Annotated in this window: 38 protein-coding genes and 1 tRNA gene (1 of these 39 running past the window's edge); 13 read left to right on the forward strand and 26 right to left on the reverse strand. The window is 65.0% G+C overall.

Annotated features, from left to right (window positions below; genetic code table 11):
- Nucleotides 1–27: 27 nt before the first annotated feature.
- Nucleotides 28–1124, reverse strand: a protein-coding gene (locus BC358_RS05720; protein ID WP_256861428.1) for an IS3 family transposase whose coding sequence is annotated in 2 segments (ribosomal slippage) — nt 28–872 and nt 872–1124 — 1098 coding nt in all. Because the reading frame shifts where the segments join, the coding sequence is not laid out codon by codon here.
- Between the two features lie 264 nt (nt 1125–1388).
- On the opposite strand from BC358_RS05720, the gene BC358_RS05725 reads away from it, so the two are divergent.
- Entirely contained in the window at nt 1389–1901 is a 513-nt protein-coding gene (locus tag BC358_RS05725) for a bacteriohemerythrin (RefSeq protein ID WP_079365080.1), read from the forward strand.
- 15 nt (nt 1902–1916) lie between these two features.
- Here the strand turns inward: BC358_RS05725 and BC358_RS05730 are convergent, their stop codons facing one another.
- Together BC358_RS05730 and BC358_RS05735 are read right to left on the reverse strand one after the other, a co-directional pair.
- On the reverse strand, nt 1917–2696 hold the full coding sequence (locus BC358_RS05730) for a PIG-L family deacetylase (RefSeq protein WP_079365081.1): 780 nt from the start codon (nt 2694–2696) through the stop codon (nt 1917–1919).
- Entirely contained in the window at nt 2693–3943 is a 1251-nt protein-coding gene (locus tag BC358_RS05735; RefSeq protein ID WP_179130013.1) for a glycosyltransferase family 4 protein, read from the reverse strand. Before BC358_RS05735 ends, BC358_RS05730 begins: the two co-directional genes overlap by 4 nt.
- Nucleotides 3944–4106: 163 nt before the next feature.
- Between BC358_RS05735 and BC358_RS05740 the strand changes: the two genes are divergently transcribed.
- Nucleotides 4107–5183, forward strand: a complete 1077-nt coding sequence (locus tag BC358_RS05740; RefSeq protein ID WP_079365112.1) for an AI-2E family transporter — start codon at nt 4107–4109, stop codon at nt 5181–5183.
- Here the strand turns inward: BC358_RS05740 and BC358_RS05745 are convergent.
- Nucleotides 5171–5644, reverse strand: a complete 474-nt coding sequence (locus BC358_RS05745; RefSeq protein WP_079365083.1) for an Lrp/AsnC family transcriptional regulator — start codon at nt 5642–5644, stop codon at nt 5171–5173. The two genes, BC358_RS05740 and BC358_RS05745, sit on opposite strands and share 13 nt — an antisense overlap.
- A gap of 113 nt (nt 5645–5757) precedes the next feature.
- Between BC358_RS05745 and BC358_RS05750 the strand changes: the two genes are divergently transcribed.
- Nucleotides 5758–6450, forward strand: coding sequence for an aspartate/glutamate racemase family protein (locus BC358_RS05750; RefSeq protein WP_079365084.1), 693 nt, complete (start codon nt 5758–5760; stop codon nt 6448–6450).
- Between the two features lie 12 nt (nt 6451–6462).
- Here BC358_RS05750 and BC358_RS05755 read toward each other — a convergent pair whose 3' ends face one another.
- On the reverse strand, nt 6463–7380 hold the full coding sequence (locus BC358_RS05755) for a CoA transferase (RefSeq protein ID WP_079365085.1): 918 nt from the start codon (nt 7378–7380) through the stop codon (nt 6463–6465).
- 67 nt (nt 7381–7447) lie between these two features.
- Complete coding sequence (gene pobA / locus BC358_RS05760) at nt 7448–8620, reverse strand: 4-hydroxybenzoate 3-monooxygenase (RefSeq protein ID WP_079365086.1); 1173 nt, start codon at nt 8618–8620, stop codon at nt 7448–7450.
- A gap of 141 nt (nt 8621–8761) precedes the next feature.
- Here pobA and BC358_RS05765 point away from each other — a divergent pair, with 141 nt between their 5' ends.
- Nucleotides 8762–9529 (forward strand): IclR family transcriptional regulator C-terminal domain-containing protein, encoded by a 768-nt coding sequence (locus BC358_RS05765; RefSeq protein ID WP_079365087.1) that lies wholly within the window; start codon nt 8762–8764, stop codon nt 9527–9529.
- A 6-nt stretch (nt 9530–9535) separates the two neighbouring features.
- On the opposite strand, the gene BC358_RS05770 is transcribed toward BC358_RS05765, so the two are convergent.
- The 6 genes from BC358_RS05770 to BC358_RS05795 form a co-directional block, all read right to left on the reverse strand.
- Nucleotides 9536–10249 carry an ABC transporter ATP-binding protein gene (locus BC358_RS05770; RefSeq protein WP_079365088.1) on the reverse strand — a complete coding sequence of 238 codons (714 nt, stop codon included), beginning with the start codon at nt 10247–10249 and terminating at the stop codon, nt 9536–9538.
- The gene (locus BC358_RS05775) at nt 10249–11013 is read right to left on the reverse strand and encodes an ABC transporter ATP-binding protein (RefSeq protein WP_079365089.1); all 765 of its coding nucleotides are present in this window, start codon (nt 11011–11013) and stop codon (nt 10249–10251) included. The genes BC358_RS05770 and BC358_RS05775 overlap by 1 nt, the downstream gene beginning before the upstream one ends.
- Nucleotides 11010–11999, reverse strand: a complete 990-nt coding sequence (locus tag BC358_RS05780) for a branched-chain amino acid ABC transporter permease (protein WP_079365090.1) — start codon at nt 11997–11999, stop codon at nt 11010–11012. The genes BC358_RS05775 and BC358_RS05780 overlap by 4 nt, the downstream gene beginning before the upstream one ends.
- The gene (locus tag BC358_RS05785; protein ID WP_079365091.1) at nt 11996–12859 is read right to left on the reverse strand and encodes a branched-chain amino acid ABC transporter permease; all 864 of its coding nucleotides are present in this window, start codon (nt 12857–12859) and stop codon (nt 11996–11998) included. Before BC358_RS05785 ends, BC358_RS05780 begins: the two co-directional genes overlap by 4 nt.
- 95 nt (nt 12860–12954) lie before the next feature.
- A complete protein-coding gene (locus BC358_RS05790) occupies nt 12955–14142 on the reverse strand; it encodes an ABC transporter substrate-binding protein (protein ID WP_066161004.1) in 1188 nt (395 codons plus the stop codon).
- Nucleotides 14143–14536: 394 nt separating this feature from the next.
- Nucleotides 14537–14842: an RNA-binding protein gene (locus BC358_RS05795; protein ID WP_066161007.1), complete on the reverse strand. Its 306-nt coding sequence runs from the start codon at nt 14840–14842 to the stop codon at nt 14537–14539.
- A 322-nt stretch (nt 14843–15164) separates the two neighbouring features.
- On the opposite strand from BC358_RS05795, the gene BC358_RS05800 reads away from it, so the two are divergent.
- The 8 genes from BC358_RS05800 to BC358_RS05830 all read left to right on the forward strand — a co-directional run bounded on the left by BC358_RS05800 (nt 15165) and on the right by BC358_RS05830 (nt 26351).
- Nucleotides 15165–18086 carry an EAL domain-containing protein gene (locus BC358_RS05800; protein ID WP_256861433.1) on the forward strand — a complete coding sequence of 974 codons (2922 nt, stop codon included), beginning with the start codon at nt 15165–15167 and terminating at the stop codon, nt 18084–18086.
- Between the two features lie 79 nt (nt 18087–18165).
- Nucleotides 18166–19170: a UDP-glucose 4-epimerase GalE gene (galE, locus tag BC358_RS05805; RefSeq protein WP_079365092.1), complete on the forward strand. Its 1005-nt coding sequence runs from the start codon at nt 18166–18168 to the stop codon at nt 19168–19170.
- 67 nt (nt 19171–19237) lie between these two features.
- Entirely contained in the window at nt 19238–20965 is a 1728-nt protein-coding gene (locus BC358_RS05810; protein WP_079365093.1) for a PKD domain-containing protein, read from the forward strand.
- A 185-nt stretch (nt 20966–21150) separates the two neighbouring features.
- On the forward strand, nt 21151–22047 hold the full coding sequence (locus tag BC358_RS05815) for a glycosyltransferase family A protein (protein WP_079365094.1): 897 nt from the start codon (nt 21151–21153) through the stop codon (nt 22045–22047).
- Nucleotides 22047–24005: an asparagine synthase (glutamine-hydrolyzing) gene (gene asnB / locus BC358_RS05820; protein ID WP_079365095.1), complete on the forward strand. Its 1959-nt coding sequence runs from the start codon at nt 22047–22049 to the stop codon at nt 24003–24005. The genes BC358_RS05815 and asnB overlap by 1 nt, the downstream gene beginning before the upstream one ends.
- A gap of 299 nt (nt 24006–24304) precedes the next feature.
- Nucleotides 24305–24413 (forward strand) — tRNA-OTHER (locus BC358_RS22070).
- Nucleotides 24365–25216, forward strand: a complete 852-nt coding sequence (locus BC358_RS05825) for a glycosyltransferase family 4 protein (protein ID WP_179130014.1) — start codon at nt 24365–24367, stop codon at nt 25214–25216. Before BC358_RS22070 ends, BC358_RS05825 begins: the two co-directional genes overlap by 49 nt.
- A 19-nt stretch (nt 25217–25235) precedes the next feature.
- Nucleotides 25236–26351 carry a polysaccharide deacetylase family protein gene (locus BC358_RS05830; RefSeq protein ID WP_179130015.1) on the forward strand — a complete coding sequence of 372 codons (1116 nt, stop codon included), beginning with the start codon at nt 25236–25238 and terminating at the stop codon, nt 26349–26351.
- Between the two features lie 13 nt (nt 26352–26364).
- Here the strand turns inward: BC358_RS05830 and BC358_RS05835 are convergent, their stop codons facing one another.
- The 13 genes from BC358_RS05835 to BC358_RS05895 all read right to left on the reverse strand — a co-directional run bounded on the left by BC358_RS05835 (nt 26365) and on the right by BC358_RS05895 (nt 53730).
- A complete protein-coding gene (locus BC358_RS05835; RefSeq protein WP_143434192.1) occupies nt 26365–27255 on the reverse strand; it encodes a hypothetical protein in 891 nt (296 codons plus the stop codon).
- Nucleotides 27245–28699 (reverse strand): undecaprenyl-phosphate glucose phosphotransferase, encoded by a 1455-nt coding sequence (locus BC358_RS05840; RefSeq protein WP_079365098.1) that lies wholly within the window; start codon nt 28697–28699, stop codon nt 27245–27247. The genes BC358_RS05835 and BC358_RS05840 overlap by 11 nt, the downstream gene beginning before the upstream one ends.
- 40 nt (nt 28700–28739) lie before the next feature.
- A complete protein-coding gene (locus BC358_RS05845; protein ID WP_143434193.1) occupies nt 28740–29684 on the reverse strand; it encodes a hypothetical protein in 945 nt (314 codons plus the stop codon).
- Nucleotides 29681–35686: a non-ribosomal peptide synthetase gene (locus BC358_RS05850; RefSeq protein ID WP_079365099.1), complete on the reverse strand. Its 6006-nt coding sequence runs from the start codon at nt 35684–35686 to the stop codon at nt 29681–29683. Before BC358_RS05850 ends, BC358_RS05845 begins: the two co-directional genes overlap by 4 nt.
- Nucleotides 35673–36896: a glycosyltransferase gene (locus BC358_RS05855; protein WP_179130016.1), complete on the reverse strand. Its 1224-nt coding sequence runs from the start codon at nt 36894–36896 to the stop codon at nt 35673–35675. Before BC358_RS05855 ends, BC358_RS05850 begins: the two co-directional genes overlap by 14 nt.
- A 48-nt stretch (nt 36897–36944) precedes the next feature.
- Nucleotides 36945–37655 (reverse strand): 4'-phosphopantetheinyl transferase, encoded by a 711-nt coding sequence (locus tag BC358_RS05860; RefSeq protein ID WP_079365101.1) that lies wholly within the window; start codon nt 37653–37655, stop codon nt 36945–36947.
- Nucleotides 37655–42283 carry a MupA/Atu3671 family FMN-dependent luciferase-like monooxygenase gene (locus tag BC358_RS05865; protein ID WP_079365102.1) on the reverse strand — a complete coding sequence of 1543 codons (4629 nt, stop codon included), beginning with the start codon at nt 42281–42283 and terminating at the stop codon, nt 37655–37657. Before BC358_RS05865 ends, BC358_RS05860 begins: the two co-directional genes overlap by 1 nt.
- Before the next feature lie 32 nt (nt 42284–42315).
- Complete coding sequence (locus tag BC358_RS05870) at nt 42316–43308, reverse strand: glycosyltransferase family 2 protein (RefSeq protein WP_079365103.1); 993 nt, start codon at nt 43306–43308, stop codon at nt 42316–42318.
- A complete protein-coding gene (locus BC358_RS05875) occupies nt 43305–49754 on the reverse strand; it encodes a type I polyketide synthase (RefSeq protein ID WP_218669469.1) in 6450 nt (2149 codons plus the stop codon). Before BC358_RS05875 ends, BC358_RS05870 begins: the two co-directional genes overlap by 4 nt.
- Nucleotides 49755–49840: 86 nt before the next feature.
- On the reverse strand, nt 49841–50740 hold the full coding sequence (locus BC358_RS05880; RefSeq protein WP_079365104.1) for an ExeA family protein: 900 nt from the start codon (nt 50738–50740) through the stop codon (nt 49841–49843).
- A 25-nt stretch (nt 50741–50765) separates the two neighbouring features.
- Nucleotides 50766–51800, reverse strand: coding sequence for a glycosyltransferase (locus BC358_RS05885; RefSeq protein ID WP_218669470.1), 1035 nt, complete (start codon nt 51798–51800; stop codon nt 50766–50768).
- A gap of 83 nt (nt 51801–51883) precedes the next feature.
- Complete coding sequence (locus BC358_RS05890) at nt 51884–52591, reverse strand: WecB/TagA/CpsF family glycosyltransferase (RefSeq protein ID WP_179130018.1); 708 nt, start codon at nt 52589–52591, stop codon at nt 51884–51886.
- Between the two features lie 173 nt (nt 52592–52764).
- A complete protein-coding gene (locus BC358_RS05895; protein WP_079365107.1) occupies nt 52765–53730 on the reverse strand; it encodes a glycosyltransferase family 2 protein in 966 nt (321 codons plus the stop codon).
- 314 nt (nt 53731–54044) lie between these two features.
- Between BC358_RS05895 and BC358_RS05900 the strand changes: the two genes are divergently transcribed.
- Nucleotides 54045–56468: an AMP-binding protein gene (locus tag BC358_RS05900; protein WP_079365117.1), complete on the forward strand. Its 2424-nt coding sequence runs from the start codon at nt 54045–54047 to the stop codon at nt 56466–56468.
- 12 nt (nt 56469–56480) lie between these two features.
- Here the strand turns inward: BC358_RS05900 and BC358_RS05905 are convergent, their stop codons facing one another.
- On the reverse strand, nt 56481–57671 hold the 3' portion of the coding sequence (locus BC358_RS05905) for an O-antigen ligase (RefSeq protein ID WP_079365108.1). Its footprint extends 324 nt past the window's final position; 1191 of the gene's 1515 nt are visible here — the last part of the coding sequence; its start codon lies off the right edge, out of view; its stop codon occupies nt 56481–56483.

Consider the following 57671-nt stretch of genomic DNA (forward strand, 5'->3'; position numbering starts at 1 on the left):
TGAAGTCCCCTCGAATTCCTGAGCCAGTCAGAAGTAGAGGTTGGGGAACAGTTTGACACGGTACTCGACCGGTGGGATTCGGCCGAGAGATTCATGGGGGCGCTGGTGGTTGTAGCGGTGCAGCCAGTCGGCCGTCATATCACGCACCTCCTGCAATGACTCGAAGACATAGCAGTCCAGCACCTCGGTTCGGTAGGTCTTGTTGAATCGTTCGACATAGGCGTTTTGCGTGGGCTTTCCTGGCTGGATGTGATTGAGCGCGATGCCCTTGGATTTCGCCCATTCGGACAGAGCGTGAGCGATGAACTCCGGGCCGTTGTCCAGGCGAATCGACAGCGGCGCTCCGCGCACTTCCACCAGCTCATTCAAGGCACGTATGACACGGGCTGCCGGCAGGCTGGTGTCGACCTCGATACGCAGGCCCTCGCGGTTGAACTCATCGATGACGTTGAAGGTCCTGAATCGCCTGCCGGACCACAGTGCATCGGCCATGAAGTCGCAGCTCCAACCCTGATTGGGTTGGCCAGCAGCCTCCAGCGGTTGCTTGATGCGCGCCGGCAAACGCTTCTTGCCGCGCCGTGGCAGGTTCAGCCGCAGCTCGCAGTACACGCGCCAAAGCACCGTCTTGCCCCAGGGCTTGCCTTGGTGGCGGGCACTGTCGTAAAGCAGGCCAAAGCCGTGGCGCGGGTTGAGCGCCATGTGCATCTGGATGAAGGTGATGACCCCGGAGTCGTCGCGCGCAATGGGTCGGTAGCGCAGTGTGGAGCGGGCAATGCCGCTGGCCTGGCAGGCTCGGCGCTCGCTCATGCCGTGCTCGGCCATGAGGGCTTGAACGACCATCTCGCGACGCTCCGGGGTCAGAGCTTTCGGTCGACAACGTCCTTGAGCGCGTGGTGCATGAGCGCCAGGTCGGCATACATGCGTTTGAGCTTGGCGTTCTCGTCCTGCAGTTGCCGAAGCTGCGCCAGGTGCGAGACCGTCATGCCAGAGAACTGACTCTTCCACTTGTAGTAGGTCGGCTCGCTCACGCCGTGCTTCCTGCACGTCTCGCCGACCTTGGCACCCATCTCGACCTCCTTGAGGATGCCGACTATCTGCGCTTCGCTGAATCTGGATTTCTTCATGTAGAGACTCCGTCTTGGGGAATTCTCTACTTCCGGGTGGTTCAGGTTTTCAAGGGGACTTCAGCCTGACTTAAACCAAACAGCCTCCGCGAATCCCGGGGCGACTCAAAGCCCCCCGTGTTCTAGGTGGGACTTACTCAGGGACTCGTCAAAAAATTGAGATAAGTCAGAAAGTGGCCGTTTTCCCTCACAGGTCATAGGGAATCTGTACACAATTTGTCACTTTTCGGGTGACGTCCTGTCACCTGCCTGAGGACATCTGACATGGCACATCTGAACTGGACGCCGGACCTCGAAACCGGCATCCGAGAAATCGACGGGCAGCACAGGCGCATCGTCGACTACATCAACCAGCTGTACGACGCCCGCGATCACCATGATCGGGAGGCGGTGGGCGCCGTCATCGACGAGATGGTCGACTACACCCTGTCGCATTTCGCGTTCGAAGAATCGCTGATGACCGATGCGGGCTACATGTTCGCCGGCCCGCACAAGAAGATCCATGAGTTGTTCACCCGCAAGGTGGGCGAGTACCGCATGCGCTTCGAGGCAGGTGAAGACGTGGCTTCTGACCTGCATGCAATGCTCTCTCGCTGGCTGTTCAACCACATCCGCAACGATGACCGCAGCTACACGGATTCTGTGAAGGTGTACTTGAAGAATGTCGGGCATGGCGACACCGACATGAAGGCGCAGATCAAGGAGGAGTTGATCCGCGAGCTGCACCTGAAGAAGAAACGCGGCTTCTTTGCCCGACTGTTCGGCGGCGAAGAGTGATCACCTCGGGCCTGTTCAGGCCATGAGAAGACATTCCGCTCGTTCGAGCACCCGCCGCCGATAGGCCGGGTTGGGGCCGAAGATGGGGTTCAGCTGCGACGCGTAGAGCTCGACCAGATGGGTCTTTTCCGAGGTGTCGTGGTGGTATTTCACCAGCTCGGTGTGGCAGCCCAGCAACCGGTACAGACGCTCCTGCAGCGCCCTGTTGCTGTGTGACCAGGCATATGGCAGCTCTGCATAGAAGCCCAGCCGGGCCTGGCTCCCCGACAAGGCCTGCCAGAAGAGATCGCGGGTCAACTCGTGCTCCCCATGCGGCATGCACCCCCATGGACGGCGGAGCAAGCGCCACGCCAGTCGCGAAAATGGGGTTGAGGGCGTCGGTCCACCGGCGCCTGCGGGAAGCAGCACCAGCGTGCGAGTGAGGCCATCGGGCCGGCTCTGGGTCATTGCGTCCACCGCCTGGGCGACCGCGTGGTCGTCAGCGCCTCCTGGACGACATCCAAGGTGCTGGAACCCGCATCCGAGCTGGGTCATGACCAGCGCATCTTCCTGGCGCCGGGCCAGGTGTTCGGCGGCGCTGTCTGGAAAGCCCGTCATCCGGGCCCAGGCGTCGTTCTGTCCCGCCGATCCTTCGGTGAACACCGTGATCACTTCGGCCCGATCGCGACATGCGCCCAAGATCCCGGCGACCGAGAACACCGCGTCGTCCAGATGAGGCGAAATGACGATCATCCTCTCGACCCCGAGCTGTTCCAGCCAGGACCGCACCTCCGTTGCATGGGACAGGCTGGTCATGTCCGGAGCTCCGCAGCCTCGCAGAGCCGCTGGAGGTGAACGATGCGCCGTTCGAACTCGACCTCGAAGACGTGCTGGATGGCAAACTCGCGCGCGCTCATGGCCAGCGCCTTCAGTGCGTCCAGGTTGGTGGACAGCCCCTCGATTTCATCGGCCAGTGCCCCGGGACGCCCCAGGGCGCAGACCCGCCCGGCGGAGCTCAGCCGTTGAAGGCCGCGCCAGGCTTCGTTGGCATAGCCGACGATGGGCACCCCGGCGCACAGCGTTTCCAGGTAGGTGCAGGAGGGGTCACCTTGCAGGTGGGGGCATACGAAAAGATCAATTTCTTGCCGCAACATGGGCATCAGCTGGTCGTGAAAGTCCAGCGTCCCCAGCAGCCGGACTTGTTCATGCAGACCGTGTTGGGCGATTTGCGCCTCCAGCGTGGCCTGCAGCGGCCCGTCTCCCGCGATGCGGAGCTCGAAGTCGATGTTCCGGTCCCGGAGCCTGCGGGCCAGAGGCACCAGGTGGTCCACCCCTTTGATGGGATGCAGGCGCCCCGAGTACATCAATCGCAGGCGCCGTCGCCGGGACAGGGCTTCGCAACGAGCCTCGATCTCTTTCGGGGTTGCACAAAGCTCCGACACCACCCGGTTGTCGAAGTAGAGAAGGGGGGTAGGGTTGTGCCTGCCGAACGCCTCGAATGTGGGCGTTCCGTTGCACTGCAGGCCCTGGGCCGACCGGATTTCCGCCAGTGCACGGCGGTGGTTGAGAAGCAGCCAGAGCCTGGTCTTGAGGAGCGAGAGCCCCCAGCCGTGAACCGACCGTGCAATCTGCAACTGGGTGGTCAGCGTCAATTCGGTGTTCGCGACCAGAAGGCCACCCTGTTCCCGGCAGCGCTGGCCCAGGCCATACAGCAGGTGGTTGGGCGTGACCAGCAGGATGGACCGTCGCAGCAACGGACCGCCGTTGCCTGCCAGTTCGCGGAAGTCCACGATGCGGACTTCAAACGGCAGTTCGCTGGGGTTCCATTGGCGGTTGTCCAGATCCCCGCTAGGCTCGTGCCCCGCCTGCAACCCCACTACCACGGTGCCGTTCCAGCGTTCCACGTACTGCTTCATGCCATTAACGAACTTTGCCGGCAGCAGCCAGTGACCCTCGGCGCTCCGTATGCCGGGCAACGAGGACAGCACCACCAGGCGCCAGGCAGGCGCCGTGGAGGCGCACGGGGTCGGGGCTTCAGGCATGGCGCAGCGCTGGAGTGACATGAGGCGTCGTACGGGTCGGAACAGCTTACGCCGGAGCATGTCCGGTGCGGAGTTGGGCTTACCCGAAGGTGTCTGTGTCCGATCCAGCGGCGTGCAGGTTCCGGCCGCAGAACGGGTGCCTGGCAGCGCCTGTGAGGTCGTGCCCCCGTGCCAGAATGGCCGGATGCCTCCCGTCTTCAGTGCTTCCCTCATTACCCGCGGCTTGCTGCTGCTGATTCTTGCCGCCGGCATCTATTTCTTCCACGGCTTCCTGGTTCCCGGTTTGGCTGCCCTGATCATCGGGTTCGCCACCTGGCCGCTGTACCGCCGGCTGGTTGTCCGCTGCTCTGGCAGGACCACGTTGGCCGCCAGTCTGGCAATCCTGGTGGTGCTGGTGGTGCTCGTGGTGCCGCTGTCGGTGGCGATTCACTTTGCGATTCGCGAAGCGAGCGAGTTCGTGCGCTGGGCCATCGAGGCCAACCGCCACGGCGCCGCCGTGCCGGCCTGGATAGAGGCGCTGCCGCTGGTGGGCGCCCAGCTGGCGGCGTTGTGGCGCGAACACCTGGGCGAGCCACATGCGCTGGGCGCCTGGATCCAGATGCTGTCGGGACAGCATGTGGGCAACATCTCGCGCACCGTGCTGGCGGCGGCCGGCAACCTGGCGGGCCTGCTGCTGCTGGTGCTGTTCATGCTGATCACGCTGTTCTTTGTCTACAAGGATGGCGCACACATTGCCGGCCAGCTCGACAGGGTGGGCGAGCACCTGCTGCCCGAGCGCTGGCAGCGCTTCTCGCGCGTGGTGCCGGCCACGGTGAGCGCCACCGTCACCGGCATGGGCCTGATCGCCATCGGCGAAGGGGTGGTGCTGGGTGTGGCGTACTGGATTGCAGGCGTGCCCTCGCCGGTGTTGCTGGGGGTGATCACCGGGTTCATGGCCATGATCCCGGGCGGTGCGCCGCTGTCGTTCACCCTGGTGTCGCTCTATCTCGTCGGCTCGGGCGATGCGGTGGCCGGGCTGGCGCTGTTCGCCTGGGGCTCGGTGGAGCTGTTCATCGTCGACAAGACGCTGCGACCGCGCCTGGTCGGAGGGCCGGTGAAGCTGCCGTTCCTGCCGACCTTCTTCGGCCTGGTGGGCGGGGTCTCGACCCTGGGCATGGTGGGCCTGTTCGTCGGTCCGGTGCTGATGGCGCTGCTGGTGGCGATCTGGCGCGAGTGGGTTCGCGGGCTGGACGACAAGCCCGAGCGCCCTCAGTCGGCGTAGTCCAGCGGCAGGGCGGTGGTGTTCTTGAGTTCCTCCATCGCAAAGCTGCTGCTCACGTCCGACAGGTCTACCGAGCGGATCAGGCGCTGGTAGACCCGGTCGTAGGCTGCGATGTCGGGCACCACGATTTTCATCAGGTAGTCCACGTCACCGCTCATGCGGTAGAGCTCCATCACCTCGGGGATGTCGCGCACCGCGTCGCGGAAGCGCTCGAACCAGGCCTGGTTGTGCTGGCTGGTGCGCACCGAGACAAAGACCGTCACGCCCAGGTTGATCTTCGCGGCGTCGACCAGGGCGACGTGGCGCGTAATGAAACCCTGTTCGCGCAGGCGCTGGATGCGCCGCCAGCAAGGTGTGGAAGAGAGGTGTACGGCGGCGGCCACCTCGGCCAGCGGGGTTTCGGCGTTGCATTGTAAGATGGCGAGGATCTGCCGGTCCGTGGTATCCAGTTTTCTTTTCATGGTCAATTTGAGCAAATCAATGCTCAATAGTGCCGTCCTGACGCCGAATTTGGCAAGCCATTTCTTCCAGGCAGATGGGAGACTTTCTCCATTCCACGAACCAAGGAGAACCCATGAAAACCATTGGCCTGATCGGCGGCATGAGCTGGGAGTCGACCACGCTCTATTACCAGATCATCAACCGCGAAGTGGCACGCCGCCGTGGCGGCCTGAGCAGCGCGCGCATGAACCTGGTCAGCCTGGACTTCCAGGACATCGCCCAGCGCCAGCGCGTGGGCGACTGGGACGGCATGGCCGGCATCCTGTGCGACGCGGCGCGGCGCCTTTCCGATACCGGCGCCGAGTGCCTGCTGATCGGCACCAACACCATGCACCAGCTGGCGCCGCAGGTGCAGGCCGCGACCGAGGTGCCGCTGATCCACATCGCCGACGTGACGGCCGACGCCATCCTCGCGCAAGGGCTGGACACGGTGGGCCTGATGGGCACGCGCTTCACCATGGAGCGGGCGTTCTACGTCGAGCGGCTGGCGCAGCGCGGCATCCGCTGCGTGCTGCCCGACGAGGTGCAGCGCCAGGAGATCCACCGCATCATCTTCGAGGAGCTGTGCTGCGGCGAGCTGCACGAGGTCTCGCGCCAGTGGTTCACCGACTGCATCGCCGACCTGCAGTCCCGCGGCGCTCAAGGTGTGGTGCTGGGCTGCACCGAGCTGCCACTGATCATCCGTCCCGCAGACAGCCCGATCCCGACCTTCGACACCACGGCCTTGCACGCGTTGGCCGCGGTGGAGTTCTCGCTGGCGAACTGAAGCGTTGGCCCCTCAGCGGGCGAGCGTGTGCAGCGGGATGTCGCGGGCAACTGCCAGCGCGTCGAGCTGCTTGCGCGTCTGGCCGGCCAGGAACGTGGCGATGGCTTGGTGGGTGGCCGGCTGGAACAGCGTGCCCATGCCGTTCATGGTGACACCGGCGGCCGCGCACAGCGAGGCCGCGAAATGCGGCTCTAGCGCCGCCACGGCGACCCGGCCGTCCTTGCAGGGGTAGACCCGGTAGCCCGCGTGCGCGCCTCCGACGGCGCCCTTGGGTTGCGTCAGGCCCCAGCTGCGGGGCAGGGCCAGCCAAGCCGCAGCATCGCTGAGCGCGACTTCCTGGAACACGCCTTTGCCGCTGGTTTTCTGAGCCAGCACGGCTTTCAGCGTCGCCTCGCTGGCCATGAGCGCGCCCCCCATGTCGGCGAACAGCGTGGCGGGCAGGTCCAGGCCGGTCACCAGGCCGGCGTCGGCCAGATAGGTGAGGTCGTGACCCGGCTCTTCGGCGCGTGCGCCGGGCGCGCCGACGATGGCCACGACCGACAGCGCCGGGTAGGCCTTGTGCAGCGCCTTCCAGCCCAGGCCGAGCTTGAGCAGCGCCGACGGGCGGAACGAGGTCAGCAGCACGTCGGTGCGCGCCAGTGCCTTGTGGAGCTGTTGCTGCCCCTTGTCGGTCTTGAGGTCGACGGAGAGAACCTTGATGCCGCCGTGCATCGTGGCGTAGGCGGTCGGGTTGTACTGGCCCATCGGGTCGCCGCTGGCGCCCTGGGGGCCGGGCGGTTCGGCCTTGAGGCAGGTGGCGCCCATGGCCCTGAGGCGCATGAGTGCGGCCGGGCCGGGCAGGTTCAGCGCGAGGCTGAGCACGCGTACACCACGCAGGGGCTTGAGGGTGGCGGCGGGACGGGGGGAGGAGGGCAGGGTCTTGGCGGTCATGACCCGGTTGTACCCCGGAAGCCGGCCCGCAGGCCAGCGTCCGGGTGACAGTGGCGGTAGGTGCCGCTCAGAACGGCAGGCCGACGTAGTTTTCCGCCAGCGAGCCCTGTGCGCGCTCGGACGAGAACAGGTACTCCAGCTCGGTCTGCGACAGCTTCTGGTCGTAGGGCAGGCTGTCCGGGAAGGTGTGCAGCATGGTGGTCATCCACCACGAGAAGCGCTGCGCTTTCCAGACCCGGGCCAGGGCCTTGGCCGAGTAGCCGTCCAGGCCAGAGTCGTCGCCGTCCTTGTAGTGCGCGACCAGCGCGTGGTAGAGGTAGTAGATGTCGGACGCGGCGCTGTTCAGGCCCCGGGCACCGGTCGGCGGCACGATGTGGGCGGCGTCGCCCGCCAGGAACAGGTTGCCGTAGCGCATGGGCTCGGCGACGAAGGAGCGCAGCGGCGCGATCGACTTCTCGATCGACGGCCCGGTGACCAGGCGCTCGGCCACGTCGGCGGGCAGGCGGCGCTTGAGCTCGTCCCAGAACTTGTCGTCGCTCCAGTCCTCGACCGTGTCTGTCAGCGGCACCTGGATGTAGTAGCGGCTCAGAACCTGCGAGCGCAGCGAGCACAGGGCGAAGCCACGCTCGTGCTTGGCGTAGATCAGTTCTGGCGACACCGGCTTGGTGCGCGAGAGCACGCCCAGCCAGCCGAAGGGGTAGACCTTCTCGTATTCCTTGAGCACGTCGCGCGGGATGGACTTGCGGCTCACGCCGTGGAAGCCGTCGGCGCCGATCACGTAGTCGCAGTCGATGCGCACCACCTCGTCGCCCTTGCGGTAGGTGACGTAGGGTTGGTCGCTCTTGAGGTCGTGGGGCTGCACGTCTTCGGCGTTGTGGATCACCACGCCGTTCATCTTGTCGCGGGCCTCGTACAGGTCGCGCGTCAGTTCGGTCTGGCCGTACACCACCACCGAGCTGCCGCCGCTGTGCTTGTGCAGGTCGACGCGGCGCATGTTGCCGTTGTCGGAGATGTAGAAGCCGTCGTGAATCTCGCCTTCGCGGTCCATGCGTTCGCCGCACTGGGCTTCGCGCATGAGCTTGGCAAAGCCGTGCTCCAGCACGCCGGCGCGGATGCGCGAGAGCACGTATTCGCGGCTCTGGCGTTCGAGCACGATGGTGTCGATGCCCTTGAGGTGCAGCAGCTGGGACAGCATGAGGCCGGAGGGGCCGCCGCCGATGATCGCGACTTGGGTGCGCATGGTTTGTCTCCTGGGAAGGGTGGAACGGGTGACAGGCACTGTAGGTCGCCCACTCCAGAATCGCTATAGCCGTCAGACGAGTTTGCGCGTTGATTGGCCATCGTGTGCGATGATCGCGCAACACTTCGCAGGAGACCCCGCATGGACATCGCCAAGGCGGATTTCATCGAAGGCATGGCCAAAGGCATGGCGGTGCTGGAGAGCTTCGACACCGAGCGCCAGCGCCTGAACGCCACGCAGGCGGCTGAGCGCGCCGGCCTGACGCGGGCAGCCGCCCGGCGCCACTTGCTCACGCTGGCCTACCTCGGTTACCTGGACACCGACGGCACGCACTACTGGCTCTCGGCCAAGGTGCTGCGCTTCTCGGGCAGTTACCTGGCCTCGGCCCGGTTGCCGCGGCTGCTGCAGCCCACGCTCAACCGGTTGGCGGCGCAGACGCGCGAATCCTTCTCGGCCGTGGTGCTGGACGGTGAGGAGGTGGTGATCGTGGCGCGCAGCGCGTCCGTGGGCGGGCAACGGCTGATGGCCTACGGCCTGCACCTTGGCGCGCGGCTGCCGGTGCACGCCACGTCCACCGGGCGGGTGCTGCTGGCGGCCATGAACAAGACCGAATTCAGCGCCTGGCTCAAGGGCCGCGAACTGGCGCGCCTGACGCCCAGGACCACCGTCGATCACAAGGCCCTTCGTGCGATCGTGGCGCAGGTCAGGGCCGACGACTACGCCGTGGCCAGCGAGGAGCACGAGCTGGGCGTACACGCGCTGGCCGTGCCGCTGCGCAACATGAAGGGCCAGACGGTGGCGGCGCTGAACGTGGTGGCTTCGCCCGAGCGCCTGGTACCCGAGGTGATGCGCCAGGACCTGCTGCCGCTGCTGCTGGACGCGGCCCGGGAACTGCGTCCGTTGCTGTGAGCGGGCTCAGACGCCCAGGTACTGTTCGAGCAGTTCGGGCCTGGAGAGCAGCTCGTCCGACGAGCCCTCGAACACCACCTCGCCCTTGACGAGGATGACGTTGCGGTCGGTGATCTGCGTGACTTGCTTCCAAGCCTTGTCCACGATGATGCTGCTGATGCCGCTTTCGCGGATCAGGCCGCAGATGCGCCAGATGTCGCGCGCGATCAGCGGCGCCAGGCCTTCGGTGGCCTCGTCCAGGATCAGCACGTCGGGGTTGGTCATCAGCGCCCGGCCAATGGTCAGCATCTGCTGCTCGCCGCCGCTGAGTTGCTGCCCGCCATGGCCCAGGCGCTCGGCCAGGCGCGGAAAGGTCTCCAGCACGCGCTCGTAGGTCCAGTCGCGCTGACCCCGGGTGCCCGGGCGCGCGGCCATCACCAGGTTCTCTTTCACGCTCAGGTTGCCGAAGATGCCGCGGCCTTCTGGCACGTAGGCGATGCCCTGCCGCGCCACCTCGTAGGGGCTTGCGCCGGTCATGGGCGTGCCCTTGATGAGCACGCCGCCACCGCTGGGCTTGACGATGCCCATGATGGACTTGAGCAGGGTGGTCTTGCCCATGCCGTTGCGTCCCATCAGACCGATGGTCTGGCCCTGGCCGACGGTGAAATCGATGCCGCGCAGGATGTGGCTCTGGCCGTAGTGGGTGTTCAGGCCGGTGGCCTGGATGAGCGGGGTGGTCATCAGTGTTCGTCCCCCAGGTAGGCGGCCTGCACCTGCGGGTCGGCGCGGACCTGGGCCGGCGTGCCGCTGGCGATCACCTGGCCGTTGACCATCACGGTGAGCTGGTCGGCCAGCGCGAAGACGGCGTCCATGTCGTGTTCGACCAGCATCATGGCGTGGTCCTTCTTGAGCCTGAGCAGCAGCTCGACCATGCGCTCGGCCTCGGCCTGGCCCATGCCGGCCAGCGGTTCGTCCAGCAGCAGCACGGTGGGCTCGGTGGCCAGGGTCATCGCGATTTCCAGCTGCCGCTGCTCGCCGTGGCTGATGGTGGCGGCCACAGTCTGCGCACGGTGCGTCAGGCCGGCAAGCTCGATGGCGCGCTCGCAGCGCTGGTTCACCGCCGTCATCTTGGTGGCGGACTGCAGCCAGTGCAACGGGTTCCAGGGCGCGTGCCGCTCGCGGGACTGCGCGGCCAGGCGCACGTTGTCCCACACGGTGAAGGGCAGGAAGATGTTGGTCTTCTGGTAGCTGCGGCCCAGGCCCAGGCGCGAGATGGACTCGGGCGTGTGTCCGGCGGTCTCTTCGCCGCCGAACAGGATCTTGCCGGAGGTGGGCTGCAGGTCGCCCGAGAGCAGGTTGGTCAGCGTGGACTTGCCGGCGCCGTTGGGGCCGATGACCGCGTGCAGGTGGTCGCGGTAGAGCTTGACCGAGACCTCGTTGACGGCGGCCAGACCGCCGAAGCGTTTGGTCAGCTTGTCGGCCGCGAGCAGGGCGACGTCACTCATTGGCTGGCCTCCTTGTTGCGGCTCAGGAACTTGTCGGCCAGGCCCAGCAGGCCGCGCGGCGCGACGATGACCACCAGCACGATGAAGCCGCCCATGAGCAGCTGCCAGTGTTTGGTCAGATCCTTGGCCAGGTGCAGCACGTACTCGAAGGTGAAGGCGCCGACGATGGCGCCCGCGAAGTTGCCCATGCCGCCGAGGATGACCATCATGATCGCGTGTGCGCTCATGTGAAACCCCATGAGCTCGGGGTTCACGAAGCCGGTCTGCGCGGCCCAGAGGTAGCCCGCCACGCCAGCCAGCGTGCCGGCCAGCGTGAAGGCCGCGAGCTTGTAGCCGAAGCTGCCATAGCCCACTGCGCGCAGGCGGTGTTCGTTGACGCGGATGCCGGCGAGCACGCGGCCAAACGGAGAGAACAGCACGCGGCGCAAGAACAGGTAGACCGCGATCAGCACCACCAGAGTGAAGTAGTAGAAGTGAGTCTTGTTGTCCAGGTCGAGGCCGACGGCCGTGGCGTCGGGCCGGAAGTTGACGTAGATGCCGTCGGACCCGCCCAGCGCCTTGTTGTCGAAGAACAGGTAGAAGACCATCTGCGCGAAGGCCATGGTCACCATGATGAAGTAGATGCCGTGGGTGCGGACCACGAAGAAGCCGATCACCAGCGCGGCCAGGCCGGCGCCAGCGGCGGCCAGCGGCAGGCTCCACCACAGCGCGATGGGCGCGTCCTGTGGCGTGATGAAGGCCAGCGCGTAGCCAGCCAGTCCGAAGTAGGCCGCGTGGCCCAGCGAGACCAGACCGGTCACGCCCTGCAGCAGGTCCAGGCTCATCGCGAAGATGGCCAGGATCATCATCTGCGTGAGCATCTGCAGGTAGAAATCGGTGCTTTCCATCGGCACCAGCGGGAAGGCCGCGAGCGCGAGCGCGCCGACGATCAGCACCACCTGCACGGAGCGCGGCAGTTTCTCGAGTTGGGCCTTGGCGGCACTCATTGTTTGAACAGCCCTTCAGGTTTGTAGAGCAGCACGGCGGCCATCAGCATGTAGACGGCCATGCCGGCGATCTGCGGCAGCAGCACCTTGCCGAAGGTGTCGACCAGGCCGACCAGCAGGGCCGCGACCATGGCGCCGCGCACCGAGCCGATGCCGCCAATGACCACCACCACGAAACACATGATCAGCACCGAGCTGCCCATGCCCGGGTAGACGCTGGAGATCGGGGCTGCCACCATGCCGGCAATCGCTGCCAGCGCTACGCCGAGCGCGAACACCACGCCGTGGATCAGCCGGATGTTGATGCCCAGGGCTTCGGCCATTTCGCGGTTGAAGGCGCCGGCGCGGATCTTCATGCCCAGGCGCGTCTTGCTGATCAGGCCGTACAGGCCCAGCGCCAGCGCGACGCAGACGGCGGACACCACCAGCCGGTAGACCGGGTAGGACAGGTTCTCGGTCAGCTGGATCGACTGGCTCACCGCCTCGGGGACGGCGACCGAGTGCACGTCGTCACCCCAGAGGATGGAACGCAGCTCTTCAAAGATATAAATCAGGCCGAAGGTCAGCAGCACCTGGTCCAGGTGGTCGCGGTGGTAGAAGTGGCGAAACAGCAGCCATTCGAGCAGCCAGCCGAAGGCCACGGCAAGCAGGCTGCCCACGATGATGGCCAGGGTCAGGCTCTGGAACTGGGCCGTCAACGCCCACGCGAGGTAGGCACCCAGCATGTAGAAGCTGCCGTGCGCGAGGTTGACCACGCCCATGATGCCGAAGATCAGCGTCAGGCCGGCGGCCAGCATGAACAGCAGCAGCCCGTACTGCAGGCTGTTGAGCAACTGGATCAGGAAATTGGCAAAGTCCATGGCAGACCCAAGAGGTCAAGGATGCCGCCGAACCGGCTTTGCCGGGGCGGCTGGCATCGCCCCCTGGGGGGTGATGCCGAAGGCAGCGCGGGGGGTTAGCTCAGTTTGCAGCCAGCGCCGGAATCGGCCACAGCCTTCTGCGCGATGCCGATCACCTTGTTTTCCTTGTTCTCGACCTTGCGCAGGTACATGTCCTGCACCGGGTTGTGGGACTTGCTCATCGTCCACTTGCCGCGCGGGCTGTCGATGGTTGCGCCTTCCATGGCGGCGTACAGCGCTTTCTTGTTGGCCAGGTCACCCTTGACCGCGTTGGCGCCCTTGACCATCAGCAGGCCGGTGTCGTAGCCCTGCACGGCGTACACGTCGGGCTGCAGCTTGAAGGTCTTGGCGTACTCCAGGCGGAATTTCTTGTTGGCCGGGGTGTCCAGCGAGTCGCTGTAGTGCATGGTTGTCAGTACGCCGTTGGCTGCGTCACCAGCGGCGTCCAGCACGCCTTCGGTCAGGAAACCCGAACCATAGAGCTGGATGCTCTTGTTCAGCCCGGCGGCGGCGTAGTCCTTGAGGAACTTGGCCGCGCCACCGCCCGCGAAGAAGCAGGCGACCGCGTCGGGCTTGAGCGAGGCGATTTCGGTCAGCAGAGCCTGGAATTCGACGTTGGGGAAGGGCAGTCCCAGCTTCTTCACAATCGTTCCGCCTGCGGCGGTGTAGCTCTGCTCAAAGCCCTCGAAGGCCTCATCGCCAGCGGCGTAGTTCCAGGTGATCCAGACCGCTTTCTTGTGGCCGCGGTCGACCATGGCCTTGCCCAGCGCCAGCGTGGGCTGGGAGTTGCTGAACGAGGTGCGGAACACGTTGGGAGCACACTGGGCGCGGGTGGCGATGTGCACGCCGGCGTTGGGGATCAGGTTGAGCACGCCCGATTCACGAGCCACCTTGTGGATACCCATCTGCACACCGGAGTGCACCGTGCCGACCAGCACGTCGACCTTGTCGCGCTGCACCAGGCGCTGTGCGTTTTCGATGCCCTTGGCTGGGTTGGACTCGTCGTCTACTTTGAAGAACTCGATCTCGCGGCCACCCAGCTTGCCACCTTGCTCGTTGATGGCCATGCGGAAACCATTCTCGATCGCCACACCCAACTGCGCGAAAGTGCCGGTGTAGGGCAGCATGAAGCCCACCCGAACCTTGTCGGACTGGGCGCGCACGATGGAGGGCAGCAGCAGACCGGACGAGGCGGCGCCGATCACGGCGGCGGAACGGGTGAGAACAAGGCGGCGGGTGGTCATGAAATGTCTCCTGTGATGTCGAACAAACTCACTGTAGGTGCGGGCTTTTCTGATGACGATCCAGAGTTACCCGTACTTTAGGCATGAAATATCTAGGAATGAATCGTGTGGATCCAGCAAAGTTCGCATTCAGTGCAAGATATTGCCTTAACATGCAGTATCTTGCATGTTCTCGGGGGTGGGCACAGGTAAAAACCCTTGCTGGAAGGGCAGGGTTGCGAGCGAGCACAAAGGAGGCTTCGCGAGCCCGTTGAGGGTCTGGAACTGGAGCCAATACTGCCGAGAAAGGGTGGCCTGCACCCTTGGGGCGGCTTTTTTTCCTGAAAAGAGAACCTAAGCGCTAAGACTGCGGGTGCGGAGCAGTATGCGAGTAAGAGGAGAATGGCGGCTGTGTCTAGAAGAAATTCGACTCTGCCCACTGAGACGACGGGCCGTCTTCTTCCGCTGTCACGGGGACATTGAGGTCCAGTACAAACACCACCTCGCCACCGAAGCGGCCGACCCCCAGCGTCTTCATGAGCGTCTGTTCCTGCTCAGGGCGCTCCATTCGCATGAAGCAAATGGCTTGCTTGGTGCCTTCATGCATGGCTGTAAGGATGTCCAGTCGCGTGATGCGGCCAAACTGGCCGCACAGCTCATGCAATGCGGACCTCAGGCTGTTCACATCACGGTGTTGCCGGAGTTCTGCCAGTGCGCTCACTTTTACCCTTTCTGTCGTCGGGCCCGTTTCCAATGCTGAATGATTCGGTGGGGGTTTCTGACGTGGGTCAATGTTAATACGGAAGCTACAAGTTGCAACCGTCTTGTTACGTCTTTCCTTCCCCAAAACAGGGGGCTTGCCAACTAGTCCACAGCTGGCCTGCCTTTCAGGCCGATTGCAGATCCGAGGCGACCGTGTGCGAGGCGGTATGCTTGATCCACCAACCGATGAAAGCTGGCGCCCCATGCAACAAGGACACCGTGCAGACCCACACGATGAAGCAGCACCCTTGACAGCACACCCAAGCCCGGTGGCGTCCAGTGTGGAATGGACCCAGATCACCCAGCTGACGACCCACATCGGCCAGGTGTCAACAGCGCTGCTGGTGAGGTTTCATCCTGATGGTCTGCTCTTGGTGGCTGCCAGCGGGTTGCCCTCAAGCGGTCAGGCCATGGCCGCAGAACTGTGCGCCAAAGTGATGGCCGACCCCGAACTGGCTGGGACGTGCCACGACCTGACGGCGGTTGCGGCCTGGGCACACCATCCACTGGTCGCTTCGCTGCGAACCCGCTTCTGCCTGGTGCTTCCGCTCCCGGCCAGTGAGGCGTACAGCGACACTTGGCTGGCGTTGCTGGACGGCGAGCCGCGAAACGCCGAACAGGTGAAAGCCATGCTTCCGGCCTTGCAGGCCCTGGCAATTCACGTGGGGCAGCTGCAGGAACTGGTCTATCAGCAGCAGCAGTCGGCACACCTGACCCAGGGCAGGGAAGAGCGGCTAGGCAAAGCGCTGCACGAAAGCGAGAGCCGGTTGAACCTGACCGAGCACACAGCGGGCGTGGGCAGCTGGTCGGTGGACATCAATACCGGGCACATTCAACACTCTGACGAGTACGGCAGCATTCTGGGGTTGGGGCCTGGGGAGACGGTCGAAGACCTGGCCGCAATGGTGCTGCGCTACACGCCCGAATGGCGCACCGGTATTCGCCAACGGCTGGAGCGCTGCGCCCAGTTGGGTGAAGCATTCGACGAAGAAATCCAGGTGCAGGTGCCTGGTGCGAGTCCGAAATGGGTTCGCACGGTTGGCAATGCCGTGCGTGACGCACAAGGGCGCATCGTTCGCATCCAGGGGGCTGTGCAGGACATCTCCGCTCAGAAGCAGGCGCAGCAGGAAACACTGCGTCTGGCCATGCGGCTGACCACCACTCTGGCGAGCATCACCGAGGCCTTTGTGACACTTGATCGCCAGTGCTGCTTCACCTATCTGAATCAGGAAAGTGAGCGGCTTCTCCAGAAAACCACGGCCGAATTGCTGGGCAGGGAGGTCTGGCACGATTTCAGCGACGGATTGGCGCAGCGGCTGCGAACACAGCTCGGCGTAGCGTTGAAGACCAACCGGCGCGTCGAACTGGAGGATTTTTTCCCAACACTGGGCAAATGGCTAGAGGTGCGCGCGTATCCGTTTGCCGAAGGACTGGCCGTCTACTTCCGTGACGTCACAGAGCGCAGGCGTTCGCAGGAGCAGCTGATGCTGCTGGAGACCAGTGTGGCCCGCTTGAACGACATTGTCGCGATCGCCGAGGCAGGCTCCGGCCCCGAAGGCGAGCCGCGGATCGTGTTTGTCAACGACGCTTTCGAGAAACAAACGGGCTACAGCCGAGACGAGGTCCTGGGACAGACCCCGCGCATCCTGCTGGAACTCGATCCTGCGATGTTCAAACTGCTGGAAAAAGCGCGCGGACTGAGGGAAACCCGCCAGGCACGCACCGAGCTGATGATTCGCCGCAAGAATGGGGCTTCATTCTGGATTGAACTGGAGGTCGTGTCGGTCCAGGCCAGCGCCGAGGAGGTGACGCACTGGGTGGCGGTGGGGCGGGACATCACACAGCGCAAGAACGCCGAAGACATGATCCGGCACCTTGCGTTTTACGACCCTCTGACGGACCTGCCCAATCGCCAGCTGCTGCTGGACCGGCTGCAGAAGGCGCTGTCGCAGAGCGCACGCTCCGGTCAGTTCGGTGCGCTCATGTTCATCGACCTCGACAACTTCAAGATCCTCAATGACACGCTGGGTCACCATGTCGGGGACCAGTTGCTGCAGCAGGTGGCCCAGCGCCTGACCAAGAGCGTGCGCAAGACCGATACCGTGGCGCGTCTGGGGGGCGATGAGTTTGTGGTGATGGTCGATGACCTGAGCACGGACGCCGCCGCCGCCGCCAGCAAGCTGCGCACCCTGGCGGAAAAAGTGCTGAATGTGTTGCGGGAGCCATTCCAGATCGCCGGGCACCAGCACTTTGCGACGCCCAGCATCGGGGCTACGTCGTTCAATGGCGACCAGAGCGACGTGAGCGAACTGCTGAAGCAGGCCGACCTCGCCATGTACCAGGCCAAGGGGTTGGGACGCAACACCTTGTGTTATTTCGACCCGGACATGCAGGCCTCGGTAAGCGCCAACGCGGCGGTAGGAGCCGCGCTGCGCGTGGGCCTGCGTGAAAAGCAGTTTGTGGTGCACTACCAGCCGCAGGTTGATCGGCAGGGTGCCATCACGGGGGTGGAGGCGCTGGTGCGCTGGCAACATCCCGAAAAGGGACTGGTCAAGCCCGCCGATTTCATTCCGGTTGCCGAAGACACCGGGCTCATTCTGCCGCTGGGTATGTGGGTGTTGGAAACCGCCTGTGAGCAACTTGCCGCATGGGCCTCACGTGAGCAAACCGCCCATCTCAGCATTGCCGTGAACGTGAGCGTCTACCAGTTTCGGCATCCAAACTTTGTGGACATGGTCATGGCCGCTATCCAGCGCACAGGCATTCGCCCGCACCGGCTGAAGCTGGAACTGACCGAAAGCCTGCTCGCCGACCGCATGGAAATCACCATCCAGAAGATGGGCATGCTCAAAGAACTGGGGGTCACCCTGTCGCTGGATGATTTCGGAGTGGGCTACTCCTCGCTGTCGTGCCTGAAGCGGCTACCGCTGGATCAGCTGAAAATCGACAAGGGCTTTGTGGCCGATGTGCTCACCGATCCCAACGACGCCGCGATCTCCCGCGCCATCATTGCGCTGGCACAAAGTCTGAGCCTGCAGGTGGTGGCCGAAGGGGTGGAAACGCAGGAGGCGCGGGATTTTCTCGCCTACCTCGGGTGCGATCAGTTTCAGGGGCACCTGTTTGCGCCCGCCCTTCCTATTGAGACGCTGGACGCATTTCTCCGCAACCCGTCGCCTGACATGATGCCCATGGTGGTGGGGTAGGTTGACTGGAGATCTCGTTTACGGGTTGGCCGCTTGCATGGCTTGTTTTGTTGTGTGTATTGGATGGATGTGAATCGTCATGAATGTGTTATTAACCGGTGGGTGTGGGTACATTGGCAGTCATGTGGCTGTGGTGTTGATGTCCGCAGGCCATCGTGTGGCCATTCTCGATAATCTGACCAATAGCCATCGGAGTGTGGTGGACAGGGTTTCTGAAATTGCCGGGGCATCTCCAGCGTTCTATTGCGGAGATGTGGGTGATGTGGGGCTGGTGCGAGACATCATTCGAGAAAACAAAGTTGACTCGGTCATTCATCTTGCAGGATTTAAGTCTGTTGGTGAATCGGTTCAGGTGCCGCTGAAATACTATCAGAACAATATTTGCGGGGCGTTGGGTTTGCTTCAGGCAATGGAGGCTGAATCAGTTTCCCATCTGGTGTTCAGTAGCAGCGCCACCATCTACGGTGATCCGCAGTATCTTCCGGTAGACGAAGCGCATCCCCAGCATGTCGTCAATGCTTACGGGCGCAGCAAGTTGCACATCGAGGACATGCTGCGGGATGTCAGCGCATCTCGCCCATCCCTCGGGGTCGTATGTCTTAGATATTTCAATCCTGTAGGCGCCCACTCGAGCGGATTGATTGGCGACCGCCCGAGAGGGATTCCAAACAACCTGATGCCTTATGTGGTCCAGGTGGCATCGGGAGAGTTGGAGCGGTTGAAGGTTTTTGGTGGCGACTATCCGACACCTGACGGAACGGGGGTCCGGGACTATATCCACGTCATGGATCTGGCCGAAGGTCATGTGGCCGCTCTGAATTACCTGTCGTCGCGCAGCGGCTGGCGCGCATTTAATCTTGGGACGGGTCGAGGATACAGTGTTCTGGAAATGATTCGTTCTTTTGAGGAGCAATCCGGTCGCTTCATCCCTTTCGAAATCACTGGCCGGCGACAAGGGGATGTGGCCTGCTCATATGCTGATACCCGTTCTGCAGAACAGGAACTGAATTGGCGGGCCACGAGGTCGCTGGAGGACATGTGCTCAAGCGCTTGGGCGTTCCAGAGCCGGTTTTTGGCGGGGTGAACAGGTTTTTGTGGTGTCGACTTACCGAGCCGATCCATCATGCGTCGTCAGAAGGAAGAAGGAACAAATGCAGATCTACGCCAGTTCATGTCTCTTCATGTTGCTGGCGGCGCTTGCCAGTGTGCAGGTGCTCACCGGCTGCGGTCCAGCACAGCCGGGGGGCGGCTTCCCCGAACGAGACGCAGATGTTTCCGGAAGCCTTGATCTCGCGTTTTCTGAGGCCAGGGCGCGAGAATCTCTTGGCAGGTTGAGGTCGTCGTCGACAGAGGTCGGGTCGCTCACGCAGGTGGTCTATCGTTCCACCGAATGGAAGCGCGACGCGTCGGGCAGCAGTCCCGCAAATTGCATGGGCATGTCCTTGCGTGCCTCGAGCCTCCATGCCTGCCAGATGTTTGCGACGGCAGCGCCGGTCTCGGCAGCAGGTCAGCCGTCCCGCACGGTCGAGGCCAGTCTGGAGGCCACGCGGCTGAGCGGTCCGGCGCCGCTGGCGGTGCAGTTTGACGCCACGGGCACCACCTCCAGTCTGGCGGGCCAGCACCCGTTCCACCAGGTGCGTTATTCGTTCAACTTTGGAGACGAGCGGGGGCAGGTCTGGCCGATCTCCGGTTTGCCAAAGAATGTGCAGACGGGTGGGCCGTTGGCGGCGCACGTGTTTGATCAGCCGGGTACCTACCAGGTGCGTGTTCGGGCAACCGATCCGGCGGGAGGCTATTCGGAGCGCTCGGTCAGCGTGGAGGTGCTCGACCCCAATGTGGTGTATGCAGGGACGAAGACGATCTGCGTGTCGACGGCGGGCAACTTCTCCGACTGCCCGGACGGGGCGTCGCGCGTGGCAATGGTGCCCAATTCAGCGGCGCTCAACGGCCGCCGGGTGTTGTTGCGTCGAGATGAGACGTTTGGCTCCATCGAGATTGGACACGGCAGCCAGAACGTGCAGGTGGGGGCGTTTGGTACCGGTGCGAAGCCGCGGGTAAGTCGTGTACTGGTGGGGGGGATAGGGCCTTCCTCATCGGCGTTCCCACGTGACATCACCGTGATGGATCTCAACATCCTTCAGAGCCTCGAGCAGTTCGTGACCATGTCGCGTCTGCTGGTCTACCGCAATACCTTCGACGTGCCAACGGGTGAACTCACCACGGCCCAGATCAATCTGGCCAGCGCGCTGGCTTACATCGTTAAAAACCACAAGCTGGCCCCCAGCCAGTATCACCAACCGCGGGAGCTGTTCGTTGTGGAGAACCAGTTGCGCGGCAGCACAGCCAACCCTCACCTGAACATGGCGGGCGAAGGCAGCCGCTTCGTGATCATGGGCAACGACATGGGCACCGCCCAGCAGCACACAGTGCGCCTGTGGGGCATGTACAAGGGCTTCATCGCACACAACGCGCTGCGTGGCGGCTCTTCCGACGGGATCCGGGTGGCGCTGAAGATCCACTCCGGCGGCCTGGGTGAATACAACGACAACTACGCGATCTCGGGCAGCACCTGGGCATCGAGGCAGATCGTCATTGCCAACAACCGCCTGGGAGACGCCTCGGACAACAACTCGTTCACCGGCGGCGCCAGCCCCGAGAACAACGGTCCCAACAGCCGCCAGGGTCTGGAGGACGTGGTGCTGGAGAACAACGTGTTCCACCGTGGTCCGAACACGAACACCGAGTTCATCCTGATGGGGCGTCGCATGTCGTCGAGGGGGAATACGCGGGCCGATGGTGGCGCACCCAACATCAACCAGTTCGGCAACTCATACAAGTTGCTGCCACCCGACTGGGTGGGCCCGTTCTTCACCCGGTAGCCGCTGCGCCTCGCCCGTCCAGCGGCTGGCGGCTGCAAACCCGGGCCTCATTCCTAGGGGGCACGTGACGAGCGCTTGCGCCGAAACAGGTACAAATTGTTGCGTGTACCATTTGTTCCAGTACCCAGCTGAATACTACCGACTCAGTTGCGTGGCCCAAAACCCAAGATGTGCACAACCCAGATATGACACAGCGTTATGTTTTGATCTCGCCGTGCCGCAACGAGGCGAAGTACATGCGCCAGACGCTGGACACCGTGGTGGGCCAGTCTGTTCGCCCGGCCCGCTGGGTCATCGTCGATGACGGCTCCAGCGATGCGACGCCGCAGATCCTGGCCGAGTACGCTGCCCGCCACGACTGGATCCAGATCGTCACCCGCCAGGACCGAGGTCATCGCGCGGTAGGCCCGGGCGTCGTGGACGCCTTCTATTCCGGATACGCAGCGATCCATCCGCAGGACTACGAGTTCGTCTGCAAGCTGGATCTGGACCTGCGTCTGCCACCCAGGTACTTCGAGATCCTGATGCAGCGCATGGCCGACGATCCCCGTATAGCCACCTGCAGCGGCAAGGCCTATGTGGAGGAGGGTGGGCAGCTCATTCCAGAGCGCCATGGCGATGAAACGTCGCTGGGCATGACCAAGTTCTACCGGGTCAGCTGCTTCGAGGCGATCGGCGGCTTTGTGCGCGAGGTGATGTGGGATGGCATCGACTGCCACCAATGCCGCATGAAGGGCTGGATCGCCTGCAGCTGGGACGACCCCGATCTGCGCTTCGTGCACCTGCGACCCATGGGCTCCAGCCAGGACAGCATCTACACCGGCCGCATGCGCCACGGCTACGGCCAGTACTTCATGGGGACCGGCTTCCTGTTCATGGCGGCGAGCGCGTTGTCGCGCGTCAACCAGAAACCCTACGTGCTCGGCAGTGCAGCCATGTTGTGGGGCTGGCTGAAGGCGGCCCTGCAGCGCAAGCCGCGCTACGACAACCCGGAGTTCCGGCGCTTCCTGCGCGCCTACCAGTTCCGGGCGCTGCTGGTCGGCAAAGCCCGCGCGGCGCGCGAACTGACGGGGCGTGCCTGATGTGCGGCCTGGCTGGAATCGTCGGACGCGTCGGTGAGGCGAACCGCCTCGCGCTGCAACGCATGACGGATGCCATGGCGCATCGAGGACCGGATGGCGACGGCATCTGGATGGGGCCGGCGGACGCCCGTGGCTGGGGCGTCATGCTCGGGCACCGGCGGCTGTCGATTCTCGACCTCACTTCGGCAGCCTCGCAGCCGATGACGGATCCGCAGCGCGGCGACGTTACCGTGCTCAATGGCGAGATCTACAACTACATCGACATCCGCAGGGCGCTCGGCACCCAGGGCCAGACCCTGTGGTCGAGCGGTGACACGGCGGCCATGCTGCGGCTCATCAGCATGCACGGGTTCGACGCCGTGCAGGAGCTTCGTGGCATGTTCGCGCTGGCCGTGTGGGACCCGCGCCGCAGCGAGCTGCTGCTGGCGCGCGACGCGCTGGGCATCAAGCCGCTGTACTTCATGAGGAACCCCGACGCCTCGGGCGACTGGACCTTCGCGTTCGCGTCCGAGGTGCGCGCCCTGCTGCGCTCCGGTCTGCTGCGCAAGCCCCGCCTGCGCCGGTCGGCCGTGGCCAGCATGGTCTGGAACGGGTTCACGGTGGCGCCGGAAACCATCGTCGATGGCATCGAGTCGCTATGGCCGGGCGAGATGAGGGTCTACTCCCAGGACGGTCGCGAGTTGCGGCGCAAGCGCTACTGGACGCAGGCCGCGCTGCCGCGCAATGGTGAATCGACCGACCAGGACGTGGCCATGGCGCTCGAGGACAGCGTGCGCCGGCATCTCGCGTCCGATGTGCCGCTTGGGGTCTTCCTCTCGGGCGGGGTGGACTCCTCCGCCATAGCCAACGTGGCCAAGCGCGTCTCCCGCGATCCGGTGCACTCGTTCACGCTGGCATTTGCCGAGCAGGAACGCAACGAAGGAGAGATTGCCCGGGCTGTCTCCAGAGCGATCGGCACGCAGCACCACGAGATCGTCCTGCGCCAGGAGGGCTTTGTCGACCGGCTGGACGAGGCCATGGGCAGCCTGGACCAACCGAGCTTTGACGGGCTGAACTCGTTTTTCATGTCGCAGGCCGTCGCGCAGGCCGGTTTCAAGGTGGCCCTGGTGGGCAGCGGAGGCGACGAGCTGTTCGGTGGCTACACCTCGTTCCGCGACCTTCCTGCGATGGCGGCATGGTCGCGCCGCCTTGGCTTCGTTCCGGGCGCTCTGCGCAACGCCGGCGCGCGGGCGTTTGCGCGCTGGAAGGCGCCCAATGGCGGGGCTTTCCGGCCCCAGACCCGCTGGGCCAAGCTGCCGACCATGGTCGAGGCCGGGGACGACCTGCTGGCGCTCTACCAATGTGCCTACGCGCTGTTTCTGCCCGACACCCACCGCAGCCTGCTGGGCACGGCGGCGCAGGGGCTGGACGCGGGCTACTGGGGGCTGCCGTCCGAGGTGGTCGCGGCGCTGCGCGCGGAGGTGGAGGGCCGCAGCGATCTGTCGTCCATCGCTGCGCTGGAGCAGCGCCTATTCCTGGGCGAGCGTCTGCTGCGCGACGCCGACTCGACAAGCATGGCCGCCTCCATCGAGACCCGCCTGCCCCTGGTCGATCAGCAACTGCTCGAAGCGGTGGCGGCCTTGCCGGACGACATCCGTTTCCATCCGGTGCGTTCGAAGTCGATGTTGCGCAGCGCGGGGCTTCAGGGGCTGGACCCGGCCCTGTTTGACCGGCCCAAATCGGGCTTCGAGCTGCCCTACGACCACTGGCTGCTCGGCGCGCTGGGATCGGAGGTGGGCGAGGTGCTCACGGACTGCGACCTGATGGCCAGCGTGGGGCTGGCGCCGACCGTGGTGGCCGACCTCTGGCGTGCCTACCGGTCGGGCGCCCCGGGTCTCTACTGGACGCGGATCTGGTGCCTGTACGCGCTGGCCGCGTGGGCGAGGCGGCACGGCCTGTCCGTGGAGTCCGCGCCATGAGGGTGGCCTACCTCATCAGCGAGTATCCGAAGGTCAGCCACAGTTTCATCCGCAGAGAAATCGCAGCGCTGGAGCGGCAGGGTGTCGAGGTGCTGCGTTTTGCGATCCGAGGGCCGTCGGACGGAAGCCCCGACTCAGCGGACGTCGAGGAACTGCGGCGCACGCGCTACGTGCTGGGTGCGGGCGCCATGTCCACGCTCGCCCACGTGATGGCGGCCGTGGTGCGACGGCCGAGGGCCTTCATGGCCGCGGCCCGTTCCGCGTGGCGGCTGTCCCGCCGTGCGGAGCGCAGTCTGCTGCACCATGTGGCCTATCTGGTCGAGGCCTGCATCGTCGGGAACTGGATGCGCAAGGAAGAAGTGCCGCACCTGCACGCGCACTTCGGTTCGAACCCTGCCACGGTGGCCATGCTGGCGGCACAGATCAACGGCGGCACCTTCAGCTTCACCGCGCACGGCACGGTGGAGACAGACGCCGCACAGTTCATCGGCATTCCCGAGAAGGTGCGCCGTGCGGCGCATGTGGTCGCGGTCAGCGAGTACGGACGAAGCCAGCTGTGCCGCTGGGTGGAGCCCTCTCACTGGAAAAAGATCTCGGTGGTGCACTGCGGACTGGACGAGGGCTACCGTGCGCCTCCCGCGCAGCCGTTCAACGCGGTGCGGCGCTTTGTCTGCGTGGGGCGATTGAGCTCGGAGAAAGGGCAGTTCGTGCTGATCGACGCGCTGGGCGAGCTGCGTCGTCAGGGCGTGGATGCCGAGCTGGTGTTGGCGGGCGACGGCGAGCTCCGGTCCGCCATCGAACAGCACTGCCAGCTGCGCGGTGTGGCGGACCGGGTGCGCATCACCGGCTGGATTTCGGGTGCCGATGTGCGCAAGGAGATCGAGGCCTCGCGCGCGCTGGTGCTCAGCAGCTTTGCCGAGGGCTTGCCGGTCGTGCTGATGGAGGCCATGGCCTGTGCGAGGCCGGTGATCGCCACACGCGTGTCTGGCATTCCCGAGCTGGTGCGCGATGGTCAGGACGGCTGGGTTGTGGCGCCCGGCAACGCCCTGGAGCTGGCGCAGGCCATGCGCCGCTGCCTCGAAACGGAGGCGCCGCAGCTCCAAGCCATGGGCGAAGGGGCGCGGGCGCGGGCGCTGGAGCGGCACGATGTCGACCGGTCGGCGCAACAGCTGCGTGAGATCTTTGCTCCGCTCGCCGGGGCCAGCGCATGAGCGCGCGCAGGGAGTTGCCATGAGCGCGGTCTCGACCCTCAAGGCCCTGGTCCGGGACACCTGCGGCCTGGCGCTGTCCATGACCCGCGTGACCGCACCATCGGTCCGGCTCGGGCAAAGGCTCTCCGTCGTCACCTTCCACCGCGTCCTGACCGAGCCGCAGCGGCGGCTCTACCCGCTGCCGGGCCTCGCCGTCACCCCGGACGAACTGGACGACCACCTCCGGTTTCTCACCCGCCATTTCCAGTGCCAGTCGCTTGATGCCGCCCTCGGGCTGTGGAAACAAGGTCGCATCGCCAGCCGGCCACTGCTGGCGATCACCTTCGACGATGGCCAGCTCGACAACTACGAGAACGCGCTGCCCGTGCTGGAGAAGCATGGCGTGACCGCCAGCTTCTATGTTCCCAGCCAGGTCCTTGAGGATTCGACGCCGCTGTGGCACGACACCATGGCGGTCTCGGTCGCATGGTTGGTGAACCATCTGTCAGAAGGGGGCGTTCGGTCCGGATCCACTGATCGTGGCGCAGCGCTCGCGTTGCTGGCCGAGCTGCACCCTGGGGGGGCACTGGGCGGTGTGGCGGGCCTTCTCACCGTTGAAGCCGCGCTGGAGCACACGAAGCGCTGGAGCCCCGCGCAGCGTGAGGACTGGATGCGGCGCGCCAGCGGCGTGCTGCCCCCCGCCCAGCGGCCCGGCTGGGATGGGTTCATGAGTGTCGAGCAGATGAAAGACCTCGTGGCCCGCGGTCACGAGATCGGCAGCCACTCCCACTCCCACGCGCTGCTGCCGCAGTGCACGGACGACGAACTGCGCGCCGAGATCGCCGGCTCCCGCCAGAAGCTGGAAGCCGTGCTCGGCACGCCGGTGACCACCTTCTGCTATCCCAACGGGTCTTTTGATTCGCGGTGTGTGGCGCAGGCCCGCGAGGCCGGCTACCGGGCGGCCGTCACCACCCGCTGGGGCAGCAACGCACCCGGTGCAGACCTCTTCCGCCTGCAGCGCTTCAACATGAACGCCCAGCACGCGCAGGACCGGAACGGACGCTTCTCCGAGGCCCGTCTGGCCTGGCGCATGAGCGGACTGCACCCGGGACTGGACAGGGTGAGCCAGGACCCTTGCGGCGGCGACGCCACGTGACTTTGCAGGCAGCTCAGTCTTTTCTGGGCGAAAAACCCATCACGGCGGGGTGATCCAGCCGGTGCAGCAGCGCCTGCATGGAGGCGATGCTCTGGAAGCGGCCAACGAACTTGCCGAACAGCGAGCGCTTGAGCAGCGGGAAGCCGGCGTCGATCATCTGTTCCGGGCAATTCAGGCACAGGTCCAGATGGCGTGAGCCATCGGTGTACCAGTAGGCGCCCACGCTGACGTGGGGGCTGGCCACCCGGGCCAGCAGGGTCTCCTGCAGCAGGATGACCGATTCGGAGGAGTCGTAGCACCACTCGGTGGAAATCACCGGCGCGATCACTTTCAGCAGCTCCGCGTCGACCTGCCGGGCGATCAGGGCAAAGGACTGCAGGTGGTTCTCTTCGAGCGCGTTGGCGCTCAAGCCCGCCACCCGCCAGGGGGCCTGCTCGACAAAGGGAGTCAGCGGGGAAAACGGACCGAGCACGGAGTCGTTGAACATCAGCACATCGGAGCCTGGAGCCCGTTGTGCCAGCTCGTTCAGGCAGATCGCGTAGGCCGAGAAGTCAAAGCCATCCGTCCCTTTCCAGTACAGCGCATCGCAGTGCCGCTTCAGCTCATCGAGCACCGGGTGACCGGGGGGGCAGGCGCACACGATCATCACCGAGGCATCCTCTGATGCGAGGCGTTGGAGCGTGAACCGGTGCTGGGTCGACAACTGGCCCTGGGGCGCGTACAGGAAGTACATGAGCCAGCGGCCGGCTCCGCTGGCCGGGACCACAGGCTTCCAGACCGGGGGCTTCTGTCGCGTCCGGCGGGCCCGCCACCGGGCCACGATGATGCGCGGGCGCGGCTGGCTGGGTTCGTAGTTCCAGAAGGTCTGCGCCCCTTCCACCGGCCTGGCGAGTTCAGTACGCATTCTTGCCCGTCAGTGCACCCAGGGTGCGCAGCAGGATGGAAAAGTCGAGCCACAGGGACCAGTTGTTGATGTACTCGATGTCCGCCTCGATGCGCGCCTGCATGCGCTCGATGTCGGTGGTCTCGCCTCGAAGGCCCCGCACCTGGGCCAGTCCCGTGATGCCTGGTTTGATGTTGTGGCGGGCAAAGTAGGCGTTGATGCCCTTGGAGTACAGCTCGTCGTGCTGTACGGCGTGTGGTCTGGGTCCCACCAGCGACATCTCGCCCATGAGGACATTGAAGACCTGCGGAAGCTCGTCCAGACTGGTCTTGCGGAGGAAGGCCCCCACGCGGGTCACCCGGGGGTCGTTGCGGGTGGCCTGGCGAATCACGCCGGCCTCGGGCTGGTGCACGTACATGCTGCGGAACTTCCAGATGTGGAACACCCGCCCGCTCCATCCCATGCGCGCCTGCCGGAAGAACACGGGGCCCTGGCTGTCGAGCTTGATGGCCGCGGCGATGATCAGCAGGACCGGCGAAATGATCACCAGGATCAGCAGCCCCAGGATGCGGTCTTCCAGTGCCTTGAGCAGGAGCCTGGTGCCCGTCAGCGGCGTTTCAGACAGGGTGAGCACGGGCAGTCCCGCGATCTCCCGAACGCTGTGATTGACCAGCAGCAGCGAGAAGATGTCCGGAACCCAGTGCACCGACACATGGCGGTCCAGCAGCTGGAAATACAGGTTCTCGATCAGGTCGGACTCGCCCAGGGGGATGGCGAAATACACCGTGCGCACGTCGTGGCGCTCGATGATGGACAGCATCTGGTCGAGCGGTCCGATGATGTTGAGCTCCTTGAGCGATGCGAAGTCCGAGCTTTCGTACAGGGTGGCGCCCGCCCTGGCCTCGCTGCCCTGCGCGGCCGAGGGCAGCTCCAGACAGCCCACCACCTTCTGGTTCAGCCAAGGGTTGCCCGAAATCTTGTTCTGCAGATAGCTCGCGAGCTTGCCCGTTCCGACGATCAGCACGTTCTCGGCAGGCAGAGCGTGGACCATGACCCGGATCTGGATCTCGCGGCTGAGGTACTGCAGAAAAACCTGCAGCAGATAGCCCGCGATGAACAGCTGCCCCAGCAGCAGGCGGGAAAACACATCGGTCTGCTTGGTCACAAAACCGACCACCAGCAGGAAGCCGAATGTCAGCGACCAGGCCTTGAAAAGGGTCAGGGCCTTGCGCGTGAAACTGCTGTTGCTGCGGTAGACGCCGAACTGGTTGTAGGCGAACACCATCACCATGGCCAGAAGGAGCAGCAGCACGGAATAGGGCGTGGTGACGGTGCCGATGTGTTTCTGGATCAGCAGCAGGGACAGGGTCATCACGGCCACCACGTCCACCACGGCCTGCACCGCCGTGGAGATGCTTCCGCGGCGCTTGAGGATGGATCGATGGGGTCTCTTCGAGAGTGCCATGGAACAAATGTATCGGGTTACGACGAGCGGGCGACCCGCATCAGCTGCCGCGCTGTGCCACGCCGGTCTTGGGGTAGCTGGTCACCACCGACCAGATCACCTCGCTCATCAGTCGGGCCAGTTCCGGCGAGATGGGGGGCAGCTGCGTCCCGTCGACCAGCCGGATGGTCTGCGGCTCTGCCGGAGGCGGGCGGTGATAGAGGACCGCGTAGTGGGTGAGGGCGACGAGGTAGTTGCCCAGCGCACTGAGATGAATCATGTCGCGTATGCCCTCGTCGCTGATGTAGAACAGGTCTTCGCGCGATCGCAGCCGGTCGACGCCACCGCGGGCTTCCACCTCCCGCACCAGACGGGCCATCACCTGGCCGGCGGGAATGACGTACACCGGACCGCCGGTGTCGCCGTGCGCCAGGCCCCTTGCCAGGAGCACACCCTCCCAGTAGAGGCTCAGGTCCTCGTCCAGCCGTTCCAGCCAGCCTTTGGGGTCGTTCAGCTCGTGCCAGAGCTCGTAGAGGTAGACCCGGATCTTGGGATTGGCTGCCCGCGCTGCCCGTGCCCACTGGCGGATGTACTGCGGGCTGTCGTGGTGCTTGATCGCGTCTTTGATCTCCACCGACTCCGTCAGGACCAGTACGTCGAACTGGCCGCTGTTGACGGCCTGGTGCGCGTCCTGGTAGCGGGGGTGCGCGTTCTCGATCTCGAAGCCGTTGACCGGAACGTCAGGTTCCCAGTGCGACCTCAGCGAGGCGCCCCATCCCAGCTGCGAGCGGTGGTCGTGGCCTGCGCCGGCCAGCTGCTCCAGCATCATGGGGATGTCCTTGTTGACCAGGCTGTGGCCGATGTGGAAGACGCGCAGCGGCTTGTCAGGCGGCGACAACGGCTGCGTGTACAGGGCCGAGAGTTCGACCGGGTCGAGCGACTTGTGCCATCCGCAGGCGGTGAGTGCGAAGGCCAGCAGGTATTTCAACGAGTGTTTCAGCATCATGTGGTGGAGGCACGGGTTGAAGAGGGCGACGCAGTATGACCGGTCTGGACCGGGGAAGTGCCCATGCGTCTGGCGTCGGCGAGGTGCGGGCGCATCGCTGCGGCCAGCACCTCCACATGGGGTGGCTCCAGGATGTCCATGTGTTTTCCAGGCACGCGTTCGATGGTCAACCGTGGCAGCAGCGAGCGCCAGCCATAGGCCGGCGCCGTGGACAGGTCGTCACCGGCTTGCAGGAAGACGGCGGGCAGGTCACAGGGTGTGGCCTCGTGGTCGCGCATGGCCTTGGCATAGACCTGGATGCGCCGACTGCCGGGTTCGTGTCGGTGTTCGGTCTGGTGCCGGAACACACGGTAGACGTGCAGGACGTGCCCCAGCCCCCCGCGCCGGAGCAGGCGCAGGCGCCTGACCACCCCCGCCACCAGGTGCCTGAAGCCATGTCCGGGCAATCTGGAGTCGAGCAAGGCGATCAGGCCGATGGTTTCGCCCTCTGTCTGCAGCTGTCGTGCCACCTCGAACGCGAGCAGGCCGCCAATCGAAAATCCACCGAGGAAATAGGGGCCGTGCGGCTGGATGCTTCGGATCAGACCCTTGTATTCCCGCGCCAGCGTCTCCACGGTCACCGCGGGAGGCGCCAGGTCCGTCGGCTGTTCCAACAAGTCGATTTCGGTCTGTGAGAACACGCCGTACACCGGCATGCCCGGATCAAGCAGCTGCGCCAGCCGCCTGTACATCTCCGCGCCTGCCAGCAGGAAGAGGCCAGGACCCTGACCAAGGGGTTGCAGCACCGCCACCGGGATGTCCTTGTGGTCCCCGGGCGAGGTCTGCGACAGCGCCTCGGCCAGCTCCGCCACCGTGGGATGCTTGAACAGCAGGGCCAGCGCGCAGGGCCGTTGCAGCGCCGACTCAATGCGGCTGACCACCCCCACGGCCAGGATCGAGTGCCCGCCGAGGTCGAAGAAGTTGTCGTGGATGCCGATCGTTTCGGTCTGCAGGGCGGCTTGCCAGATGGACAGGATGACCGTTTCGGTGGTGTTGCGGGGTGGGGTCAGCGAGGTGCGCCCTCCCGAAGGATTGACGGAGGGCTCTGGCAGCGCACGGCGGTTGGTCTTGCCGTTGGGCAGCACCGGGATGCTGTCCAGTGCGACAAACAGGCCGGGCACCATGTGGTCCGGCAGCCAGCGGCGCAGGTGCTCGCGCAGCTCGTCGCGAGAAGGCAGAGGCCCTCTGGGGACCACGTAGGCCACCAGCCGGGGCTGACCTGGCGAGTCCTCGCGCAGCATGACCACCGTACGCGCGATGGCCTCGTGGCAGAGCAGCCGGGACTCGATTTCCCCGAGCTCCACCCGGAACCCGCGCAGTTTGATCTGGTCGTCGAGTCGGCCTCCGTGCTCCAGCGACCCGTCGCAGCGCCAGCGCCCGCGGTCCCCCGTGCGGTAGATGCGTGTGGTGAGCGGGTCCAGTGCATCGGGCTGGTCGATGAAACGCTCGGCGGTCAGTGCCGTCTGCCGGTGGTAGCCGATGGCCACGCCGGTGCCGCCGATGTAGATCTCCCCGGGAACTCCGATCGGGCATGGCTGCAGGTGCGGGTCGAGCACCTGGATCGAGGTGTTGAGCACCGGGCGGCCCAGGTCGATGGCCTGGACGGCGCCCGGAGACACCCGCCAGCAGCTGGACCACACCGTGGTTTCGGTGGGGCCGTACATGTTCCAGACCTCGCCGCAGCGGGCGAGCAGCTGGCTGGCAAGATCGGGCGTCAGGGGCTCGCCGCCCACCAGCGCCTTGAGCCGCGGGTTGCCAGCCCAGCCTGCGTCGAGCAGCAGGTGCCAGCGCGACGGTGTGGCCTGCAGCACGGTGATGTCCTCTCGCGCCAACAGCTCGGCCAGCGCCCGACCATCGGTGGCGTCGGCCTGGCTGGCCACCACCACGGTGCCGCCCGTGCCCAAGGGGAGAAACAGCTCCAGGACGGCGATGTCGAAGCTGGGGGTGGTCACGGCCAGCAACCGGTCGTGCACGGTGCAGCCGGGCGCGCGCGCCATGCTCTCCAGCAGGTTCACCATGGCCCGGTGTGGCACGGCGACCCCCTTGGGCCGACCGGTGGAGCCGGAGGTGTAGATCAGGTAGGCCGGGTCTTCCGGGCGGGCATCGAGCAGGGCATCGTCCGGCAGCCGGTGCGGTGCGGCCGCGTCGATCTGCGCGCGGTCCCTATCGACCAGCAGGCGGGGGGTCTGGTCCTCGTCCAGCACCACCGAACTGTGGCTCACCAGCAGCGCCAGCTCGGCGTCCAGCATCTGGTCGCTCAGCCGTTGCCGGGGATAGTCCGGGTCCAGGGGCACGTAGGCCGCGCCTGATTTGAGGATGGCCAGCAGCACGATCACCAGTTCGTGGTTGCGGGGCAGGCAGACGCCCACACGGCAACCCCGCGCAACGCCGCGCTGGCGCAGCAGCCTCGCCAGCCGGTTCGAAGCCTCGTCCAGTTCGTGGTGGGTCAGCCGCGCAGCGCCGTGGACCAGCGCGGGCCGCTGGGCCGACTGCAGCAACCCCCGGGTCACCCAGGCGTGCGCCGATGCGGCGACGGGTGCCTCGACGGGGCCATGCGACCACTGGTTCAGGTGCTCGCGTTCGGCCTCGCTCAGCAGCGGGAGTGTGGCCACGCGGGAGTCCGGCGCCTGGATGGCGATGCGCAGGATCTGCAGCAGGTGCTCGCCCATGCGCTGCACCGTCTCCGGCACGAACAGGTCGGTGGCGTACTCGATCGTGAAGGCCTGGTCGTACATCACGTCGACCACCACACTCAGGTCGAACTGGGTCGACGCCCGGTCGAAGTCCAGCCGCGACCAGGTCAGGCCTTCGAAGTGGCAGTCCCGGGCCTGCGTGTTCACCATGTTGAAGAGCACGTTGAACAGCGGCTGGCGGCTGCTGTCCGGCCGGGCCGCGAGTTCGCGGACCAGCACCTCGAAGGGCATGTCCTGGTGCGAAAAGGCCTCCAGGGAGACGGTGCGCACGCGCGAAAGCACCGTGAGGAAGTCCGGGTTGCCGTCCAGATCGGTCCGGAACACCAGGGTGTTGACGAAGGTGCCGATGAGGTTCTCGGAGGCCAGATGGTGCCGGTTGGCAATGGGCACGCCGATGCCGATGTCGGTCTTGCCCGTGTGCCGATGCAGCAGCACATTGAGTGCCGCGATCAGCACCATGGACAGGCTGGCCCCGTGCGCCGCGCCGAGCGCGCGCAGGCCGGCGATGTGCTCGTGCTCCAGTGGAAAGCGCAACGCCGCACCGCGGAAGCTCTGCTCCAGGGGGCGTTGCAAGTCGTTGTTCAGCGGCAGCAGCTCCAGGCCGTTCAGCCGCTGCGACCAGTACGCGAGCTCGCTGCTTCGTCGCTCGGTTTCAAACCAGTCCCGGTGCCAGACCGCGTAGTCCGCGTACTGGATCGGGAGCTCGGGCAGGCAGGCCTCGGACCCGGACACCAGGGCGCTGTAGTGAGCCGCCAGCTCGCGCCCCAGCTCCGCGAACGACCACTGGTCGCTGACGATGTGGTGCATCACGATCAGCAGAACCGCGTCCTGTTCGGCCAGGTGGATGAGCTGTGCGCGGACCAGCGGGCACTGGTCCAGCACAAAGGGCTGGCAGGTGACATCGGCCAGATGGCGGCGCAGTACCCCGTCGGGCACACCGCGTCCCTCGGTGGCCAGCCGCACCTGCTGAAGGGGCACGGCCGGTGGCGGCACCACCTCGGCAAACACGCCGTCAGCGGTCTTGACAAAGCGTGTGCGGAGGACTTCGTGGCGTTCGACCACGCGATCCATGGCCTTCTGCAGGGCCGCCACCTCCAGCGGCCCCTTCAACCGCATGGCCAGCGGGATGTTGTACGCGCTGCTCTGCGGTGCCAGTTCGTGCATGAACCACATGCGCTCCTGGGAGAACGACAGGCCCAGCCGGCTGCCGGGGCCGCGCGCCGCAGAAGGTGTGGCCGCGGCCGGCACCGACGGGCTCGCCACGGCGCTGTCCGGCGTGGGCGACAACTGCATCAGCCGCTCGGCGAGTCCGCGCACCGTGGGCGTCTCGAACACCGCGCTGATGGGCAGGTCGAGGCCAAGCCTCGTGCGCAGACGCGAGACCAGCTGTGTGGCTAGCAACGAATCGCCCCCCAGATCGAAGAAGTTCGCGTCGTGGTCGATCACCTCGTGCCCGAGGATCTCGGACCAAAGCAGGGCCAGGCAGTCCAGCAGCGCGGCATTGGCGGTGTGGTCCGTCGCCGTGTTTGTGGAGGATTGGACCGACAGGCGCAGGGGCTCCAGCCGCCCCTCCAAGTAGAGGCGCCGGGCCGCGTTGCGCTGTGGCTTGCCGCTGGAGGTCCGGGGCAGGGTGCCGGTGCGCAGGGGAACGATGTCGTGCAGATCGACCTGGTGCTCCGCGGCCACCCGCTTGTGGACGGCATCGACCAGTTGCCGCACCACGTCCGGCGAGGGGCGCCGGCTGCACTCGACCAGCATCACGACGGCCTCTCGCGCCCCCTTGTCCACCGAAATGGCAATGACGCCACCGCCCCGGATGCCAGGGTGCGCCGACTCAGCGGTCTGCTCCAGGTCCTGGGGGTAGAGGTTGCGGCCGTTCGCGATGATCAGGTCTTTGCGGCGGCCGGCTACGAACAGCTCGCCGCCGTGCAGGAAACCCAGGTCGCCGGTGCGCAGGTAGCGCGTGGGGTCGGCAACTTCGGGGGCAAGGGTTCCGCCAAAGTGCTCGGCGGAGACGTCGGGCTGTCCCCAGTAGCCCTGGCCCACGCTCGGTCCGGCCACCCAGATCTCGCCGATCCGGTCGGGGGCGCAGGGCGTCCTGGTGTCGGGATCGACGATGCGCAGCTGGAAACCCGGCAGCGCCGAGCCGCAACCCACCAGCGTTCTGGTGCCCGTCGCCTGCGGCGCGGCTGTGCGCACTTCGTGGCGTTCGATGGCCTGCGCATCCAGCGTGATCTGTTGCAGCGGTGTGGCGGCATTCTTCACGGTGACTGCGAGCACCGCTTCCGCCAGTCCGTAGGAAGGCGCCAGTGCCGCACGGTGGAACCCGAAAGGCGTGAAGGCCTGCGAGAACGCGTCCAGCGTGGTGGCACGCACCGGTTCCGCGCCGCAGGTGGCGTATCGCCAGCTGTCCAGACGGGCGTTCCATTGCGGTGCGCGGGCCAGTGCCTGCACGCAGGCGGCGTAGGCGAAGTTGGGTGCACCGCTGTGGGTGACGCCATGCCGGGCAATGGCCTCCAGCCACTTCAAGGGGTGCAGCAGGAACTGCACGGTGGACATCAGAAACGAGGTGCCCCCGGAGTACAGCGGCTGGAGCACGCCGTGCACCAGGCCGTAGTCGTGGAACCAGGGCAGCCAGACCAGTGCCTTCATCCGGGGCGTGTCCACACCGCTCACCAACGAGCGGCACTGGGCCAGCACGTTGTCGTGGGTGATCTCGACGCCCCGCGGGGCGCTCGTGGACCCGGAGGTGTACTGCAGATACGCCACCGGGCTCTCGTCCAGGCCTTCGGGTGACGGCGCCACCGCGTCGGTCTGCAGCGGCTCGTTCAGCAGGGTGTCCAGCGTGCACCAGGTGCGCTCGGGGATCTGGGTGCGACCGGTTTCGATGTGCTCCTCATCGGTCATGGCCAGCGCCACATCTGCATCGTTGGCAATGCCCAGCAAGCGCGATTCGCTGTTCCGTGCATTCCTGTTGTCCGGTGCAGGCGCCGGGACGGGGATGGCGCCGGCCAGGATGCAGCCCCAGAACAGCTGCACAGCGTCCAGGTGGTTGTCGAATGCGAGCAACACCCGATCACCTGACCCGATGCGCGCGCGCAGACGCTTCGCGATGGCTTCGGCCGACTGGCACAGCGCGGCATAGCTCAGCGTGTGGCTGGCTTCCAGACCGTGCCCCAGGAACACGTAGGCCGCGTGTTCGCCATAGTCCGTCACACGCTTGCACAGCAGTTCGCGCAGATGCGCGTACTGAACATCAGAGGTGGGCACGAATCACCTCGCTGCGGTGCCTGAAGACGGCGACGTCGTTGAAGGGGTGACCATCCTGCGCCGCCCGGCCAATCAGGTCCGCCAGCCGCTGCCGATCCTGCGCCAGGCCGGCCAGACTGGACACCAGGGCGCCGACGTCGTCCTTTGGGGTCAGCAGGCCGCCGCCGTGGGCAGAGATCAGGTCTTTCGGGAACGGGCTGTCGTAGCCGACCAGCGGTGTTCCGGACACCAGCGCTTCGATCAGGTTTCGCGGCGACTCCGGCGTCTTGTGGCAGAACACGAACACCTGGGCCTCGCGCAGGACCTTCAGGATCGCCGCACGGTCCCTGATGAACCCGGGCAGCGCGACCTGCCCGGTCAGCCCCAGGCGTTCCACCTGCGCCTTCATCTCGGGCAGCCGTTCTCCGTCCCCCCACCAGGTCGCACGGAAATCGACACCGGCGTCCCTCAGCGACGCCATCACCCGGATCCAGTCGTCGGCACCCTTCATCACGTCGGCACGGCCGAGATAGCAGATGTGCAGCGGGCCTTCCATGACACCCTGCAGCTTGTTGCGGAGGGCCTCGGGCGGGATGCGGTCTTCCTCACGGAGGTGGATGTCGTGGACGATTTCAGCCTGTGAGGCGTAGGGCGCGTAGGTGGCGTAGGTTTCTGCGCCATGGAACAGCCCCAGGGCCGAGCGCCGGATGATGGCCCGCTCCAGTGCGGCCATGGGCCGGTGGTACAGCGACGCTTTCAGCCGCGCCCGGCGGGTGCGGGCCGCACGGGCCTCGTGCCGAACCACTTCGGACTCGACCCGGTCGGTCCAGACGGCAAAACGCCGACCCTTGCGGTGGGCCTCCAGGGCGGCGACCGAACCCCAGTCGCCGAAGAGGCCGCCAATCGAGAACGACAGGAAGTCCGCTTCGTCGATCAGCTGGGCGATCTGGCGGCGCACCGAAGGGAGGAAGCGGAAGAAGCGGTCGGGGCGGTAGGCCGACGGCAGCGCGACGAGGTGCACACGCTCCAGGTCGATCGCCGACGAACGCACCGGGATCCAGCTCGGCGGAGGGCTGCCGGGCTCGAGCGGGTGCATCACCGTGACCTGCTCGAAGTTTTCGGCCCAGAGGCGCAGCCCATTGCAGGCCTGGTCTTCCAGCAGGTAGCCGTCCTTCCCGGCGTAGAGCGGCACGGGTGCGTACAACAGCAGGCGGCTGCCGGAGGTCTTCATGTGGGGGCTTTCAAGGTGTTGCATGGCTCGTCGGCGCGCATCGTTCGTTCATGAGGCAGGCCCGAGCAGCCAGGCCAGCACCAGGCCGTCGCGCGCGAGCAGGGTGCCTTCCTTGGTGCACTGGGGAAGCGGGGTGCCGCCAGAGCTGGCGCGCACCACAAAACCGGTCGCATCCGCCGAGAACGTCACTTGCACATCAAGGAAGTCCAGCAGGCGCCCGGTCTGGGGGTACTGCCACTTGTAGAAGGCTTCCTTGGCGCAGAACAGCCGGGTCACCCTCCGTCCCCGCTCGTCTGGCGGCAGCTGATCGAAACGGGTCAGTTCTTCAGCGGTGCAGATGCTCGGCCAGAGGTCGGGTGCCATGGCACGGTCTTCTTCGATGTCGATGCCTACCGCGTGTACCTGGTGCCGCCGGCCGACCACGGCCAGGCACACCCGCCCACCGTGTGCGATGGACCCCGTCAGCCCTTCGGGCCAGACTGGCGAGCGGTCGGGGGCGGTCGGAATGGCTGCGGGAACACACCCGATCTGCTGCATCGCGGCACGTGCCGCCTCGCGCCCAGCGGCGTATTCGCGCTGTCGGGCCGGCACTGCTTTCAGGATGGCCGTACGTTCAGCGGGCCAGAGCAGGTCCGGCTCGCCGTCAACGCCGGTGCAGGCCACGCCAACGCCCGCGCCAAGAGCCTGCACCAGCTGCAGGCGCAAGGACTGCAGCAGCGGGAGCACTGTGGTCGGTTGATGGCATTCGACCGCTTGCATCAGTCCTGCGGCAGCTTGCCCGAGCGCATCGCGCGCCGGCGCGACATCGCGTCGGCCCGCATCTGCGCACGTTCCGTGGATTCGGCTGTGGTCTCGGCGGTCTCCCGCGGCCTGTCGTCCAGGTGCTGCGCCAGCGCCGAGAGGGTCGGGAAGCGGAAGATGTCGGTGATGCTCAGGCGGGTGGTGTTGAGTGCCTGCTTGATCTCGCGGTGGGCCTGAACCGCCAGCAGCGAATGACCGCCCAGGGCGAAGAAGCTGTCCTTGGACCCGATCTGCGGCACGCCCAGGATGCGGGACCAGATGGCCGCGATCTTCTGCTCGACCTCGTTCTCGGGGGCGACAAAAGCCTCGGTGCGCTCGCGCTGGGTGGTCTGCGACGGCGCAGGCAGTGCCTTGCGGTCCACCTTGCGGTTGGGCGTGAGCGGGAACTCATCGACCACCACGAAGTGCGCGGGCACCATGTGCTCGGGCAGTCGGGTGGCGGCCCAGTCGTGCAACTGCTCGGTCGACACGCCTGCGTCGGCGCGCAGGTAGGCCACCAGGCGCACGTCGCCCGGCTGGTCTTCGCGGGCCACCACCACCGCCTGCTGGACGCCATCGGACGACTCGAGCACCGCTTCGATTTCACCGAGTTCGATGCGGTAGCCGCGGATCTTGACCTGGAAGTCCGCACGGCCAAGGAAGTCGATGCGCCCATCTGCGCGCCAGCGCGCCAGGTCGCCGGTGCGGTACATGCGCGCACCGCCGGGTGCCACGCACTCCGGACGCACGAACGGGTCGGCCGGGAAGCGCTCGGCGGTGAGGTCGGGGCGCTGCCAGTAGCCGCGGGTGACCCCGTCGCCGCCGATGTACAGTTCGCCGGGCACGCCCACTGGCACCGGCTGCTGGTGCTCGTCCAGCACGTACATCTGGGTGTTGGCAATCGGGCGACCGATGTTGACGATGCTTTCGTCGGGCCCCGCGGTTTCCGTGGACGACCAGATGGTGGTCTCGGTGGGGCCGTACATGTTCTCGATGGTGGCCGCACCGAGCTGGGACAGTTCGGCTACCAGCGAACCGGGCAGGGCCTCGCCGCCGATCATCAGGTGCTGGACCTTGCCCAGCGCCAGGCGGGCCTCGTCGTTCATGGCGATCATGCGCGCCATGCTGGGCGTGCACTGCAGGTGCGTCACGCCGTGCCGCACGATCTGGGCCGCGATGGAGAAGTCGTCCGGTGCCGGGCCGGCGCCCTCGTTGGACCTGCGCAGCACCTCCGCCAGCGGGTAGAGGCCTTCCATGACCTTTTCGGAGGGGATGCCGTAGTCGATCAGGCAGGCGATTTCGTGCACGCCAATGCGCTTGAGTTGCTCCACCCGGTCCAGGCAGTCCTCCACCGTACCGAACAGGCCCGAGTCCTCGAAATAGCGCTGGAACGCGAATTCCAGGATGCCTTCGAGCTCCTCGGCGTCGAGGGTGCGGATGTCGATCTCGGCCGGGTTGGTGACGCCCTTTGGTTTCTTGAAGGCGGGGAAGGCCCAGGCGTACTGCTTGATCAGGCCGGCGGCGCTGCGCAGGTAGTCCTTCATCGGGCCACGCGCGGTTTCGCGTGCCTGCTCGCGGTCTCGGGCCACATAGGTGTGCAGCATCAGCGTCACCGTGAAGTTGGCCGGGTCGTGGCCGGCCTCGCGCAGCGCTTCGTGGTAGAGGCCGATCTTCTCGGCCACCTCGTCGATCGACTGGCCCAGCAGGTGGGTCAGCACGTTGGCACCAACCCGTCCGGCGTCGCGCCAGGTCTCGGGGTTGCCCGCCGTGGTCACCCAGATCGGCAGTTCCTTCGACACGGGGCGCGGTTGCGTCTTGACCGCAAAGGTGCCGTCTTTGGTAGGGAAGTCCACCGCCTCGCCCCGCCACAGCCGCCGGATCTGTTCGGTGGCATCGAACAGGGCCTGGCGGTTGGCGGGCGGCGTGTTCTCGGGGCGCAGCACAAAGTCGTCCGGGTGCCAGCCCGACGCCACTGCGAGCGCTGCGCGGCCATTGGTGAGGTTGTCGATCACGGCCCACTCTTCGGCGACGCGCGCAGGATGGTGCAGCGGTACCACACAGCTGCCGGCGCGCACGCCGATGTTCTTGGTGACAGCCGCCACCGCGGCGCCGGTCACCGACGGGTTGGGGTAGGGGCCACCAAAGGCGTGGAAGTGGCGCTCAGGCGTCCACACCGCGCAGAAGCCGTGGGTGTCGGCGAACTTGGCGCCTTCCAGCAGCAGCTCGTACTTCTTGGGGCCGGCGCCGTCGTCGTTGCCCCAGTAGTAGATGGAGAAGTCCATCTTCTGGCCACTGGCAATGCGCCCGGACGACACCAGCGCCCGGTTCTCGTCGCTGCTGAGCACCAGCTTGAACCCGCGGGCCAGCGTGTAGAACAGCTCGAGCACCGAGATGTCGAAGGACAGGCTGGTGACGGCCAGCCACACCCCGGGCGGGTCGTGCCGGATGCGGTCGTCCATGCCGCGGAAGAAGTTGGCCACGTTGCGGTGCTCGACCATCACGCCCTTGGGGCGGCCGGTGGAGCCCGAGGTGTAGATCATGTAGGCGATGTCGGACGGACCTACGCCGCTGGCCGGATCGGTGTCGGGCTGGCTGGCAATGGTGGGGTCCAGGTCGATCACCAGCACCTGGGCCTGGTGGGCGGGCAGGCTGTCGACCAGCGTGGACTGGGCAACGATCACCGGCGCGCCGCTGTCCTCGATGTAGAGCGCAATGCGGTCGGGCGGGTAGGCCGGGTCCAGCGGCACATAACCGCCGCCCGCTTTCTGGATGGCCAGGGCGCCGACCAGCAGGTCCAGCGAGCGGGGGGTGTACAGCCCGACCAGGGTGCCGGGCAACACCCCCATGGCGATGAGGCGGTGGGCGACCTGGTTGGCGCGCCGGTTGAGCTGTGCATAGCTCAGCGACTCGCCTTCGAACACCACCGCCGTGGCGTCTGGGGTCCGCTGGACCTGCTGCTCGAAGAACTGGTGCACACAGGTGTGGCGCTCGTAGTCGCAGCGGGTGTCGTTCCAGCCATAGAGCACCTGCTGGCGTTCGGCCTCGCTCATGACGGGGAGCCGGCTCAGCAGCGTGTCTTGCGCGTTGGGTTCGCCCAAGGCATCCAGCACGCGTTGCAGGCGTTGGCACAGGGTGTTGGCGGTCTCGGTGCCCAAGCGCGTTTCGTCGTACCACAGGGTGAAGCCGCCCTGCGCGGTAACCCGGATCGTGAGGGCGGTGCCGTCGATGCCGGCCGCGTCATCGCCCGTGGTCAGGCCGACCTGGGGCACGTTGAGGGCCTTGATCGCCGGGTCGCGGGCGACCAAGTCGAGCGCAAAGGCCGGCGCCTTCCGGGCGGCTGCCAAGGCGCCGGCACACTGGGTCGAGAACGCCGCGAACGGGGTGTCCCCGGCGGCGTCGAGGCGCAGCGGCACCCAGGTCGAGAGGAAGCCTGGGGCCTGCGGGATGTCTGCGTCCCGGTAGGCCAGATCGAAACGGTTCTTGCCGCTGACGCGCGCGACCCAGGCCGCCGCGGCGGTCAGCAGGTGGTCGCCGCCGAGGCCGGCGGGCGCGTTCAGGGGCAGGGAGCGCCAGAGCGCAGACCCGGACGATGGGGACACCAGCGGCAGATCGACCCCTTCGGGCGCCTGCAGGCATTTGCGCCAGGCGGCTTCACCCGCGACGACACGCGCCATGGCCGCAGTGAGGGCCGCCGTGCTGGCGGCCTCGGGCAGTGGCAGGCGATCACCCGCCTGCGCCACGGTGGTCGGGCACACCGCGGCACCCTGGGTATCGCGCAGGCCGGCCAGGCGCACCGGGACCGACGCAGTGCCCACCACCAGCCCGCCCATGGTCGCTTCCAGCACCTCGCCCGGGGCCGCTGCGGCACCTGCTTCCACCACCGCCGTGGCCACCAGCAGCACCCGGTCGCCGACCACCAGCTTGGGACAGCTGATCGGGTTCCAGTAGCTGCCGTGGTCCAGCGCCGCCACCAGGGCCACCACCTCCTCGGCGGGCCGGGACAGGTCGATGCGGGCCGCTGCGGCGGGTCGGTCCAGGCGCGCGTGGTAGGAGCGCTGGCTCAGGTCCTGGGGGCGGCGTTGGGGGCCTGCACCGTGCAGATCCGCCAGCAACTCGGAGAAGCTTTCGATGGCTGCTTCGTAGCAGCGGGTGTTCAGCGTGAGCGCCGTTTCGTTGGGCGCCATGTCGAAGAGGCGCTGCTTGACGATGTCACCTTCGTCAATGCCGCCTTCGATCATGTGCCAGGTCACGCCATGCTGCTTTTCCCGAGCCAGGATGGCCCAGACGGGCGCGTTCAGGCCGGCGTGGCGCGGCAGGGGGCCGTCGTGGAAGTTGATGGCGCCGCGCGTGGCTTTGGCCAGCACCGGCTGGGGAATGACCGACAGGTTGGCGATGCTGAAGAACCAGTCGAAGCCCACGTCGGACAGGCGCTCGGCGAGCCCTTCGCCAGGGGGTTCCACACGCAGCCTGTGGTTCGCCGCCCACGAGCGGATGTCGGGGTTGCGGGTGACCACCGCGCCGATGCGGTCACCCGCCCGCAGGAGTTGTTCGGCACATTCGATCAGCAGGGACTCATTGCCCATCACCACACAGGAAAAACTGCTCATGGGGGACTCCGGGATTGGTCAGTTCGGAAAATTCAGATGGAGGCTGCTTCGGGGCGGCCGACCAGCCGGCGGTGCCACGCGCAGCGCAGTGCGTGCGACACCAGGTCGCCGAGGAAGCGCTCGGGCTGGTCGGAGCGCTTCTTCTGAACAAGTCGGCGGGATCTGAAAATCAGGGCGCCCGCCACATGGGCCAGCGTGGCCAGGGCCGCGTAGAGGACGCCGTGGTTCTTGGTGAAGTACCACAGCCGCGAATCGAACCAGAACGGGGGAATGCGCTTCCAGGACTTCATGCCGGTGGAGACCGAGCCGATGTGCATCACGCGGCTCTCCGGGAGGTAGATAGACTGCCACCCGGCCCGGTGTGCCCGCAGGCTCAGGTCGGTTTCTTCGAAGTACAGGAAGAAGCGCTCGTCGAACCCGCCGGTTTCCTCCAAGACGCGGTGGCGGACCATGAGGCTGGCCCCGGCCAGCCAGTCCACCTCCTGCACCTCGTCGGACTCCGGCAGTGCGACGATGTAGCGTCGCAGCAGGCGCGAGATGGGGCCTGTGGCCGCGGCCGTCTCGAACTCGCTGAACACGGTCGGAAAGCGGAACGCCGTCTGGTGGTAGGCGCCGTCTTCGCCGTGCAGGCGGCTGCCGGCAAAGCCCACCCGGGGATGGGCGTCCAGATACTCGGCGAGCACGCGGATCGCGCCGGGTTCGGGAAAAGCGTCGGAGTTCAGGATGTAGATGTAGTCGGGCGATGAGCCGTCGGGCAGGCCTTGGCGGACGCCAAAGTTGTTGCCTGCGCCGTAGCCGCCATTGCGACCCGACTGCAGCACCCGCACGCGGTTCCAGCCGCGCTCCCGGACCGCTTGCGTCAGCTTCTCGAACGACCCGTCACCCGAATCGTTGTCCACCACGGTGATGCCACCTTCCAGCCCTTCCATCTCGCGCAACGCAGCCTCCACCGACCGCAGCGTCAGCTCGGGCGTGCGGTAGTTGAGCACGATTGTCAGCACGCGGGCCTTAGAGGGCTGGCTCATGGGCGGGCCTCCGGTTGTCGGGCGGCCTCGATGCAGTCACGCATCAGACCCGCCAGCACGCGCACATTGGGTTCCAGCACCATGGAGTCGTGGTCGCCGGGCACCTCCAGCACGCGCAGCGACGGCAGGTAGCGCGTCCAGTCGTTGTCGGCGTACACATATTCGCGTTCGGCCGAGACCCAGCGCCCACCCGTCCCCTTCCAGCGCAGGTCGAGGGGCGGGCGGAAGAGCACGGCGTTGCCGTTCCAGACCTGCAGGCGGTAGCGCGGCAGGGCACCCAGGAACGCCGCCTGGATGGCTTCGTTGTTCAGCTGGTTCGTGCGGGGCTGGATCGGCGCGGCATTCCTGTTGCGCAGGCGGTTGAGTTCCCAGTCCAGGCGCCCGCGTGCCCAGGTCCACAGGTAGCCCAAACCCTTCTTGCGTAGCTCCGCCAGCTTGATGATGGCCTTGTCCAGCCGGTTGATCTGGGGCCGTACCGGCAGCGGCGTGTCCAGCAGCACGAGCAGTCGGACCTGCTCACCTGCCGCTTCCAGCTGGCGGGCGATCTCGTAGGCGGTTATGCCGCCGCCCGAGAAGCCGCCCAGAAGGTAGGGACCCTGCGGCTGCACCTGGCGCATCTCGGCGATGTAGTCGGCCGCCGCCGCTTCAAAGGTTTCGTGCGGTGCCTGGTCGCCATAGAGACCCCGCGCCTGCAGGCCGTAGAACGGCCGTTCGGTGCCGAGCAGGCGCGCCAGATGCCGCAGGTTCAGCACGTTGCCGAACATGCCCGCCACCAGGAAGAACGGTGTCTGTTCGCCGCCTTCGCCGTCGTGCATCGGCACCAGGTGGACAAAGCGGCGCCGGGCGGGCGTGGCCGCGCTGGCTTCGCCGGCGGGGGCATCCGCAGCACCACCGGCGTCGCCGATGCGCTCGCGGATCAGCGCGGCGCACAGGGCGATGGTGGGTGCCTCGAACAGCACGGAAATCGGGAACTCGACCCGGTAGGCCTTCTTGATCATGGCGAACAGGCGCACCGCGATCAGCGAATGCCCGCCCAGGTCGAAGAAGCTGTCCTGGATACCCACCTGATCGACTCCCAGGAGCTCTTCCCAGAAGCCGACCAACGTGCGTTCCACATCGTTGCCCGGTGCCACGTAGTCGCTGTCGAGGTCGGGACGCTGGAATTTCTGGCCAGATGCCACATCGGCTTGTGCCACCTCGCTGGCCTTGCGCACCAGCGCGTCCAGGCTCATGGAAGAAACGATGACCTGCGGCAGCCCCGTGGCCAGCGCACGGCCAAAGGCGTCGGCGCCTTCGTGCGGCAGGATGCCTTGCGACATCGCGTGCTGGAGTTGCTCTTCCGCCGGTGACAGCCGGCTATGCGCGCTGTCACCGGCGCTCTTCTCGAACAACACCTCGCGCGCATCAAGTCGGCTGTTCGAGGCCGAGAAGCCGCCTTCCTGCAGCCGCTTGATGGAGAAGCCGCGCACCTCGACACAGACCTCGCCCTGGGCGTCGCACAGCGTCACGTCGAACACGGCGAAGGGCGTGTCGGCGTGGTTGGCCTGGGCGTTGCGCACCCAGCTCCAGACCGTGCCGGGCAGGGGGCGGTGCACCTGGACCGACTGGTACGACACCGGCACCCACAGGTGATCGGCCCGGTATCCGTCGATCAGGTGCATGGCCCAGCCGGTGGCCAGGTCGAGCAGGGCTGGGTGCAGCAGGTAGCCGGCGCTCAGATCGCCTTCAAACGCGGGCGGCAACTGCAGCAGTGCGATGCCCTCGTTGTCACCATAGGCCACGGAGCGCAGCACGCGCCAGCGCGGCCCGAAGTTCAGGTGTTCTTCTTGGGGCGACCTCAGGCCATCCGCGGCTTCGTCCCGCTGGCGGGCGCACCGGGCCTGCAGCGCAGCGGTGTCCACCCGCGCCGCGGCCGGCAGCGCGCCCGGCACCAGCGTGGCCTGCGCATTGAGCTGGAAGCCCTTGCGCCCTTCGTACTGCACATCGCTGCGCACTTCCAGGGCATAGCCCTCGTCGCTGCGCGCCAGCTTGACGCGCACCTCGCGTGTCTGGTCGTCGTTGACTTCCAGCGGGCGGAAGAAATACAGGTCTCTGATGGTGAACGGGCCGGTCTCGCCGTTGCCCCGGAGCGCTTGGGCCGCCAGCTCCAGATAACCCGTTCCGGGCAGCAGGGCCTGGCCTGCCTTGGTGCGGTGGCCATCCAGGATCCAGCGGTTGCTGGTCTGCCAGCTCGCAGTGAACAGTCGGTGCCCTGCAGCGTCGAAGGTCGCTTCGTCCAGCAAGGGACTGCCGGCGGGATGGCGCGGAGGCGGTGCGGCGTCGCCCAGGCGGCTGGCCATGGCCTTCGCGGCCATGCCGACCTCGTTCCAGATGCCCCAGTCGATGGCCAGCACCTTGGTGCGCTGCCCGGCGCGGCTGGCGGCGTAGGCATTGAGGTACTCGTTGGCCGCCACGTAGTCGACCTGGCCGGCCGGAGCCGTCACCGTGCTGGTCGACGAGAACAGCACCAGCCAGTCGATGCTGCCGTCCGGGAACAGGTCGTGCAGGATCTGCACCCCGTGCACCTTGGGTGCGAACACCTCTTCCACACCGCCCGAGGTCTTGGTCATCAGCGGGCCGTCGTCCACCACGCCCGCAGCGTGGATCACGACCTCGATGCGGCCGAAGCGCTGCCGCGCCTGTTCGGCGGCATCGCGCATGTCCTTGACGTTGCACACGTCGGCCGCCACCACCAGCACTTCTGCGCCCAGGCCTTGCAGACGGCGCACGGCCGTGATTCGCTGGACCACCGGGTCCAGTGGGTCGTTGTTGCGCAGGCAGGCGTCCCAGGTGTCGGCCGGCGGCAGGGGCTGGCGCGCGAGCAGCACCAGGCGCGCCTGCTTCTCGCGCGCCAGTCGCTCGGCCAGCGTCAGTGCAATGCCACCCAGGCCACCGGTGAGCAGGCAGACACAGCCCTTGGGGAGTCCGGCCAGCTCTTCGGATGGTGGAAGGTGCAGGGGGACGTGCGTCAGCTCGAAGCGCTTGTCGGCCCGGATCGCCGCCACGCAGTTGTCAGGGGCAGCAAAGAGCTCCTCCAGCACGCGATCGGTCAGGGCCGACCAGTCCTGTGCATTGGGTTTGGCGCGCCAGCCCTTGTCGACAGTGGGCAACACCAGGTCCAGCACCGAGCAGGTCAGACCCGGCAATTCCCGCGGGGCGACCTTGGCAGGTCCCATGAGGGTCGACTTTTCCGGGTAGCGCAGTGTTTCGTTGCGCACGCGCACGGCGTCGGAGCTCAGCACGGTCAGGTGCTGGGGGCGCGGCAGGTTTTCTTCTGCCATCGCCTGGACCAGGAACAGCAGGCTGAAGAAGCCCTGTTCGATGTTTCGATGGAAAAAGCTGCTGCCGGGACGGAAGCGCTCTTCCTGGGTGACCAGCCAGGCGTGCACGATGTGCTGGGGCGTGTTGCCCGAGGCCACCAGGTCGCGCAGGAGTTCGTCGTAGCCCTCGCGGCCACGTTCCGGCGCCAACAGGTACTCGTTGTCGTTCAGGCGTGCGAAGAGGTCACCGGCCCGCACCACGGTGACGCGGTGGGAGGCGTCCCGCAAGCGGGCCACGAGCCGGTCGGCAAGGCCTGCTTCATCGGCAAACACCAGCCAGTTTTGAGGAGACGTTTGGCCCAGGTCCAGGGTCACGTCGATGTCGACATTGGCCTGCCGCGGGCGCCAGCGGGGCTGGTAGCCCCATGCGCCGACGTCGTCGTTTCGCAGCAGTTGCGGCGCTTCTTCCGCGGCGGCCCGGGCCTTGCCGGGCTCGATGAAGTAGGGCTTGCGCTGGAAGACGTAGGTGGGCAAGGGGACACGAAGCCTGCGGGCCTCGCCCCAGATGGGTTCCCAGTCCACCCGGACCCCGTTGGCCCACAGGCGGCCCAGGGTGCCCAAGAACCACATGTCGTCGGGCACCACGTGGTCTGCATGGCGCAGCGAATTGATCACCTGGGAGGAGGGGACTCCGTTGGCCTGCGCAAGCGAGCCCAGCGCCTTGCCGGGGCCGACCTCCAGATAGACCCGTTGACTGGTTTTCTTCAGCGTGGTGAGGCAGTCGGCGAACTGCACCGTGTTGCGCAGGTGCCGCACCCAGTACAGCGGATCGATGGCGTCGGCCGCGCTCAGCGGCTGCCCGTCGCGGTTGGAGATGATGGGAATCTTGGGCGGGTTGAGACGGATGCTGCGCAGGTAGGCCTCGAAGCGGCCCAGGATCGGCTCCAGCATGCGCGAGTGCGCTGCGATGTCGATCTGTATGCGCTGCGGCTCCACCTCGCGCGCGCGCAGCCGCGCTTCCAGCGCGTCCAGCGCCGCCTGCGGGCCCGAGACCACGCACAGCTCCGGCGCGTTCACGCTGGCCATGTCCAGCTCCGGCCCCAGCAGGCCACGCACCTCGTCCGCAGCCAGCGGGACGCTGAGCATCCCGCCCGGCGGCACCGTGTCGAAGAGCCGGCCGCGCAGAAGCACCAGGCCGATGCAGTCCTCGAACGACATCACACCCGCCAGACACGCCGCCGTGTTCTCGCCCATGCTGTGCCCGACCAGTGCCGCTGGTTTGACACCCCAGGACATCCAGAGCTGCGCCAGCGCGTACTCGACGATCATGATCAGCGGCAGCTGCACCGAGGGCTGCTTGAGCTTCTCGACCGCTGCCGCGTGGTTCTCGGCGTCGGGCAGCCAGAGGGCGCGCACGTCGTAGTCCAGCTGCCGCTGCAGGATCTCCAGTCCGCGGTCCATCCAGTCCTGGAACACAGGTTCGGTTGCATACAGCTCCCGGGCCATGCCGGCGTACTGCGCGCCGCCGCCCGGGAACATGAACACCACCTCCGGATCGTCTTCCAGATGGGTGTGGGTGAACACCCGCCGGGTGTCGCTGCCTTCCAGCAGGGCGGCGGCTTCTTCGTGGCTCTCGGCCACGAGCACGCGCCGGTGCTCGAACGCGCGCCGACCTTCCTTCAGCGTGAACGCCACGTCGGCGAGGGCCTGCTCCGGGTGGGCCCGGAGGTGGGCCGCCAGGGCCTTGGCGTTGGCATCGAGCGCGGCCCGCGTCCGGCCCGACACGACCAGCAGCTGGAAGGGCCAGTCCGATGGGGGAGAGGGCTCGCGCGCGGGCGCTTCCTCCACCACCGCGTGCGCATTGGTGCCGCCCACGCCCAGCGAATTCACTCCGGCGCGGCGCGGACCCTTGTGCGAGTGCCAAGGACTCAGGGCATGGTTGACCTGGAACGGGCTGGACTCGAAGTCAATGGAGGGGTTGGGCTTCTCATAGCCCAGGCTCGGAGGGATTTCCTGGTGTTTGAGCGCCAGCGCCACTTTGATCAGGCTCGCAACCCCGGCCGCCGTATCGGTGTGGCCGATGTTGGTCTTGACCGAACCGATGCGGCAGAAGCCGCTGTCCTGCGTCGTCTCACGGAACGCCTGGGTCAAGGCGGCCACTTCGATGGGGTCGCCCAGGTAGGTGCCGGTGCCGTGGCACTCGACGTAGTCGATGGTGTCGGCGCTGACGCCGGCCACGGCCTGCGCTTCGGCGATCGCTTTGGCCTGGCCGTCCACACTCGGTGCCAGGTAACCGGCTTTGGCCGCGCCATCGTTGTTGATGGCCGTGCCCTTGACGACGGCCCAGATGTGGTCGCCATCCTTGAGGGCATCGGCCAGACGGCGCAACGCCACCACGCCGGCACCCGATCCGAACACGGTGCCCTGGGCCCGGTGATCGAAAGCGTGGCAGTGGCCGTCTGGCGAAAGAATCTCGCCTTCCTGAAAGATATAGCCCCGCGCATGAGGCAGTTCGATGGTGACACCACCGGCCAGTGCCATGTCGCATTCGCCCAGCAACAGGGATTGGCAGGCCTGGTGCACCGCCACCAGCGAGGTCGAGCAGGCGGTCTGGATGTTGACGCTCGGGCCCTTGAGGTCAAAGATGTGGCTCACCCGGGTGGACAGGAAATCCTTGTCATTGCCGGTGTGGCGCAGCAGGAACATGCCCGTGCTCGCCACCAGGTCGGGGTTGGAGCAGATGTTGAAGTAGAAGTAGCTCCCCATGCCGCACCCTGCGTACACGGCGATGGGACCGGAGAAGGTCTCGGGCGTGTGCCCGGCGTTCTCCAGCGCCTCCCAGGCCACCTCCAGAAACTGGCGGTGCTGGGGGTCCATGATCGCGGCTTCCTTGGGGCTGAAGCCGAAGAAGTCCGCATCGAACTGTTCGAACCCGTCGAGCGGCGCTGCGGCTGGAACATAGTTGCGATGCCGCATGCGTTCGGGACTTTCACCCGCAGCCAGCAACTCGCTTTCGCTCAGTCGCCGGATGGACTCCACCCCCTCCCGCAGGTTGGACCAGTAGGCCGTCAGGTTGGCGGCGCCTGGTAGGTGGGCAGCCATGCCGACAATGGCGATGTCGTTCGAATCTTCTGAAGGCGTGGTCACACAGATCTCTCAGGTATGGCACCCGGTCCTACTCCCATCGGGTAAACCATTATGACTCAACAAATTGTTACCTCACGTGAGGCAACTCACACTTTTGGGGGATCTGATGCGGAGGGGAAATTGCTATCCCCCCATTGGCTGTTGCCAGTCTGTCCGACGTTGAAATTGGTGTCTCCCAGCACGCCGTAGTCGCTGCGGTCCCGCAGCACTTCGTCGATCACATGGACATCGATCAGCCTTGCTTCCGAAGCAAATCCGTACACCAGGGCCATGTCGCAAAGGATGTTGATGCTTCGGGGGATGCCGTGAGTCGCTTTGGCAATCTTTGCCGCCGCGTACGGCGTGAACAATTGCCTGTCACGGCCGGCCACTTTCAGCCGGTGCTCGATGTAGTCCCCGACCTCGACCGTGTTCAATGGCGAAATGAAAAAATCGGCCGCCACTCTCTGGGCGAACTGTTGCAGTTCGGGGCGCCTGAGCAACTCGCGCAACTGGGGCTGCCCGACCAACACCACTTGCAGCAACTGGTCCTTGTCTGCATTGATGTTGGAAAGCATGCGCAAAGACTCCATCGCGGCGGAGCTCAGGTTTTGTGCCTCGTCCACGATCAGAACCACCCTGCGATTCTTCCCGTACTCACTGATGAGATACCGCTGGAAGGCATCGTACCGCGCGACCGGTGACAGGCCATCGTAGGGGAGGCCAAAGGCCAGCATGATCCACTCTGTCAGGTCGGCCAGGTCGGGATGGGTGTTGGTGACCAGTCCCACCGACACCTCGTCCCCGAGCTCCCGCAGAAGGCGGCGGATCAAGGTCGTCTTGCCGCAACCGATGTCACCACAGATGACTGTAAAACCCGCGCGGTTGTAGATCGCGTACTGCAGCATCGTGTAGGCCAGCGAATGGCGCTTGCCCATGTAGAGGAAGTCAGGGTCCGGCTGGATGGAGAACGGCTTCTCTCGAAGCCCATAAAAGTTTTCGTACACGCTGAAGCCTTGAAAATTGTGCTGTCTACCAGTGTCCTGCCCCTACACCCTTTGCCATCTTGATCTGGGCGTTGATGTACACCACCAGATCAAATCCGAAGCCCAGGACAAGGACGAACAACTGCCGCGGATGCAACAGCTTCTTGGGTTGCTGGGCGATGAATCCGATGCGCTTGGTCAGATAGTGCAGGGGAATCCATCCGTACGGCCACTTCGGGAGTTGGGATCGAATCACTTCGGAGAGCCAGTTGTCCTGGCTGGCCGCCGTGGCAAGAGCGGCACGCCGCTGGGGCAGGGGAACAGCATGCAGGGCTGTGAATGCCGCGGTGTTGATGGCTGATCCGATGACGATGCGCGTCTGGTGCTTGATCAATGCAAGAATGGAGCGTTCAGAGGCGAAAACATGAAAGACGTCTCCCCCGTCGATTCTTGAAAAATCTTCATCGGCAGTCATTGCATCGGTCAGGATCATCGCTCGCAGAAAACCATCTTCGACGGCCAATCCAATGGGCATGTGCAGCAGCCGTGCCCTGGCAGACGGCATGGCATACAAGGACCCGCAAATGGCGGTTTTCCAGTCGTTCAGTGTCTCACTCCCCATGGCAATGGCCTTGTCGAGCAAGCCCAGATTCTCGGGCCGGTAAACGATGTCCTTGATCGGATGCGAGTTGAATGCATGCAGCGCGGGATTGGAGGTCAGTCCTTTCACCAATTTCAACAGGCTGTCCGATTCGGGTATGTCAATATCGGCATCCATGAAGATCAAAACGTCTGCGTCTGGCCGGCTCAGTTCATGAACGTATCGATTCCACGTTCTGGACTTCCCCCCTTGCGCCAATTCGGCGACTTCGACTCTTGTGCCAAGCGGCGAGTTGGTCTCTGACCAGGCGAATGTGCGCGCCAACTCTGCCGTGTCATCCTTGCATCCATTGGCGAGCACCAATACACGGACGTCGAGACCGGCCACCTCTTGTCGCATTAGTCCCTGGAGTGTTCGCACGATTCCATCGGCTTCGTTGTGCGCGAACACACCAATGTCTACTCTGATGATCTTGTTCACCATGTTGTTGCGCTGTGATTGCATTGGCCTCAGAAATGTTGATCCAAAGGAAGGAGAATCCCCCTTGGGATTCGCGAGCCGGGTCAGTGGCGAGAGGCCTGAGCTCGGGGCTTGAAGCAATCCCAGAGCAGCAACCCCAAGCCGGCCGGGTAATGCACAAGATAGCGCCTCCACAAGCGACCGGGTTCTCTCGTCAGCCGGAACAGCCATTCCAGTCCTGCGTTCTGCATCCACCTCGGGGCTCGACCACCTTGCGGACCCAGAATTTCAAAGCTGCCGCCAATGCCTGCGACGACCAGCTCAGGCACGGCTTTTCTAAGCATGAACGCCAACTGGTCCTGTTTTTCGCCACCCAAGGCCAAGAAAAGCATTCTCACTTGCTTCTCAAGCAGCGCATCCGCAAACTCCTGGACTTGGTTGGCGCTCAGGTCCACCCGTCCATCAAACAGATATCGGCAGGCTTGAACGGCTGGCTCTCCATACCGAGCCAAGGTAGCGGCCGGGTCGACGCCACCAATGACTGCGTAGGCTGGAATGGAGGTGAGCCTGAGGTAGGCGTCCACCAGGTCCACACCGGTCGTGCGTTCGGGGATGGCTTGGTCCGGTCCTTTGAATCGGGATGCCCAGACCAGGGGCATTCCGTCGGCGGTGATGATGTCCGCTTGGGACAGGAGATCGTGGGAGCTTGGATTGCGCGCGAAGCGCGCAATCATTTCGGTGTTGAGTGTAAGGACCCAGGTTCCCCTTTTCTCGCTTATGCGCGCAAGTATCTCTTCCAGCGTTTGCTTCATGTGCGCACGCGAAACGGGCAAACCGCACAGGACACAGTGTTCACTCATGGTCGTGTTCCAGTTGGATGGAGCCAGTGAAGGGCTGCTTCAGCCTGTCGGCCAACATCCCGTTTGCACAGGGTCTGCACCATCCTATCCCCCGATGCAGAAACCCCCCCTTGTGTATTGTCCATCTACTTGTATTCGATGATGTGGCGGGTTCCGCCTCTTAAGCGTGAGAGGTGGAACTTCACGGCGCCCTGGGCCTCGGCGAACTTGCCCAGAATCATGAAGGTGCTTTCCCTGGCGGAGCCGCTTCGAGCCAGCAGGCGTACCCACTGCAATGGGTAGATGGCCGCAAGGAGCCCCGCAGGTGCCCCATAGAGGAGCATGGAAAGACCGATTGAGGCAGGCAGCCCCACCCCCCAGAACCAGGCGCGGCGGGCCTCCCGAACCCAGAAGCGTTCCGGTGACGATCCATGCAGCCAAGCCCCTTCGGCAAAAGCATGGCCTGACCGCACCGTGCGCACCCACCATTGCCGCAAACGCGTGATGTTCGCATCGTGCAGCGTCATGTCCTTGTCGAGTCGGTGGATGCGCCAACCCGCCTGGCGAAGACGAAAGCACAGCTCCGGCTCTTCCCCTGCGATCATGCTGTCACGGTAGCCTGAGGCGGCCTTGAGCGCGTCGACCCGCATCATGGCATCACCACCACAAGCCCGGGTGTCGCCGATGGGGGTGTCCCACTCCCGGTCGCACATCGCGTTGTACATGGAGCGTTCAGGGTGGCGCTCGCGGCGTCTGCCACACACCACGGCATATGTTGGGTGCTCCCACAGGAAACTGCGCGCCGCCTCCAGCCAGCCGGGCACTACTTCACAGTCTCCATCCACAAACTGGACGAGGGTGACGTCGGGGAACTGTTGAAGCAACTGCTGGAAGCCGGTATTTCTTGCACGCGCAGCGGTGAATGGTTGCGACATGTCGAGATCAACGACCACCGCCCCCATTTCGGCGGCCATCTGGCTGGAGCCATCAGTGGATCCCGAGTCGACATAAACGGTGGCGGGCACCGCTGGCAGCAGAGACAGCAGGCACCTGCGCAGTCGCTCCCCCTCGTTGCGCCCGATCGCAACCACGCCCAGCTTGTGTTCTTGCATGTGAATTGACTTCCCGATGACCGGGAGAGCGACAGACGCAACGCCATCCGCATTTGCCGGAGTTCAGAAGTATTAAAACTTCCGTTCGATCCTAGCATTGATCGCGAGGTCACCCTGAGCACCTGCAAAGGCCCTCTTGGGCGCGTCGTTCGGGGGCCGTGCACGCCTATGTGGCAGGCAGAATATGGCAACTGACGCAGGCGCGCAACGCCTCATGGCTTCGTTGCGGAGCCTGTAAGCGTTTCGTAGTGCCGGTGCTATGCTGCCGGCGAGATTCCCCCGAGTTGCGTGTCAATGAACCACAGGTGCTGAGAATGCAGATATCCAAGTTGCGTGCAACCGGTCTGATTCGACGAAATTCGCTCTCCTTTATAGAGCATGTGTTTGCTCTGAACGAGAGGCGCCAGCCACTGGTCAGCTTTCAAGACGAGGCCTCGGCCAAAGAGCCGGTGGGCATCGTCATCGACGATTGCATCGTTCCCGAAACGGGGGGAGGCTGGTTCCGCCAGCGGCATGCGCTGATCCGGGACGATCTTCCCGCGCAGGTGACCTTCACGTCAGGCACAGAGGGCAAACCCAAGGGCATTGTTCTCAGTTATGCCAATCTGGCTGACGCTGCCGACAGGATCATCGACCAGATGCAGCTGACGGAGGAGGTTCGCGAATACGTGGGGGTTCCCGTCACGCACAGCTTCGGCATGGCGCGCATTCGCGTCATCAGTGCCGTGGGTGGTCAGTCTTTCATCCCCTCGCGCGGTTTCGATCCTCTTGAACTGGCGCGCATGTTGGAGGCCGGCGAAGTGAATTCGCTTTCGGCGGTGCCGACCCTTCTTCGGATCTTGCTTCAGAAGCCGCAGGTCATTGGTGATGCGGGCAAGAAACTTCGCTGGATGGAGATCGGCTCCCAGTACATGACCGCAGCGGAAAAACGGGGTATCCGAGATCTCTTCCCCAACGCAAGGATCGTCCAGCACTATGGACTGACGGAGGCTTCACGCAGCACGTTCTTGCTGATTTCGGAAACCTCGGACGAGTTGCTCGAATCGGTGGGCCAGGCGGTTGGTAAAACCGAGGTCGGCATCTCTCCTGAGGGACGCATCCGGATACGCGGCCCGCACGTGGCCCAGTGGCGCATCGAAGGCGACCACTTGCAGGCGCTGCCCGACTCTGATGGTTGGCTGGTTACCGGTGATTTGGGCCGTTTGAAAGATGGCTATCTGTTCTTCGACGGGAGAGCCGACGATCTGATCAACAGCGGTGGTGTGAAGGTCAATCCCGATCTTCTGGAAGAGAAGATAGGCAAGCTGCTGCCGCAAAGCGGGCGATTGGTCGTTGCCAAGGTGCCCGATGCAATGCGTGGTGAGGGCGTTCTGGTCGTGGCGGAATCTGCGGACATGGATCCCGCCCGACTGCGGACAGCGGCGAACGATGCCTTGAAAATGCTCGGTCTGGAGGTCGGGGATGCCCTGCACGTCAAGGTCATGGCATCGATTCCGCAAACCGCAACAGGAAAGCCGCTGCGCCGTCTGCTCACCCAAGACTTCGTGGCGGAGGACAAGGGCGTTCGCGACAAGCCTGCCGAGCAGCCAAGAGCCGACGACGTCATGGGCTTCTTCCAGCAATTCTTTCCGGGACGAAAGATCGATGAGGGCGCAAGCTTTGAAGCGCTCGGTGGCGATTCGCTGGGTTACATCCAGTTTTCAATGGGATTCGAGGACCGGTTTGGTCCCCTGCCCAGTGGCTGGGAGTCGCTGACAGTCGCTCAGCTGCAAAGCAATGTCCGGTCTGCACCCAAAAAGGCTTTCCTTCGTCTGGAGGCCGCCACGCTGACACGGGCGTTCTTCATGATCTGCATCGTGGCCTTGCATCTTGACACCTTTGTCTACAGCAACAACTGGGGCGCTGCTTATTTTCTGTTCTTGCTGGCAGGCTACAGCGTGATGCGCTTCCAGTGGCCGGACATCAGCCGGACCGGAAAAGTGGGGACGATACTGGGAACGGTGGTTCGAATCGCTGTTCCGACAGTAATGGTGGTTGCAGCTTTGCAGCTCTGGGCGCATGAAACTGAATTGAAGCCACTGCTGCTGATATCAAATCTGTTTGATCCGCGTGAATACCATGTTGCATATTTCTATTTCGCGGAAATGTACATGCAGCTGTTGCTTCTGATCGCTCTTTTGTTTTCTTTTAGGCCTGCCAGGGATGCATTCAGGAGCAGCCCGTTGGTCAGTGGCACGGTGCTGCTTGTTTTTGCGATGGCCTTGAGCTACTTCACGGAGCTTGTCTGGGATACGAACTACATCTATCATCGTACCCCGACTTGGTATCTATGGACAGTTGCGTGCGGCATGTTGATCGCCAGTGCCGGTTCACGTGACGTGCTGACGCGCATGCTCGTGATGATCATTGTGTCGATCGCCGTCGTGATCCATCACGGGCTCACGTCGGCAACATATTACATATGTGCCGGGTGTGCACTGCTGCTGTTCTGGCCTGAAATCTCGGTTCCTGCTCCCGTCAAGAGAGTCGTTGGCGAGATCGCCGGTGCTTCCATGTTCATGTATCTTAGCCACTACCAGGTCAAATCGGTGGTGACCCGGTTGTTTCACGGACCTATGCCCTGGATTGCTCTGTTTGCTGCAATGGCTGTTGGAATTGTGTTCGCTCGGGTCTATTACTGGAGCGAAGGGCGTGCACTGGCTTTTGGCCGGCAACAGGGGTGGTGGGGACAGCGATGATTGGCGATGGACTCAGGGAGGCGATGAAACATCGGATCGTTTTCCGATTTGATCCCTGACCGCGCCTGTGTAGGCCACGCACACACCAATGAGCGGCCAGTACACCACCGGGATGGCAATGATGCTGCTCACCGTGTAAATGATGAACATGATGGCCGCGATCGTTGAGAACAATGCACGACCCATGACGGCAACTCGTGCGTCCAGTTGTCGTGCAGTCCTTGTGTACTGGCGAAGTTGATTGAGTGTGCTCAAGAAGATGCCAAGGAAGAGCGCCAAACCAATCACGCCTGAGTACAGAGCCACACCGACGTAGGAGTTGACGACATCAATGATTCCTTCGCCCTGCATCATCACCTGCAGTTCCGGTGCGCGAAGGAAATCGAATGAGCCTAGCAAAATATGCCGTTCAATGACCGGTAGCGCTGCGGTGAGGAGGTTGGCCCGGTATTCAACATTGCCCTGATCGGCCGTGCCAATCACGGGCAGCATGTCGATCAACAGCTGGCCGCTGGGCACGACGCTCAGCAGTAGGAAAGCCGCCAGGATACCCAGACAAAGACCACCCAGTCGCTTGAGTGCTTTCGGACCCAAAGTCAGGTATATAAGCACAAGAAGCAATGCACCCATCCAGGGGCCTCGCGATATGGAGGCAACGATGCCTCCCGCCAGCACCGCCATGCCCAGCAACCTGTGCAATGGTTTCGATGCCACCTCTTTCAGATAGAGGAAGAAGCCCAAGGCGACGACCAGGACGTATCCAAGAACAATCGAGTTGCCTACAGAGGCATTGGGTCGCAGCAGGCCTGATCGCATCAGGTAGCCGCCGAACATCCATTCGTTCACGCCCAGTGCTCCGAGAACCGCTGAATACAGCTTCCAGCTGCGGAGAATCTCGAAGATTGAAACCAGTGAAAGAATCGTGGACGCAACGACTAGTCCCGTCATCGCATGCCTGAGTCCCTCTTCGTTGCGAATGCTTCTGCTGGCCACGTAGTAGGGAAGAAAGATGTCCACCCACAACGACAGGACGGTCCGAAGCCCACTGGTGACGTTGCCCGGGCGAAATGCCAGCAACGACATGAGGACGAGATAGCCCAGCACCCACCAATCCACCGGCGAACTGCCGATGCGAGGGGTACTGGCTCGCTGGAAGAGCACGAGCGCCACTGGCAGCAACAAGGTCACGCCGAGAAGCCTGTA

The organism is Hydrogenophaga sp. H7, assembly GCF_002025745.1.
GTDB classification, from domain to species: Bacteria; Pseudomonadota; Gammaproteobacteria; order Burkholderiales; family Burkholderiaceae_C; genus Hydrogenophaga; species Hydrogenophaga pseudoflava.

What these genes read in the sequence shown, in the direction of transcription:
- BC358_RS05865 (WP_079365102.1), bottom strand. Translation starts at nt 42,283, where the DNA reads ATGAGCAGTTTTTCCTGTGTGGTGATGGGCAATGAGTCCCTGCTGATC.
- galE (WP_079365092.1), top strand. Translation starts at nt 18,166, where the DNA reads ATGAATGTGTTATTAACCGGTGGGTGTGGGTACATTGGCAGTCATGTG.
- BC358_RS05750 (WP_079365084.1), top strand. Translation starts at nt 5,758, where the DNA reads ATGAAAACCATTGGCCTGATCGGCGGCATGAGCTGGGAGTCGACCACG.
- BC358_RS05780 (WP_079365090.1), bottom strand. Translation starts at nt 11,999, where the DNA reads ATGAGTGCCGCCAAGGCCCAACTCGAGAAACTGCCGCGCTCCGTGCAG.
- BC358_RS05745 (WP_079365083.1), bottom strand. Translation starts at nt 5,644, where the DNA reads ATGAAAAGAAAACTGGATACCACGGACCGGCAGATCCTCGCCATCTTA.
- BC358_RS05740 (WP_079365112.1), top strand. Translation starts at nt 4,107, where the DNA reads ATGCCTCCCGTCTTCAGTGCTTCCCTCATTACCCGCGGCTTGCTGCTG.
- BC358_RS05765 (WP_079365087.1), top strand. Translation starts at nt 8,762, where the DNA reads ATGGACATCGCCAAGGCGGATTTCATCGAAGGCATGGCCAAAGGCATG.
- BC358_RS05895 (WP_079365107.1), bottom strand. Translation starts at nt 53,730, where the DNA reads ATGCAAGAACACAAGCTGGGCGTGGTTGCGATCGGGCGCAACGAGGGG.
- BC358_RS05855 (WP_179130016.1), bottom strand. Translation starts at nt 36,896, where the DNA reads ATGAAGACCTCCGGCAGCCGCCTGCTGTTGTACGCACCCGTGCCGCTC.
- BC358_RS05725 (WP_079365080.1), top strand. Translation starts at nt 1,389, where the DNA reads ATGGCACATCTGAACTGGACGCCGGACCTCGAAACCGGCATCCGAGAA.
- BC358_RS05775 (WP_079365089.1), bottom strand. Translation starts at nt 11,013, where the DNA reads ATGAGTGACGTCGCCCTGCTCGCGGCCGACAAGCTGACCAAACGCTTC.
- BC358_RS05735 (WP_179130013.1), bottom strand. Translation starts at nt 3,943, where the DNA reads ATGTCACTCCAGCGCTGCGCCATGCCTGAAGCCCCGACCCCGTGCGCC.
- BC358_RS05840 (WP_079365098.1), bottom strand. Translation starts at nt 28,699, where the DNA reads ATGGCACTCTCGAAGAGACCCCATCGATCCATCCTCAAGCGCCGCGGA.
- BC358_RS05790 (WP_066161004.1), bottom strand. Translation starts at nt 14,142, where the DNA reads ATGACCACCCGCCGCCTTGTTCTCACCCGTTCCGCCGCCGTGATCGGC.
- BC358_RS05845 (WP_143434193.1), bottom strand. Translation starts at nt 29,684, where the DNA reads ATGATGCTGAAACACTCGTTGAAATACCTGCTGGCCTTCGCACTCACC.
- BC358_RS05730 (WP_079365081.1), bottom strand. Translation starts at nt 2,696, where the DNA reads ATGACCAGCCTGTCCCATGCAACGGAGGTGCGGTCCTGGCTGGAACAG.
- BC358_RS05900 (WP_079365117.1), top strand. Translation starts at nt 54,045, where the DNA reads ATGCAGATATCCAAGTTGCGTGCAACCGGTCTGATTCGACGAAATTCG.
- BC358_RS05770 (WP_079365088.1), bottom strand. Translation starts at nt 10,249, where the DNA reads ATGACCACCCCGCTCATCCAGGCCACCGGCCTGAACACCCACTACGGC.
- BC358_RS05835 (WP_143434192.1), bottom strand. Translation starts at nt 27,255, where the DNA reads ATGCGTACTGAACTCGCCAGGCCGGTGGAAGGGGCGCAGACCTTCTGG.
- BC358_RS05890 (WP_179130018.1), bottom strand. Translation starts at nt 52,591, where the DNA reads ATGAAGCAAACGCTGGAAGAGATACTTGCGCGCATAAGCGAGAAAAGG.
- BC358_RS05830 (WP_179130015.1), top strand. Translation starts at nt 25,236, where the DNA reads ATGAGCGCGGTCTCGACCCTCAAGGCCCTGGTCCGGGACACCTGCGGC.
- BC358_RS05860 (WP_079365101.1), bottom strand. Translation starts at nt 37,655, where the DNA reads ATGCAAGCGGTCGAATGCCATCAACCGACCACAGTGCTCCCGCTGCTG.
- pobA (WP_079365086.1), bottom strand. Translation starts at nt 8,620, where the DNA reads ATGCGCACCCAAGTCGCGATCATCGGCGGCGGCCCCTCCGGCCTCATG.
- asnB (WP_079365095.1), top strand. Translation starts at nt 22,047, where the DNA reads ATGTGCGGCCTGGCTGGAATCGTCGGACGCGTCGGTGAGGCGAACCGC.
- BC358_RS05810 (WP_079365093.1), top strand. Translation starts at nt 19,238, where the DNA reads ATGCAGATCTACGCCAGTTCATGTCTCTTCATGTTGCTGGCGGCGCTT.
- BC358_RS05785 (WP_079365091.1), bottom strand. Translation starts at nt 12,859, where the DNA reads ATGGACTTTGCCAATTTCCTGATCCAGTTGCTCAACAGCCTGCAGTAC.
- BC358_RS05755 (WP_079365085.1), bottom strand. Translation starts at nt 7,380, where the DNA reads ATGACCGCCAAGACCCTGCCCTCCTCCCCCCGTCCCGCCGCCACCCTC.
- BC358_RS05815 (WP_079365094.1), top strand. Translation starts at nt 21,151, where the DNA reads ATGACACAGCGTTATGTTTTGATCTCGCCGTGCCGCAACGAGGCGAAG.
- BC358_RS05870 (WP_079365103.1), bottom strand. Translation starts at nt 43,308, where the DNA reads ATGAGCCAGCCCTCTAAGGCCCGCGTGCTGACAATCGTGCTCAACTAC.